Annotated in this window: 48 protein-coding genes and 1 other annotated feature (2 of these 49 running past the window's edge); of the genes, 3 read left to right on the plus strand and 45 right to left on the minus strand. The window is 42.2% G+C overall.

From position 1 onward, the window contains the following. The 33 genes from DL92_RS0108010 to DL92_RS0108165 form a co-directional block, all read right to left on the minus strand. Positions 1–1,156, minus strand: the 5' portion of a protein-coding gene (locus DL92_RS0108010) for a permease prefix domain 1-containing protein (RefSeq protein ID WP_026667365.1). Its footprint begins 185 nt before the window's first position; 1,156 of the gene's 1,341 nt are visible here — the first part of the coding sequence; it begins with the start codon at positions 1,154–1,156; its stop codon lies off the left edge, out of view. Between the two features lie 51 nt (positions 1,157–1,207). Further along, positions 1,208–2,656 (minus strand): permease prefix domain 1-containing protein, encoded by a 1,449-nt coding sequence (locus DL92_RS0108015; RefSeq protein ID WP_026667366.1) that lies wholly within the window; start codon positions 2,654–2,656, stop codon positions 1,208–1,210. A gap of 47 nt (positions 2,657–2,703) precedes the next feature. Further along, the gene (locus DL92_RS0108020; protein WP_026655646.1) at positions 2,704–3,033 is read right to left on the minus strand and encodes a PadR family transcriptional regulator; all 330 of its coding nucleotides are present in this window, start codon (positions 3,031–3,033) and stop codon (positions 2,704–2,706) included. A 48-nt stretch (positions 3,034–3,081) separates the two neighbouring features. Next, positions 3,082–4,470 (minus strand): permease prefix domain 1-containing protein, encoded by a 1,389-nt coding sequence (locus DL92_RS0108025; RefSeq protein ID WP_026667367.1) that lies wholly within the window; start codon positions 4,468–4,470, stop codon positions 3,082–3,084. 114 nt (positions 4,471–4,584) lie between these two features. Continuing rightward, on the minus strand, positions 4,585–5,898 hold the full coding sequence (locus DL92_RS0108030) for a permease prefix domain 1-containing protein (protein WP_026667368.1): 1,314 nt from the start codon (positions 5,896–5,898) through the stop codon (positions 4,585–4,587). Positions 5,899–5,916: 18 nt separating this feature from the next. Next, a complete protein-coding gene (locus DL92_RS18660) occupies positions 5,917–6,195 on the minus strand; it encodes a PadR family transcriptional regulator (RefSeq protein ID WP_051625265.1) in 279 nt (92 codons plus the stop codon). A gap of 60 nt (positions 6,196–6,255) precedes the next feature. Continuing rightward, positions 6,256–7,683 carry a permease prefix domain 1-containing protein gene (locus DL92_RS0108040; RefSeq protein WP_026667369.1) on the minus strand — a complete coding sequence of 476 codons (1,428 nt, stop codon included), beginning with the start codon at positions 7,681–7,683 and terminating at the stop codon, positions 6,256–6,258. Position 7,684: 1 nt separating this feature from the next. Further along, complete coding sequence (locus DL92_RS0108045) at positions 7,685–7,987, minus strand: hypothetical protein (RefSeq protein ID WP_026667370.1); 303 nt, start codon at positions 7,985–7,987, stop codon at positions 7,685–7,687. Between the two features lie 47 nt (positions 7,988–8,034). Next, a complete protein-coding gene (locus DL92_RS0108050) occupies positions 8,035–9,351 on the minus strand; it encodes a permease prefix domain 1-containing protein (RefSeq protein ID WP_026667371.1) in 1,317 nt (438 codons plus the stop codon). A 56-nt stretch (positions 9,352–9,407) separates the two neighbouring features. Continuing rightward, positions 9,408–9,737 carry a PadR family transcriptional regulator gene (locus DL92_RS0108055; RefSeq protein ID WP_026667372.1) on the minus strand — a complete coding sequence of 110 codons (330 nt, stop codon included), beginning with the start codon at positions 9,735–9,737 and terminating at the stop codon, positions 9,408–9,410. 132 nt (positions 9,738–9,869) lie between these two features. After that, positions 9,870–10,883, minus strand: coding sequence for a hypothetical protein (locus DL92_RS0108060; protein ID WP_026667373.1), 1,014 nt, complete (start codon positions 10,881–10,883; stop codon positions 9,870–9,872). A 36-nt stretch (positions 10,884–10,919) separates the two neighbouring features. After that, positions 10,920–12,371, minus strand: coding sequence for an MBOAT family O-acyltransferase (locus DL92_RS18665; RefSeq protein ID WP_051625266.1), 1,452 nt, complete (start codon positions 12,369–12,371; stop codon positions 10,920–10,922). A gap of 217 nt (positions 12,372–12,588) precedes the next feature. Then, positions 12,589–14,241 carry a ribonuclease J gene (locus tag DL92_RS0108070; RefSeq protein ID WP_026655658.1) on the minus strand — a complete coding sequence of 551 codons (1,653 nt, stop codon included), beginning with the start codon at positions 14,239–14,241 and terminating at the stop codon, positions 12,589–12,591. A 57-nt stretch (positions 14,242–14,298) separates the two neighbouring features. Then, the gene (locus tag DL92_RS0108075; protein ID WP_026655659.1) at positions 14,299–15,300 is read right to left on the minus strand and encodes an asparaginase; all 1,002 of its coding nucleotides are present in this window, start codon (positions 15,298–15,300) and stop codon (positions 14,299–14,301) included. Positions 15,301–15,572: 272 nt separating this feature from the next. Further along, the gene (locus tag DL92_RS20185; RefSeq protein ID WP_051625267.1) at positions 15,573–16,346 is read right to left on the minus strand and encodes a class I SAM-dependent methyltransferase; all 774 of its coding nucleotides are present in this window, start codon (positions 16,344–16,346) and stop codon (positions 15,573–15,575) included. 3 nt (positions 16,347–16,349) lie between these two features. Further along, positions 16,350–16,565, minus strand: coding sequence for a hypothetical protein (locus DL92_RS18670; RefSeq protein ID WP_197027241.1), 216 nt, complete (start codon positions 16,563–16,565; stop codon positions 16,350–16,352). Beyond that, positions 16,552–17,091, minus strand: coding sequence for an AAA family ATPase (locus DL92_RS0108085; RefSeq protein WP_034468750.1), 540 nt, complete (start codon positions 17,089–17,091; stop codon positions 16,552–16,554). The genes DL92_RS18670 and DL92_RS0108085 overlap by 14 nt, the downstream gene beginning before the upstream one ends. A 274-nt stretch (positions 17,092–17,365) precedes the next feature. Beyond that, a complete protein-coding gene (gene tuf, locus DL92_RS0108090; protein WP_026655662.1) occupies positions 17,366–18,556 on the minus strand; it encodes an elongation factor Tu in 1,191 nt (396 codons plus the stop codon). Positions 18,557–18,658: 102 nt separating this feature from the next. Beyond that, positions 18,659–20,776, minus strand: a complete 2,118-nt coding sequence (gene fusA, locus DL92_RS0108095) for an elongation factor G (protein WP_026667375.1) — start codon at positions 20,774–20,776, stop codon at positions 18,659–18,661. Between the two features lie 37 nt (positions 20,777–20,813). Continuing rightward, positions 20,814–21,284 (minus strand): 30S ribosomal protein S7, encoded by a 471-nt coding sequence (gene rpsG / locus DL92_RS0108100; RefSeq protein ID WP_026515646.1) that lies wholly within the window; start codon positions 21,282–21,284, stop codon positions 20,814–20,816. Between the two features lie 195 nt (positions 21,285–21,479). Continuing rightward, entirely contained in the window at positions 21,480–21,899 is a 420-nt protein-coding gene (gene rpsL, locus DL92_RS0108105; protein ID WP_026515647.1) for a 30S ribosomal protein S12, read from the minus strand. A 125-nt stretch (positions 21,900–22,024) separates the two neighbouring features. Next, positions 22,025–25,744, minus strand: a complete 3,720-nt coding sequence (gene rpoC / locus DL92_RS0108110; protein ID WP_051594286.1) for a DNA-directed RNA polymerase subunit beta' — start codon at positions 25,742–25,744, stop codon at positions 22,025–22,027. Positions 25,745–25,797: 53 nt separating this feature from the next. After that, positions 25,798–29,670 carry a DNA-directed RNA polymerase subunit beta gene (gene rpoB, locus DL92_RS0108115; protein WP_026655665.1) on the minus strand — a complete coding sequence of 1,291 codons (3,873 nt, stop codon included), beginning with the start codon at positions 29,668–29,670 and terminating at the stop codon, positions 25,798–25,800. A gap of 300 nt (positions 29,671–29,970) precedes the next feature. Then, entirely contained in the window at positions 29,971–30,345 is a 375-nt protein-coding gene (gene rplL, locus DL92_RS0108120; protein WP_026655666.1) for a 50S ribosomal protein L7/L12, read from the minus strand. Positions 30,346–30,413: 68 nt separating this feature from the next. Beyond that, entirely contained in the window at positions 30,414–30,992 is a 579-nt protein-coding gene (gene rplJ / locus DL92_RS0108125; protein WP_026655667.1) for a 50S ribosomal protein L10, read from the minus strand. 21 nt (positions 30,993–31,013) lie between these two features. Next, positions 31,014–31,150, minus strand: a sequence feature (ribosomal protein L10 leader region). 47 nt (positions 31,151–31,197) lie between these two features. Continuing rightward, on the minus strand, positions 31,198–32,442 hold the full coding sequence (locus DL92_RS18675) for a CapA family protein (RefSeq protein WP_051199241.1): 1,245 nt from the start codon (positions 32,440–32,442) through the stop codon (positions 31,198–31,200). Between the two features lie 181 nt (positions 32,443–32,623). After that, on the minus strand, positions 32,624–33,313 hold the full coding sequence (gene rplA, locus DL92_RS0108135; RefSeq protein ID WP_026515652.1) for a 50S ribosomal protein L1: 690 nt from the start codon (positions 33,311–33,313) through the stop codon (positions 32,624–32,626). 13 nt (positions 33,314–33,326) lie between these two features. Then, positions 33,327–33,752 carry a 50S ribosomal protein L11 gene (gene rplK / locus DL92_RS0108140; RefSeq protein ID WP_026655669.1) on the minus strand — a complete coding sequence of 142 codons (426 nt, stop codon included), beginning with the start codon at positions 33,750–33,752 and terminating at the stop codon, positions 33,327–33,329. Positions 33,753–33,894: 142 nt separating this feature from the next. Beyond that, positions 33,895–34,521 (minus strand): transcription termination/antitermination protein NusG, encoded by a 627-nt coding sequence (gene nusG, locus DL92_RS0108145; RefSeq protein ID WP_081670765.1) that lies wholly within the window; start codon positions 34,519–34,521, stop codon positions 33,895–33,897. A 12-nt stretch (positions 34,522–34,533) separates the two neighbouring features. Beyond that, the gene (gene secE, locus DL92_RS0108150) at positions 34,534–34,788 is read right to left on the minus strand and encodes a preprotein translocase subunit SecE (RefSeq protein ID WP_081670766.1); all 255 of its coding nucleotides are present in this window, start codon (positions 34,786–34,788) and stop codon (positions 34,534–34,536) included. A 33-nt stretch (positions 34,789–34,821) separates the two neighbouring features. Continuing rightward, the gene (gene rpmG, locus DL92_RS0108155; protein ID WP_026515656.1) at positions 34,822–34,971 is read right to left on the minus strand and encodes a 50S ribosomal protein L33; all 150 of its coding nucleotides are present in this window, start codon (positions 34,969–34,971) and stop codon (positions 34,822–34,824) included. Positions 34,972–35,106: 135 nt separating this feature from the next. After that, entirely contained in the window at positions 35,107–36,162 is a 1,056-nt protein-coding gene (locus DL92_RS0108160; RefSeq protein ID WP_026667376.1) for a glycosyltransferase, read from the minus strand. Then, complete coding sequence (locus tag DL92_RS0108165) at positions 36,155–38,062, minus strand: hypothetical protein (protein WP_026667377.1); 1,908 nt, start codon at positions 38,060–38,062, stop codon at positions 36,155–36,157. Before DL92_RS0108165 ends, DL92_RS0108160 begins: the two co-directional genes overlap by 8 nt. 247 nt (positions 38,063–38,309) lie before the next feature. Here DL92_RS0108165 and fliD point away from each other — a divergent pair, with 247 nt between their 5' ends. Beyond that, complete coding sequence (fliD, locus tag DL92_RS0108170) at positions 38,310–39,620, plus strand: flagellar filament capping protein FliD (RefSeq protein WP_026667378.1); 1,311 nt, start codon at positions 38,310–38,312, stop codon at positions 39,618–39,620. A 62-nt stretch (positions 39,621–39,682) separates the two neighbouring features. On the opposite strand, the gene glf is transcribed toward fliD, so the two are convergent. The 8 genes from glf to DL92_RS18680 form a co-directional block, all read right to left on the minus strand. Then, the gene (gene glf, locus DL92_RS0108175) at positions 39,683–40,879 is read right to left on the minus strand and encodes a UDP-galactopyranose mutase (RefSeq protein WP_026667379.1); all 1,197 of its coding nucleotides are present in this window, start codon (positions 40,877–40,879) and stop codon (positions 39,683–39,685) included. Between the two features lie 189 nt (positions 40,880–41,068). Further along, the gene (locus tag DL92_RS0108180; protein WP_026515661.1) at positions 41,069–41,404 is read right to left on the minus strand and encodes a hypothetical protein; all 336 of its coding nucleotides are present in this window, start codon (positions 41,402–41,404) and stop codon (positions 41,069–41,071) included. 366 nt (positions 41,405–41,770) lie between these two features. Then, complete coding sequence (locus tag DL92_RS0108185) at positions 41,771–42,511, minus strand: zinc ribbon domain-containing protein (RefSeq protein ID WP_026655674.1); 741 nt, start codon at positions 42,509–42,511, stop codon at positions 41,771–41,773. A 44-nt stretch (positions 42,512–42,555) separates the two neighbouring features. Beyond that, entirely contained in the window at positions 42,556–44,172 is a 1,617-nt protein-coding gene (locus DL92_RS0108190; protein WP_026667380.1) for a glycosyltransferase, read from the minus strand. A 115-nt stretch (positions 44,173–44,287) separates the two neighbouring features. Then, a complete protein-coding gene (locus tag DL92_RS0108195) occupies positions 44,288–45,229 on the minus strand; it encodes an NAD-dependent epimerase/dehydratase family protein (protein ID WP_026667381.1) in 942 nt (313 codons plus the stop codon). Positions 45,230–45,234: 5 nt separating this feature from the next. Then, a complete protein-coding gene (gene rfbH, locus DL92_RS0108200) occupies positions 45,235–46,614 on the minus strand; it encodes a lipopolysaccharide biosynthesis protein RfbH (RefSeq protein WP_026667382.1) in 1,380 nt (459 codons plus the stop codon). Between the two features lie 16 nt (positions 46,615–46,630). Then, on the minus strand, positions 46,631–47,722 hold the full coding sequence (rfbG, locus tag DL92_RS0108205; protein WP_026667383.1) for a CDP-glucose 4,6-dehydratase: 1,092 nt from the start codon (positions 47,720–47,722) through the stop codon (positions 46,631–46,633). Next, positions 47,722–48,744, minus strand: coding sequence for a tetratricopeptide repeat-containing glycosyltransferase family 2 protein (locus DL92_RS18680; RefSeq protein WP_034468753.1), 1,023 nt, complete (start codon positions 48,742–48,744; stop codon positions 47,722–47,724). Before DL92_RS18680 ends, rfbG begins: the two co-directional genes overlap by 1 nt. Before the next feature lie 144 nt (positions 48,745–48,888). Between DL92_RS18680 and DL92_RS18685 the strand changes: the two genes are divergently transcribed. After that, on the plus strand, positions 48,889–49,995 hold the full coding sequence (locus DL92_RS18685) for an NHL repeat-containing protein (RefSeq protein WP_051625268.1): 1,107 nt from the start codon (positions 48,889–48,891) through the stop codon (positions 49,993–49,995). Between the two features lie 96 nt (positions 49,996–50,091). Beyond that, positions 50,092–51,174 (plus strand): GGDEF domain-containing protein, encoded by a 1,083-nt coding sequence (locus DL92_RS0108220; RefSeq protein ID WP_026667384.1) that lies wholly within the window; start codon positions 50,092–50,094, stop codon positions 51,172–51,174. A 434-nt stretch (positions 51,175–51,608) separates the two neighbouring features. Here DL92_RS0108220 and prfB read toward each other — a convergent pair whose 3' ends face one another. The 4 genes from prfB to DL92_RS0108240 all read right to left on the minus strand — a co-directional run. Then, a complete protein-coding gene (gene prfB / locus DL92_RS0108225) occupies positions 51,609–52,751 on the minus strand; it encodes a peptide chain release factor 2 (protein ID WP_026667385.1) in 1,143 nt (380 codons plus the stop codon). A gap of 69 nt (positions 52,752–52,820) precedes the next feature. Next, the gene (gene secA / locus DL92_RS0108230; protein WP_026667386.1) at positions 52,821–55,385 is read right to left on the minus strand and encodes a preprotein translocase subunit SecA; all 2,565 of its coding nucleotides are present in this window, start codon (positions 55,383–55,385) and stop codon (positions 52,821–52,823) included. Between the two features lie 152 nt (positions 55,386–55,537). Further along, on the minus strand, positions 55,538–56,077 hold the full coding sequence (locus tag DL92_RS0108235; protein WP_026667387.1) for a hypothetical protein: 540 nt from the start codon (positions 56,075–56,077) through the stop codon (positions 55,538–55,540). Between the two features lie 1,043 nt (positions 56,078–57,120). After that, positions 57,121–57,671, minus strand: the 3' portion of a protein-coding gene (locus DL92_RS0108240) for an ABC transporter ATP-binding protein (protein WP_026667388.1). The gene runs 241 nt beyond the window's last position; the window shows 551 of its 792 coding nt (coding positions 242–792); its start codon lies beyond the right edge, outside the window; the stop codon is at positions 57,121–57,123.

Raw genomic sequence — 57,671 nt, forward strand, 5'->3', positions numbered from 1 at the left:
CAAATCCAAATGTCATATTAAAAATGACTTTTTCTATAAGCCACATCATGCAACCGATCCCCATAACAAGACCCAATTGATTCTTAGTCTTAGCTGTTACTATCAGTCCGTAAATAATAAGACCAAGTATAGCAGCTATAACTGCTATTGCGATACCTATTCCCATTGTCGTTGATATATATGTCAAAATGTTAATATCTTCAACACAATCAATACTGTCTCCGGATACCTGCCCTCTTCCGAATAGCTTTGCCGATCTGATGATTGGCCTTATTGTTATTTCCTCATACCAAAAATCATATAAGCTAAAAGTTTTGATAACGCTTATAATCGGAAGTACAAGCAATGACCATATAAAAATAATAGCAGGTGCCTTACGTACCTTTATCCACTCTTTTTTTATTGCAATTGTCAGCTGCGCTAGCATACATACCATTGTTATTGCCATTGTCTCAAAACCATATTTTCCGTCATAAAACGATAATAGGAAAGTACATATAAGAATCCACATTACTGCTTTTACAAGTCCGCCGTACTTCTGTCCTCTATATTTATAGAGTATTCCTGCATAAATCGGAATCATCAAAAACATAAGTGAATCTACCCTTGAATTTAAATCATTAAAAAGCCTCGCAATCTCATAATCTACTGAATCCGGATTCGGCATCCAAACCCAATAAAGTGAAGCAAAATAAGATATTAACAAGATAATCCCTGCAATCTTAGAATACTTGGCAATCGTTGTGAAATCCATAAGATATAGGAGTAACATTACTGCCACCCCCACTAAAGAATAGAAAACAAACATTGTCCCCTCTTGAACAATATGCCCCTTAGATATCTGAAAAGCCAGGCCCCAGTTTAACTGTTTTGTCATAAAAATATGAAGTATAATGCTAAAAACTGTCACAGCCAAAGTTGCAACAACAAACTCCCACGCCAGTTGCGGTCTGTGAACCTTATCAAGCGCAATTCCCGTCTCAACGGGATCACCCATATCTTCAAGAGCTTTTTTCTCCGCTGTAGCTTTATCCATTCCCTCGGAAATATTTGCTTCCGCCTGATCTTCTATATGTGCTCTTATTTCATCCCCGATAGCCTTATGCGCTTTCTCAAATCGGATCTGCTCAAGTAATATTTTGATGTATTCTTCCATACAATCCTCCTTAGTACAAACACTTGCTGTCGTGACAAAATATAATTCACACTACTTTAGTTTTTTTAATCTCAGTTTCTTAAAATCAATGCGAAGATTTATATCTATATGCTGTGAATAAGCATTCTTATACTTATAAATGCTGAGCAATATTCCAAGTAATGCATATGACTCAACCAACTTATCATTTGAAACAAACGGCAAAAATGCCCCTCCGCCTTGATCATCGATAATTCCTGTTCCAACAAGAATATTAACAACGGTATTTGAAATAAGCCACATCATACAGCCGATTCCGATTACCATTCCCAGTTGATTCTTAGTCTTTAAAACTGTAACAAGTCCATACACAATAAGTCCGACTACAGTAGCTATAACCACTATTCCAACAATCAGTCCGCCTGTCGTCAGAATATATGTAAGGATCATACTGGTTCCGGAATCTGAAATACTATACTGGGCAGGCGAATATGATTTTCCTCCCAAACTGCTTAACAATGCATTTCCAAACAGCTTTACCTGCTTCATATATGCCCTGACTATATCTATATTTGCATTAATGGTTGGTCGTTCATACAGATTTCCATCCTCGCCGACCCATCTAAGAACAGTTCCGCTTGCGCGCTCATATTCTTTTTTAGCAACAAATCCCAAAAACACCGAGAAGGTAGTCCATAACGTTATAAGTACAGGTATCTTTGATACTTTCAGCCATTCTTTTTTTATTGCAAACGTGAGCTGAACAAGCATGCTGAGCACAAATATCAAACATATTACATAGTTATGTCTATAACTAACAATATAACTTGGAATAATTAACCAAAGAACTGATTTTATAAGTCCATCATACTTTTGTCCTTTGTACTTATAGATTATACCTGCATAGAGCGGAATAAGTAACAGCATAGGCGGATTCATAAAAGATGAGGTTGAATCCAGCACTTTTATCGGTAACGGAAAGTCTGCGTTTTCCCATCCCGTCCTATACCCCGTCTTATCGAGCCACTCCAGTTGCATGAAGTAAACTTTATCACGCAAAAAAATTCCAAGCATATACACGGCTATCATACATGTTGCTACTACCTTAGAATACTTTGCAACTGTTATATAATCCAAAAGATAAAGCAGCAACATTACTGATATTCCGCTGACAGTAAGCATGATAAATGAACCGATATCATTACGATACTTTAAATACTCTAAAGCCGGATCTTTTGCCATAAGGACATGAATCAATGTTCCCACGATTGCAACAAAAAAGGCTACGATTACAACTCCCCATGCCATCTGTGGTCTGTGAACCTTATCAAGTGCAATTCCCGTTTCAACGGGATCTCCCATGTCTTCGACAGCTTTTTTCTCTGCTGCCTCTTTTTCCATTCCATCGGAAATATTCACTTCTATCTGGTCTTCTATATGTGCTCTGAGCTCATCTGCTATCGACTTGTGCGCTTTCTCAAAACGCACCTGCTCAAGTAATTTTTTAATGTACTCTTCCATTTGGTAAAAACCTATCTGTCATTTTATTTAATGTATTGCTTAGTCTGTCATACACCGTATGCCAATACGCTTACGATAGCGCCCGAATACTCGTTCCACTCATCGGTCTTAGCCTTTAAGAGCTTTCGTCCCTCTTTTGTTATGCTGTAATATTTTCTGGTCTTACCGAGGTATTCCTGCTCGTATGATTTGAGCATTCCTTTTTCTTCAAGTCCATGTAAAAGAGGATAAAGAGTCCCTGCCTTGAATTCGAAGACGTTCTGCGACTTCTTCCTCAAGGTGTCTATCATCTCATATCCATACATATCTTTTTCCGAAAGTAACTTTAAAACCAGCATAGTGCTGCTACCTGTTAAAAGAGATTTATCTACAGCCATTTCTTTTTCCCCTCCTTATATCGTTCCATCTGTGCCTTAAATATTCTGTCATGTGTTTCCTGATTCAAATTTTCTTAACTTACTGCGAAATTTTATATCTATGTGCTGCGGATAAGCATCTTTGTATTTGTATATGCTAAGTATTATTCCAAGGAAAGCATAAGATTCGATTACCTTGTGCTCCGATATAAACGGGAAAAAAGATGTGTAATAAAACGAAGGCAATAATCCCGTACCGACACCTATATTAAAAATCGCATTTATAATAAGCCACATCATGCAACCACTTCCCATCACAGCTCCCAACTGATTCTTTGTCCTTGCAGTTGCCACAAATCCCAAAACAATCAAAGCCACTACAACGGCAATAACAACAACTGTCACTACACCTCCAAGAACTGCTGCAATCTTAGTGATCTCATAGCTTTCCCGATTAGTAAACTGGGAAAAAACTCCTGAACTTACAAGCGAACTTGTGGATACGGCCAAATTTCCTCTGACATAACTCACAGTTCCGCTACCAAAAGCCTTTACACCACTCATAATTTCTTTTGCCTTATTTGGGGGATCGGCAGAAAAGGTGATGTTATACATGACCCTTATTACGAACATGGGTATTATCGCAAATAAAGACCATATAGACACAATGGTTATTGTTTTAGGAACCTTTATCCATTCTTTATGTATTGCTATAGTAAGCTCCGCCAGTAAGCAGATCATAATTACCGTCGCACGAAATTGCTGATATTCTCCCATTGTAACCAGACCTATAGTCATTATCCAGATAAGTGATTTTATAAGTCCCTTATATTTCTGTCCCCTGTACTTGTAGATTATTCCTGCAAAAAGAGGGACGAGTAGTAGAACCAGTGTCTCCGAGCGGCTAACGAATCTGTATAATACGTTTGGAATTACATAACCGCTTGCTTCCAGACTATCTATTTTTTTATTTATCGTGTAAGAAAAAAGTAGTATAGCCGCTATTATCTTGGAATACCTTGCAACCGTCGTATAATCTACAAGATACATTATCAGCATTACAGCGATACCGCAGACAACGTCGTATATGTAATAACCGATATCACCTACATCTATCATAAATTTACCCAGTATGTAAAGAGCCCTTACATTATACGATGATGATGGTATTTTGCTCAAAAAGAACTTAATTATTATTCCCAGAATACCCACGATAATTGCAACAACTATCACTCCCCATGCAACCTGCGGTCTGTGAACCTTATCAAGTGCGATTCCCGTCTCAACAGGATCCCCCATATCTTCGACAGCTTTTTTCTCCGCTGTCTCTTTATCCATTCCCTCGGAAATATTTGCTTCCGCCTGGTCTTCTATATGTGCCCTGATTTCATCCCCGATTGCCTTGTGTGCTTTTTCAAAACGCACCTGCTCAAGTAATATTTTGATATATTCTTCCATACAATCCTCCTTAGTGTGCTGACACGGTGATTTTTGATCAAATTACGCTGAATGATTATCGTTCCAGTACACTAGCCTAACCCACTTGCTGCCGTGACGAAATATACATTCTCGCTACTTTAGCTTTCTTAATTCGAGTCTTCCAAATAAACTGCTAAATCTTATCTCTACGTGCTCGGGATATGCATTCTTAAATCTGTATATGCTAAGCAGGATTCCAAGCATTGCATACGCAGCGATCAGGTCTTTGTAATGCCCGGTGCATCCTGAGATGAACGGCAAAAAAGTCGAATCACCAAAGTCAGGGAAAATTCCAAATCCTATCAAAGTGTCAACAATGGTATTTGCCGCAAGCCACATCATGCAGCCGCTTCCCATTACAAGCCCCAACTGGTTCTTGGTCTTAAATACAGCGACAAATCCGATAATGATAAGTCCTGTTACAATAACTGCTATCGCAATTCCCGCAAATATTCCCATCCTGCCCAAGATATAGGTCATAACGCTTGCATTACCCGGAACCCAAGGAATCGGATGCGCGGAAGTAGTTCCCACCATCTTCGACGTAATCACAAACTCTCTGGTCTTCACATCCGTTAAATCAAGCGTGCGCCCCGAAGCAAGTTCTGTGATATTCCTTGAATAATTTCTGGTGTTGTAGATATAGTATGTCAAAAACAATACAAATATAGACCACATAGATATATAAACCGGTTTTTCAAGCACTCTTATCCACCTTTTATTTATTGCTATCGTAAGCTGAAGAAGCATACCGATTGTAATAGCAAATACTGCCATTTTGCCGTCATCTACAATCAATACTGCAACCGTAACAGCAATCCAGATGAGTGCTTTTACAAAGCCCTCGTATCGCTTGTCTTTATACTTATAGATAATTCCTGCATACAGAGGAACCATCAACACTTTTAATGCATCTGTGACAGTCATAAGCATAGGCATCTTACTGATATTTGCGATCACTATTGAAGCAAGAAGCACTCGCCCCGCTGCTCTTGAATATTTTGCAACCGTTGTGAAATCTATAAAATACAGGAGCAACATAAGCCCTATTCCAAGAACAGTGCATATGATAAATATTTTTTTATCCAGAACATCGTAATATCCCTGCAGGATCTCGTCGTGTGACATAAAGATACGAACCGACGAACCCAATAACGCAACGACTACCGCTGCGGCAACGATTCCCCATGCGATCTGCGGTCTGTGGATCTTGTCAAGTGAGATTCCGGCATCAACGGGATCCCCCATTTCCTCAACAGCCATTTTCTCCGCAGTTTCTTCATCCATTCCGTCGTATATGTTATCCGCTATCTGGTCCTCTATATGTGATCTTATTTCATCGCTTATAGCCTTGTGAGCTTTTTCAAATCTCACCTGCTCCAATAACTTCTTAATGTACTCTTCCATTTATAAAAAGCCTCTGTACTACTGTGTATCTAAATCATCTTCCCCTTTTTGCTCTTTAGCGATGCTATAATACTTTCTCATCTTCCCGCGGCAGTATTGCTCGTATGAGTTGAGCGTTCCGGCGCCCTCAAGTCCATGAAGTAAAGGATAAAGCATTCCGGCCTTCTTTTCAAAAACGTTCTCCGATCTCTTTCTGAGAGTTCGTATCATCTCATATCCATACATGTCTTTTTCCGAAAGTAATTTAAGTACCAACGATTCGTTGTTATCAGTCAAATGAGATTTTTCTTCAGCCATTTTTTATCCTCCTTGTATCGTGCCATTTTTCATTGTGCCTTAAACATTCTGTCTTATATTTCACGATTCGAGATCTTTTGACTTGGTTCGAATTGTTATGTCGATATGCTGCGGGTAAGCATCTTTATATTTGTATATGCTAAGTATTATTCCAAGGAGGGCATATGATGCGACTACCTTATGGTTTGATATGAATGGGAAAAAAGATGTGTACTGATACGCCGGCAACATTCCAAAACTTATAAACATATTTAGGATTGCATTTATTGCAAGCCATAACATGCATCCGCTTCCCATTACCATTCCAAGCTGGTTCTTTGTCTTTGCTGTGCTGACAAATCCAAAAACAATCAAAGCTGCAACAACTGTGATAATTGCAAATGCCAAAGCTCCTCCAAAAACTACAGCAACTTTGGTTATCATATAGCATTTTCCACTGCCTATCCGCGAACTGATAAGATTTAATGTCGATACGGTGATCTTTCCGCCCATATAGCTTACAGAACCGCTTCCAAAAGTCTTTACTCCACTCAATAATTCTTTTGCTCTGCTTTTGGAAGTAGCCGGGCCAAAGAGTGATCTGACAAAATTCATTTTAGTCAAACTTAAAATCTTGTTGTCATACATGAATCTGATCAAAACTATCGGAATCACCGTAAATAATAACCATATCGCCGTAATTGACTGTACCTTTGGAACTTTTATCCATTCTTTTTCTATAGCGATGGTAAGCTCAACAAGTAAGCAGATCACAATTACAAGTGCGCGAAATTCCTGATTGTTTATTCCCGTTGCAACCAAGCCGCTAACTATTATCCAGATAAGCGATTTTATCAGGCCTTTATATTTCTGTCCCTTGTACTTATAGAGTATTCCGGCAAAAAGCGGAACAAGTAAAAAAATACATGGCCCCGACCAGCTAAAGAAACTCTCTATAGATGTGTACACACTTGGAATCTGATTCCAATATTCCGGATCAAAATTCTCAATTCTTTTATAAAATGCAAAGTTCTTTATTGTGTATGAAATCAACAGTAAAGCCGCTACTACCTTGGAATACTTTGCAACCATCGTATAGTCTATAAGATACATCCCCAGCATTATGACAATTCCGCATACGACGTTGTATAAGTAGTAACCGGCATTATCTAAAGTAATATTTCCGATTATGTTAATTCCGCAGTCGGACGACGATGGCAATTTCTCCAATAAGAAATGAATTATTGCTCCGAAAAGTCCTACACCTATTGCTGCAACTATGACTCCCCACGCAACTTGCGGTCTGTGCACTTTATCAAGCGCTATTCCCGTTTCAACCGGGTCTCCCATGTCTTCAACAGCTATTTTCTCCGCTGTCTCTCTGTCCATTCCTTCCGAAATATTTGTTTCTATCTGGTCTTCAATATGTGATCTAAGTTCATCACCGATTGCCTTGTGAGCTTTTTGAAACCTCACTTGCTCAAGTAACTTCTTAATATACTCTTCCATATCAGACTGCTCTTTTCTCTACCTTTTCCCTGTCACTTTCGTGTTCCGTTTCCTGTTTTTTCCCTGAAATATCATCTTTACAGTCGATGCATTTCTCTGTATTATCCTCTATGATATTCTCTTCTTTTCTGTCATGTTTATCATTACTGTTTTCTGCGATGCTCGCAAGAACGTCGTTTCTCATATCGTAACCATCGCCCGTAATGAAAAACACACATAACCACACCAACAAAATAGCCACCAAGAACAAATGATACAAACCTATGCTATTGCCAAACACAATTATTGAAATTAATGCTGACATGATTCTCGCTCCTCCTTAATATTCTTAGTACGTCTCTTTTTCTATATCTATACTCTACTTATATCTACATGCTTCGAATAAGCATTCTTGTATTTGTATATGCTAAGTATTATTCCCAAGATTGCATACGAGGCGACAAGTTGACGTGCAGATAAAAATGGGAAAAATGACTGATTGTTAATCTTCAGTAATCCAACCCCGACGCCTGCGTTGTAAATTGCATTTATCGTAAGCCACATCATGCAACCGCTTCCCATAACAAGACCAAGTTGATTCTTTGTCTTTGATACAGTCACAAATCCATAAACTATAAGTCCAGAAACAACTGTTACAGCTACCAATGCAGCAAGTAAGCCCCACATCGCCATCATATCGGTCAGTACATATTCTCCGCCATACATGTTGCGCACGCAGTTACTTGTGGATTCGGTACTTGTAAATCCACCGCCTTCATAACTTATAATACCGCTTCCGATAATACTCATTCCTTTGATTATTCCTCTTGCCTGTTTCATGTCGTTATCCGGAATAAACCATGTTCTTATAACATTGCACTGATACAGACTCATCAATCTGTTCTTGTACAAAAACCATATAATTCCTGCGGGAAAGACTGTAAATAACACCCACACAGATACCAACACCGGAATCTTCGGCACTTTCAGCCATTCGTTTTTTATTGCGAAAGTAAGCTCAACAAGCATGCATATCACAATAATGACTGCGCGAATTCTCATTTCCTGTCTTGATGCAATCACTCCCGTAGCAATAATCCATAAAAGAGAGTATGTCAATGCTCTGTATTTTTGTTCCCTATATTTGTAAAGAATTCCTGCAAAAAGAGGAATCATCAAAAACGCAAGCGAACCTGTCCATCCAAATATATTTCCTACAACAGTCGCGATTAAAACCGCAATCGCTGCCACAACGGAATACCTTGCAACTGTCGTATAATCTATGAAGTATAGGATAAGCATTACAATTATCCCGAATATAGCGTTATAGATATATAATTTGCTTCCTCTTAAAGGCATTCTGTTTGGGTTCCAAATATCAAGAGAATAAGATGTATAAATATTACTTAGAAGGACATTAACGATTGTCCCTATAACTGTTGAAACCAAAGCAATGACTATTACTCCGACGGCAACATGCGGTCTGTGAACTTTATCAAGAGCAATCCCGGCATCAACGGGATCTCCCATATCTTCGACAGCTTTTTTCTCCGCTGTCTCTTTATCCATTCCCCCGGAAATATTCTCTTTTATCTGATCTTCTATGTGTAACCTGATCTCATCTTCAATGGCTTTATGAGCTTTTTGGAACCTGATCTGTTCCAACAATTTCTTTATGTATTCCTCCATAATCGCCCTCCACCGTTTCAACTCTTTTCCATTTATCAGCACACTTTCCGGCAGACTTATACACCGTAAGCCAATACGCTTACAATTGCGCCGGAGTATTCCTTCCACTCCTCTGTCTTACTCTTTAAGAGTTTCCTTCCTTCCTTGGTGATGCTGTAATACTTCCTTGTCTTACCAAGGTATTCCTGCTCATATGATTTGAGCATTCCTTTCTCCTCAAGTCCATGGAGAAGGGGGTAAAGAGTGCCCGCCTTAAATTCAAAGACGTTCTGGGATTTTTTTCTTAAAGTGTCTATCATTTCATATCCATACATATCTTTTTCCGAGAGTAGTTTTAGCACCAACATTGTGCTACTACCTGTCAGAAGGGACTTATCTACAGCCATATTGACCTCCTTATATCGTGCATCTATATATCGTAAGTCTATATATATCGTTCATCTACATACTATATCGGTTGCCGATATATGTCAAGAAAAAAGAAGCTTGCCTCAGATTTACTGAAACAAGCTTCCTATTTATCCGGCGTTTATGCTATTTTTTATCTCACGGCTGTTGGCGTCCCATGACTTGTATCTCTTCTCGCCTCTGTGGTCGGGAAGATCAAATCTGCTTGTAATCTCTTTTCCGAGATATTCTGTAAATTTCTCGGCGCCGTAGTAATTAAGGTGTGATTCATCCATGAAGTCTTTTTCAAAATCAAGGCCTATGGCGTCGTAGTCATGGTTTGCATTGGTAAATCCGATTCCGTTTTCCTGAGCAATTTCTTTTAACCGGTTAAAAACAAGTTCCTGCTCATCAGTGAAGACGTACGGAGTTACTATCATGTGCAGCTCTATGCCGTTCTGTTTGGTATAGTCGATTATCTTGCGAAGATAGAGCTCGGACTTTTCGGTCAAGCCGCCACTGCTTTCTTGCGTAATCTGCGGCCTGAGCTGTGGCGTAACCTTGGTCATTGGCTTAAAGCCCTTGAAATTCCTAAGATACGTGAATTTCCTGATAGGATATGTGAAATCGTCCTTGGTAAGTCCGTTGAGTCTGCCGTGGTAAACGGCAAAGCTCGGAAAGTATTCGGAAAAATGTTCTTTTTCAACGCTCACTTTTAACATTTGCATTTTATTAAGTGAAAAGCGCATTCCAAGAGCGTTTGGAAGCATCCACTTATACTGGTAATCGTCTTTTTGAAGTGCCGGCGAATACACATCGAGCACAACGAGCTTTGGCTTCTGCGTCTTGCATACTTCTTTAAGGTAATGGTATGTGATCCACAGTGGCTGTTCCGCAGCGCTGTAATCGTATGCCGCCATCCCATAGTCGTCCCAGAGCTTGCCCGTATCTATCGCGTAGTGTACATGACTTGAGCCCATCATAACGACATCAACGGTGTTGCGCGGCTGATAATAAAGGGCCGCCGCCTGCATGACCCCGTCATCGTTTTTTATACTCAAAACACCATCCCAATACCATATCGAAAGGATTGTGACGATCGCAAATATTATGCTGAACCTATTGTTATAAAACCTCTTTAACATCTAATCCCACCAACTAATTTTTTCTGCGCACTTTTTTTAAAAACTTACATACATAAAGCTGCTCGCATTGTACCCCGGTCCATATATCCCAAGCAGCAAAAGCGCCATGATCATTCCATACAAAACAACATATCGCAGTGCACACGGAAGGCTGTCCATTGCTCTTCCGATTCTCTTGTTTTTCCTTGCTATCAAAAGATCGAGTGCAAGAACTATGCAGCCGTAGATTGGAATTATAATATCTCGTCTCGATGCGCCTATATCGGCCGCCTGTGCCGCGAAAGAGTCGACTCCCGGCGTAAATGACAGCATTCTTCCGACATATCCGAGAGCACTGCTCATATTTGTCGCTCCGAAAAAGATCCATGCAAAAGAAACAAGCAAAAAAGTGATCACTCCGGAGACTATATTTGAGATAAATTCCGGCTCTTTTGTCGGTTCTTTTCCTTGTGCCTTCTTTATCTTTACCCCCGAAATTATTCCAAATGCCATTGTATAGATGCCGTGAAGCAGTCCCCATGCAAGAAAACTTGCATCTGCTCCATGCCAGATTCCACATATGATAAATACGATCGCTGTGTTAAGGAACCTGCGCGCTTTTCCCTTCCTGCTTCCTCCAAGCGGTATATAGATATAGTCTCGCAGCCATCTTGAAAGCGATATGTGCCATCTCCTCCAGAATTCGTTTATATTCTTCGAAAGGTACGGTGCATGGAAGTTTTCGGTAAGCTCCACTCCGAAGAGATTGGACACACCTATCGCAACCGCACTGTATCCCGCAAAGTCGCAATATATCTGGATCGAATACATGAGCATTCCAAAAAACAGCCACATCGCCCCAAATCTGGACGAGTCATTAAATAATCTTGTTGTGAAAAAAGCAAGCCTGTCCGCCACTACCACTTTCATGAAGTATCCGTAAAGGATGGTCGTGAAAGAAATCGAAAGGCGCTTGTTCTCTAACATTTTGACGTTAGGCAGCTCTTTTATCCGGTGTAAAAAGTTATCGGATCTCTCAATCGGTCCGCTGATAAACTTCGGAAAATAGCACATGTAAAGCGCAAAATGTATCGGGTTCTTTTCCGCTTTAGCTTCTCCCTTATACACATCCACGATGTAGGATATTGCCTGGAATATGTAGTACGAAAATCCAATCGGCATCAGGATCTTTATAAGCGTGTCGTCACGCTGTCCCCATCTTGCTACATTCTTTAGGGTAAAAAGAAGTACTGCACTCAGCACAACGCCCGCTATTGTCACTATCTTCAGCGCTTTGGTGTGCTTTTTTTCTTTGAGCTTGTCTTCCAAAATGCCAATGCCGTAAACTACCGCCGTTACCGACACAATCCACATGAGGGAATTAATGCCAAGGTGATAGATGAACGCCAAACTTGCAGCGAGTAAAATTAATGCTCTGGCTCTTTTCAGCAAATAAAAAAATATGAAAATCATTGTAACAAACAAAAAAGTACTTATGGAAAAGGACATTATAAACTCCGCCTTTTTATATTAAATATTGCAATAAAAAATGACAGAATACGAAAAATAAGGCATAGACTGCCCCCCTCTTCATATTCTGTCACATATATAAATTTCTTTTCACGATGCGAAATACTCGTTATTCTATAAAAATCCGACGTAAACCGCTTCATAAAAGCATTGCCTTTCAGCTATATATTGTAACAAATTCTATTTTATACACAAATTATAGCACAGTATTTGTTACAAAAGCAATAACTATTGGTGTTTTTCCGGACTTGAATTTAATAAAATTTTCCGCAACCGAGGTAACGCCTTTACTGATGCGATCATCTCTTACCCCCTGCCCCAAAAGCCTTGATATTTCTTTCATTGAAAGGTCTTTTAGCTCATCTGAGATCTCATTAAATTTCTCTTCGTCAAGAAAGCCTCTGCACCTGATATTTAAGTCTGATACGCATCGTCCTGTCTTCTTATCAATGCAGATCTCGATTATGACAACGCCCGACTCGGATAATAGCACTCTGTCACGAATAACGTTATTATCAATCTTGCTCTTTTCCCGTCCGTCAATAAGTATCTCGCTTAAGGTGATCTTACCGGCAGCACTGCAGGTATTTTCCGTTAGTTCGACTATATCGCCGTTCTTTATGAGAAAGACATTTTCAGCCGGAATGCCTACTTCTGTCGCAATTTTCTTTGCTTCTCTTCTGTATCTGTACTCTCCGTGCGCAGGGATCACGAACTTTGGGCGAAGCATGATAAACAGTAACTTGAGTTCTTCGGCGCAAGCGTGTCCCGTAGCGTGAAGATCCTGAAATTCTATCTTTGCCCCATGCTCCTCGAGGCTGTTTATTGTTTGGCTAAATTCCAGCTCACTACCATGAATCGTGACTGAGCTGAACAGGACCACGTCATTTTTCTTTATCCTGATGACGGGATTGTTTCCTGCGGCAATCTCGGCGATACACTTTACAGATTCTCCGTGATTACCCGTCGTGAGGAAAATAAGTTCCTCATCCTTATACTCATCAAGCATATCGTTTTCAACGAGCATATCGTCAGAGATTTCAATATATCCAAGTTTTCGCGCCGATGAAAAGACATCGAGAAGAAGGTCGCCCTCAAGTGCGATCTTTCGCCCGTATTTTTGCCCAAGCTTTATTATCTGCTGAATTCTGTCCATGTTAGTCGCAAATGTCACGATGATAAGCCTGTTCTCACGATACATGTTCATGAATCTGTCGAGCTGTTCGTTGACATATCTCTCCGACCGAGAAAAACCGCTATGCATGGCGTTTGTACTGTCAGACAAAACTGCAAGCACGCCTTTTGTTCCGAGTGCGGAAAGTCTCGCAAGATCTGCTGTTTTGCTCATTACAGGGGACATGTCAAATTTGAAATCGCCTGTATCAAATATTATTCCCTGAGAGGTATAGATCGCGAGCATGGCTGAATCGGGTATGCTGTGATTGCCTCTTATAAATTCAATCTTAAAATTGCCGACAACTATAGTGCTTCCGAATTTTATTGCCTTTGTCCTGATCTTTTTTATCCCGAAATCCTGAAATTTCTTTTCCACCATCGCGATGGTAAGAGGAGTTCCGTAAACGGGCACGTTGATTCCGTCAAAAATGTACGGAAGAGCTCCTATATGGTCCTCATGCCCGTGTGTAAGGATTATCCCCTTAAATCTATCGATATTCTCTTTAATATAGCTTATATCAGGTATTATCGCCGCAACGCCGGGCAGATTGTTGGGTGGAAAAGACGTCCCGCAGTCAATTGCGATAATGCTGTCTGAAGACTCTATAAGAGTCATATTCATACCGATCTTGTCGAATCCGCCAAGCGGAATGATCTTAATACTGTCTCCCATCTAACCTCGTAATCCTTCCGTTATGCTCAATGTTTTTTATCACATATTAACTTTTTATCATTTTCTTACAGTCATTTCCCCGATCATGTTTATGGAATAATAATCACGTATCTCCGAGAGATTATCTGTTATTCCAAGTATCCACATGAGCTTTGTAAGCGCCGCCTCTGCTGTCATGTCATGGGCTTCCATCGCTCCGATAGCGAGAGTTCTTTTGCCCGTCTCATATACATCCATCTTGGTGCCTTCATATCTGCACTGCGTACCTACAACAACCGCCATTCCGCCTGAAATAAGCTTATCAAGCGTCCCTATGAAGTCATGCTTTAAGAACGGCATTCCTCCGATTCCGTAACCTTCAATATATAGCCCCTTATATCCCTGGTCGGCAATTGATTCTATAAAGCTTCTATGCATGCCCGGGAACATCTTAACCATGCATACTTTATCAGAGTAGTTGTTTGAAAGAGTGAAAATACCTGTCCTTTCAGGCACGGCTGAAGTATCAATCTTCATTCCGAGAGAACTTATCGTCGCAATATTGGGGTAATTGATACTCTCAAAAGCATCAAAACTAAGTGCCCTTACTTTGGACGCCCTGCATCCAAGCATGACTTTTCTGTTGAACGCAACAAACACTCCGGGAATATTGCTTGCTGCCATATGTATCGCACATCTGCAGTTCTCCATGGCATCTGCAACGGGATTTGTTATTGATAACTGCGATCCCGTGATAACAACAGGAATTGCGATGTTTCTCAGCATAAAAGAAAGCATCGAAGACGTATATGCAAGCGTATCCGTTCCATGTATCACAACTATTCCGTCATAGTCATTCCTGCATTCGCTGATGCGCTGCGCAAGTGCCGACCAATCATCCGGAAAAATATTTGCACTGTCCAAAGAGCAGAAATCTTCTATCTCAATATCCGTATCCCCCGAAACCATCTTCAGCTCTTTCTGCATATCATAGATTGACAAGCCCGGTATAAGGCCGTTCTTCTTCATAACCGAAGATAATGTTCCGCCTGTGTTGATTATAAGTATTCTCTTACTCATTGTTCTTTCCTTTTATTTCTACTTCAATTTCAAAAGTTGTGGATTCGCTTATGGAATCCTCCTATGTAAGAATAAAAAAGAGCTTGGAAAAGTGCAAGCACTTTCCAAGCTCTTTATAAAATCAGTGTTTATGCAATCCGATAAGAATTACTCAACGATTGTAGCAACCTTACCTGATCCAACTGTACGTCCACCCTCACGGCTTAACGTTAATTATATCTAATTAAAAAGCCTTGATTTTACATAGTTTCTGTTCGCACATATCTCATGTATTATCTTTTTATATACCAAGTATAGCCATCGAAAACTAGTTCTTGCTCCTTATCTTTAAAAATCGGAGATAAAGTATCCTTCATCCAGCTTCTAACCTGCGATTCAGCCATCTCACCACTTTCAATCTTGGCATTAACGTTGGATTGTATCATCATAAAGTCTATAAAGTCGTCCAAACTAAAAGAATGAATGAGTTCATAATTGATCTGCTTATACATTTTCAGGCCACTTATTAAGTCTGCATCCGTCCAAATATTCTCTTTACGCGGCGGCTTAGGGAATCGTTTCAAATACTCATCCTGATACCAACTTGTATATTCGGGAACATTCTTCATTTTATCTGTAATCCAGAAATCATAAATTATAATAAAACACTCATCTTTGGTCACTTTGATGAGATTTTCCATAAATTTCTTTTCATCAACCCAATTGACCATCCCTGCTGCTGATACCACATCATACTTTTCATCAGGTATCAAAGTATCTTCTGCTTTGGCAGTATAAAAACTATAGGCTTCGTCTGATCCATATAATTCATTGCAGACCTCTACCATTGATTCTGCAATATCTGTACCTGTCACATGCCTGCAAATAAGCTTCAGCGCTTTAGTTGACAGCCCTGCACCACAGCCAACATCAAGCCCATTACTGAATATAAAATCATCGGGCAAATCACAATCTTTTCTAAACCTGTCAATTACACCTTTATGTAACCATGGTCTTTTTGCGTACCCCTCGGCAATTCTTTTTGAATTAAATGATTCATTGTTCATTATTCATCCTCTGTTTTTTATCACTGTAGTTTCAAAACCCACAAGTGTATCATCATCATAAATCCCAAATGGAAATGCATAACCATTATTGGTAATAGTCGTGTAAGCCTCAATAATACTAACCTCATTAGAAGCGACAAATTCTCTCTGGTCTTCATTAACAGATAGTTTTAATATATCCCAAACATTTTTACCATTTATCTTCTCAAGTCTTAACATATAGTCTCTTCCCCAAGTAATTTTGAACAAGCATTGTGACATTGTTTTCCGTTTCAGCACGTCCATCTATATAAATCACAGGACAAGATAAATCAATTAGCCAATTCTTAGCATGATCATCAGACCTGGCCTCCACCATTTTAAAGAAACGTTCTTCACTCTCGTACAGGTCTCCTCCAGGTAGCATGCGATTTCCAAACTTATCATTGGAACGTTTTCTTACTCTTGCCATTCTTATTTCTTTTGGTATATCTATGTATACTGCCAGATCAAATAGTTTTTCTATCTGCTTACTGTAATTTCCACGAACTGAAGCAAGAACAACATCATCATTCTCTTCCAAGTCCTTTAACAATAGAGCTGCTACTTCTTCATCTGTTCTCTGAATACTGTATTCATATTTATCATCTATCTTAGGAAAATAATAATCTTCTATATCTCTGAATTCATAATTAAGCCGTCCTGCCAATGCTTTCCCCAAAGTACTTTTTCCTGCTCCATTTAGTCCACATATAATAATGCGCATAGTGATTTACTTCCCCCAATTATGCTCAAATACGTTCTTTTATTATACGAAAAAAGAACACCGAAGTGTTCTTGGTAAATCTTCACGTTCACCGCCTTCCATCGCGGATTCCGATTCACAGGCAAATAAAGCATTTTTATGAGTGTGCTTCTCAAGAAGTTTCCTTCTACCATCATAATACATATTCCAGTCATGATAGTCAATCAAAAAACTATACAAAAAAACAGCTTCCAGAGAAACTCTGGAAGCTGCATAAAATCTAGATTTGTTAAGATTACTCAACGATTGTAGCAACCTTACCTGATCCAACTGTACGTCCACCCTCACGGATAGCGAACTTAAGACCCTGCTCCATAGCGATAGGGTGAATAAGCTCGATTGACATTGTTACGTGGTCACCAGGCATGCACATCTCAACACCATCGGGAAGGTTGCAGACACCTGTAACGTCAGTTGTTCTGAAGTAGAACTGAGGTCTGTAGTTTGTGAAGAAAGGTGTATGACGGCCACCCTCGTCCTTTGTAAGAACGTAAACCTCAGCAGTGAACTTTGTGTGGCAAGTTACTGTGCCGGGCTTTGTGATAACCTGACCTCTCTGGATTCCATCACGGTCAACACCACGAAGAAGAAGACCAACGTTGTCACCAGCTTCGCAGTAATCCATTGTCTTACGGAACATCTCGATACCTGTTACAACAGACTTAGATGTCTCTTCCTTGATACCAACGATTTCGATTTCGTCGTTGAGGTTAAGAGCACCTCTCTCTACTCTACCAGTAGCAACTGTTCCACGTCCTGTGATTGTGAATACGTCCTCAACAGGCATAAGGAAAGGCTTATCTGTCTCACGAGTAGGTTCAGGGATATACTCATCAACTGTGTTCATGAGCTCGATGATCTTGTCGCCCCACTCGCTCTTAGGATCCTCAAGAGCCTTAAGAGCTGATCCACGGATGATAGGTGTATCATCTCCAGGGAACTCATACTCTGTAAGAAGGTCTCTGATCTCCATCTCTACGAGGTCAAGGAGCTCTTCATCATCAACCATATCGCACTTGTTCATGAATACGATGATGTAAGGAACACCTACCTGACGAGCAAGAAGAACGTGCTCCTTTGTCTGAGCCATAACACCGTCAGTAGCAGCAACAACAAGGATTGATCCATCCATCTGAGCTGCACCTGTGATCATGTTCTTTACATAGTCAGCGTGGCCAGGGCAGTCAACGTGAGCATAGTGTCTCTTCTCTGTCTCATACTCGATATGAGCTGAGTTGATTGTGATTCCACGCTCTTTCTCTTCAGGAGCCTTATCGATCTGATCGAATGCTACTGCAGGGCTGAATCCTCTATCAGCAAGTACTGCTGTGATTGCAGCTGTAAGTGTTGTCTTACCATGGTCAACGTGTCCGATTGTTCCAATGTTAACGTGCGGTTTGCTTCTGTCAAATTTAGCTTTTGCCATTTCTAAATATCCTCCTTAAGGTTAAATGTTAAGAGTAACATTTACATACATAATTTCACATACTATATCGATTATAGCCAAACTTTAGCGTTTAATCAATATTTATTTTCCCTTATTCGAAAGAACTTTCTCCTGAACGTTCTTCGGAACGGGCTCATATTTTTCAAAGAACATTGAGTAGTTACCACGACCCTGTGTTCTTGAACGAAGATCTGTAGCGTATCCGAACATCTCAGCAAGAGGAACATAAGCTCTTACGATCTTTCCGCCGCCAAGATCATCCATTCCTTCTACACGTCCACGACGAGAGTTAACGTCACCGATAACATCTCCCATGTACTCTTCAGGCATTGTAACTTCAACCTTCATGATAGGCTCAAGAAGTACAGGTGATCCCTTAGCCATAGCATCCTTGAACGCCATTGATCCGGCAATGTGGAATGCCATTTCTGATGAATCGACTTCGTGATATGATCCGTCGTATACAGTAGCATGTACACCTACAACAGGATATCCACCAAGTGTTCCGGCCTTCATAGCCTCTTCGATACCTTCGCTGATAGGCTGGATGAATTCCTTAGGAATAGCACCACCGACAACTTCGCTATCAAACTGGTAAAGGTTATCTCCGTTGGCATCCATGGGCTCGAAACGAACTTTACAGTGTCCGTACTGACCACGTCCACCGGACTGCTTAGCATACTTAGACTCGATATCAACAGCCTTTGTAAGAGCCTCTCTGTAAGCAACCTGAGGTGCACCAACGTTAGCCTCAACTTTATACTCACGAAGAAGTCTGTCTACGATGATATCAAGGTGAAGCTCACCCATTCCGGCAATAATTGTCTGACCTGTCTCAGAGTTTGTATGAGCTCTGAATGTAGGATCTTCTTCAGCAAGCTTCTGAAGAGCCTCATCAAGCTTCTGCTGGCCGGCCTTAGTCTTAGGCTCGATAGCAAGCTCGATAACGGGATCAGGGAATTCCATAGACTCAAGGATAACAGGATTCTTCTCATCGCAAAGTGTATCACCTGTTACAGTGTTCTTAAGACCAACTGCTGCAGCGATATCACCGGAGAATACCTTATCAAGGTCAGATCTCTTGTTAGCGTGCATCTGAAGAATACGTCCAAGACGTTCCTTATTATCTTTTGAGCTGTTAAGTACGTATGAACCTGAGTTTGCAGTACCACGATATACACGGAAGAATGCAAGCTTTCCTACGAAAGGATCGCTGACAATCTTGAATGCAAGAGCTGCAAACGGGCCATCGTCTGTTGACTCGATCTCAACTTCATTTCCATCCATGTCTGTACCCTTACAAGCAGGGATATCAACAGGTGAAGGCATGAATTCGATAACTGCGTCAATAAGTTTCTGAATACCTCTGTTTCTGTGTGCTGATCCGCAGCATACAGGGAAAGCCTTACATTCGCAAGTTGCCTTACGAAGTGCAGCCTTAAGAGCTTCCTTAGAAGGCTCGTTACCCTCAAGGTATTCCATCATAAGATCCTCATCAAGATCACAGATCTTCTCAACGAGTTCGCTGTGATAAAGCTCAGCATCATCCTTGAGGTCTGCAGGAATCTCACCGATTGTGATATCCTCACCCTTATCATCATTGTAGATGTATGCCTGCATCTCGAAAAGGTCGATAACACCCTGGAACTGATCCTCAGCTCCGATAGGGATTTCGATCATAATAGCATTTTTCTTAAGTCTGTTACGAATCTGCTCTACAGCTCCGTAATAGTCTGCTCCGATGATATCCATCTTGTTGATGAATGCCATACGTGGAACATTAAATCCATCAGCCTGACGCCAAACATTTTCAGACTGAGGCTCAACGCCTTCCTTAGCACTGAATACGCCTACAGCGCCATCGAGTACTCTAAGTGAACGCTCAACCTCAACGGTAAAGTCTACGTGACCGGGAGTATCAATGATATTGATACGATGCTCAAGAGCACCGGGCTTAGTCTTTCCGTTTTCCTGAAGTGTCCAGTGGCATGTTGTAGCTGCGGATGTGATAGTGATACCTCTCTCCTGCTCCTGTTCCATCCAGTCCATGGTAGCAGTACCTTCATAGGTCTCACCAATCTTATAATTTACACCGGTATAGTAAAGAATACGCTCTGTAAGTGTAGTCTTACCTGCGTCGATATGCGCCATAATACCGATGTTCCTGGTTCTCTCCAATGGGTATTGTCTATCAGCCAAAGGTTCTTCCTCCTAAAAAATCTGAAATCTCACCAGATTAGAATCTGTAATGTGAGAATGCCTTGTTTGCTTCTGCCATCTTGTGCATGTCTTCTTTTCTCTTTACAGCTGCACCAGTGTTATTGTATGCATCCATAATCTCTGAAGCGAGTCTGTCAACCATAGTCTTCTCGCCTCTTGCACGTGAAAATGTGACAAGCCAACGAAGTGCAAGCGCCTGACGTCTATCGGGTCTAACCTCGATAGGAACCTGGTAAGTAGCACCACCAATACGTCTAGCCTTAACCTCGAGTGCGGGCATGATGTTATTCATTGCTCCCTCGAAAATTTCAAGAGCGGGCTTTCCACCCTTCTCTTCTACCTGTGCAAATGCACCATATACGATCTTCTGAGCAACACCCTTTTTACCATCAAGCATTACCTGATTAACAAGCTTAGTAACAACCTTGTTATCGTATAAAGGATCTGCTAATACGTCACGTTTTACAATATGTCCTTTACGCGGCACGGTTCTTCCCTCCTTTAGAATCGCTAGTGAAGAAATATCTTCACTGCTTACTATAAATCATCGGTACTCACTAATTTAGTGTACGTGCGGTTTTCTAACTTTAGAACAATAATACTGCCCGTAATACAGGCGTGTTACTACTATATCTATACAGAATAGAATCCCAACACTTAAAAAATTAGATCAATTAATAAATTACTTGGCAGCCTTAGGTCTCTTAGCGCCATACTTAGAACGAGCCTGTTTTCTGTCGGCTACGCCTGCAGTATCAAGAGTACCTCTGATGATGTGATACCTTGTACCAGGCAGATCCTTAACTCTTCCACCACGGATGAGAACTACGCTATGCTCCTGAAGGTTGTGACCTTCTCCGGGAATGTAGCTTGTTACCTCGATACCGTTAGAAAGACGTACTCTGGCGATTTTTCTCAGAGCAGAGTTAGGCTTCTTAGGGGTTGCTGTCTTAACTGCTGTGCAAACACCACGCTTCTGAGGAGAAGCTGTTGCAGTTGCTTTCTTATGAAGAGAGTTAAAACCCTTCTGCAACGCAGGTGCTGTAGACTTCTTAACAGATGTCTGACGACCCTTTCTAACTAACTGGTTAAATGTTGGCATTCCTTTCACCTCCTGTTTTGATGTAAAACATATATGCATACAACAAAGGGGTAAAAAATCACCCCTTTGAAAGTACACGCAATTATAAAGTATAAGTATAAATCAAAATAATGTCAACTTTTTTATTATTCGTCTTCGGATACAGAAACTTCCTCGTCGAAATCATCATCATTGACAATTACTTCGTCATCTAAATCTCTCTTCTTTTTCTTAAGAATGAGCTTCTCAGAATCTGCAAAGTTTGCGTCGGTATTAAGAGGAGTATTTCTATATCTCTTCATACCTGTACCTGCAGGGATCAACTTACCGATAATAACGTTCTCTTTAAGTCCGATAAGTGGATCAACCTTTCCTTTGATAGCAGCATCCGTAAGAACCTTAGTTGTTTCCTGGAAGGAAGCAGCTGACAAGAATGAGTTTGTTGCAAGAGCTGCCTTTGTAATACCAAGTATTACCTGCTTGCCCTCTGCAGGTCTCTTTCCTTCAGATATAAGTGCTTCATTGCTGTCCTCAAAGTCAAGCACATCTACAAGTGTTCCGGGAAGGAAATCTGTATCTCCGCTCTCGTCGATTCTTACCTTCTTGAGCATCTGACGAACGATAACCTCGATATGCTTATCGCAGATATCAACACCCTGTAAGCGGTAAACTCTCTGAACCTCTCTTAAGAGGTAATCCTGTACTGCACGAATTCCCTTGATTTTAAGAAGATCGTGAGGGTTAACTGAACCTTCAGTAAGTTCATCACCGGCTTCAATTGTTGTTCCGTCCTGAACCTTGATACGTGATCCGTAAGGGATGAGGTAAGCTTTTGACTCGCCGGTCTCATCATTTGTTACGATAACTTCACGCTTCTTCTTTGTATCTCTGATCTCAGCTCTTCCGTCAAGTTCTGAGATGATTGCAAGTCCCTTCGGCTTTCTTGCCTCGAACAACTCCTCTACACGGGGAAGACCCTGTGTGATATCGCCACCGGCAACACCACCTGTATGGAATGTTCTCATGGTAAGCTGTGTACCGGGCTCACCGATTGACTGAGCAGCTATGATACCAACTGCCTCACCAACCTGTACTGCCTCACCTGTTGCCATGTTAGCACCGTAGCACTTAGCACAGATTCCGTTGTGTGAACGGCAAGTAAGGATTGTACGGATCTTAACTGCCTCAACAGGCTGTCCCTTAGCATTAACACCTACTGAAAGGATCTTAGCGGCACGGGAAGGAGTAATCATATGATTCTTCTTAACGATTACGTTTCCGTCCTTGTCCTTGATAGTCTCACATGAATATCTTCCTGTGATTCTGTCCTTCAAAGGCTCAATTGTCTCCTTACCATCCATGAATGCCTTAACTGTCATTCCGGGGATAACATCCTTATCGGCGCAGCAGTCAATGTCACGAATAATAAGTTCCTGTGATACGTCAACCATTCGACGTGTAAGGTACCCTGAATCGGCTGTTCTAAGAGCTGTATCTGACAGACCCTTACGAGCACCGTGAGCTGACATAAAGTATTCCAAAACGTCAAGACCTTCACGGAAGTTTGACTTGATAGGAAGCTCGATAGTACGACCTGTTGTATCAGCCATAAGTCCACGCATACCTGCGAGCTGCTTGATCTGCTGGTTACTACCACGGGCACCTGAGTCAGCCATCATGTAGATATTGTTGTACTTATCAAGACCTGCAAGAAGCACATCTGTAAGTTCCTTATCGGTCTCCATCCAAGTATCAACAACTGCACGATAACGCTCTTCATCAGTGATAAGACCACGACGATAGTTTGTTGCGATCTTATCAACTGTAGCCTGTGCTTCATCAAGCATCTGCTGCTTCTGCGGAGGCACAGTCATATCAGCGATTGAAACGGTCATAGCTGCTCTTGTTGAGTAGTGATAACCTGTAGCCTTGATATTATCAAGAACCTCTGCTGTCGCGAATGTTCCGTGTGTATTGATCATAGCGGTAACAATCTGCTTAAGCTGCTTCTTACCAACCATGAAATCTACTTCAAGCTTAAATGCATTCTCAGGATTGCTTCTGTCTACAAATCCAAGATCCTGAGGAATGATCTCGTTAAAGAGGAATCTTCCGAGAGTTGACTCTACGATTCCGCTCTCAACTGTTCCGTCAGGCTTATTTCTCTCCATCCTGATCTTGATTCTGGTCTGCAATGTGCAGTATCCGTTCTCATAAGCAAGAATTGCTTCGTCTACGCTCTTGAAGAACTTGCCTTCACCCATAGCACCGGGTCTTTCCTGTGTAAGATAGTAGATACCAAGTACCATATCCTGTGTAGGAACGTTTACAGGGCCACCATCTGAAGGCTTAAGCAAGTTATTAGGTGAGAGCATAAGGAATCTACACTCAGCCTGTGCCTCTACTGAAAGAGGAAGATGTACAGCCATCTGGTCACCGTCGAAGTCGGCGTTGAAAGGTGTACATACAAGAGGATGAAGCTTAATAGCCTTACCTTCTACAAGGATAGGCTCGAAAGCCTGAATACCAAGTCTGTGAAGTGTGGGAGCACGGTTAAGCATAACGGGGTGCTCTTTGATAACATCCTCAAGTACATCCCATACCTGCTCATCAAGTCTCTCAACAAGCTTCTTGGCATTCTTTATGTTCTGTGAAATTCCTCTGGAAACAAGTTCTTTCATAACGAAAGGCTTGAAAAGCTCGATAGCCATTTCCTTAGGAAGTCCACACTGATAAATCTTAAGTTCAGGTCCTACTACAATAACTGAACGTCCTGAATAGTCAACACGCTTACCGAGGAGGTTCTGACGGAATCTTCCGGACTTACCCTTAAGCATATCTGAAAGTGACTTAAGTGCTCTGTTTCCGGGTCCTGTAACAGGTCTTCCTCTTCTTCCGTTATCGATGAGGGCATCAACAGCTTCCTGAAGCATTCTCTTCTCGTTGCGAACGATGATATCAGGTGCACCGAGATCAAGAAGTCTCTTAAGTCTGTTGTTTCTGTTAATAATTCTTCTGTAAAGATCGTTAAGATCTGATGTAGCAAAACGTCCACCGTCAAGCTGTACCATGGGACGAAGATCCGGAGGGATTACAGGAATGCAATCCATGATCATCCATGCAGGAAGGTTTCCTGACTCTCTGAAGGCTTCTACAACCTCGAGACGCTTGATGATTCTTGTTCTCTTCTGTCCGCTGGAAGTATCAAGGCCTTCCTTAAGCTCCTGATACTCTTTTTCAAGATCGATATCAAGGAGAAGCTCTTTTATAGCCTCGGCACCCATTCCTGCACGGAACTTAGGGCCCCACTCCTCTCTCGCATCCTGATATTCTTTCTCTGAAAGTACCTGCTTGTACTCAAGTGTTGTCTCACCGGGATCAAGCACTATGTAAGAAGCAAAGTACAATACCTTCTCAAGTACACGGGGTGAAAGATCAAGAATAAGTCCCATTCTGCTGGGGATACCCTTGAAGTACCAGATATGTGATACAGGAGCTGCAAGCTCGATGTATCCCATTCTTTCACGACGTACACTGCTCTTTGTGATCTCTACGCCACAACGGTCGCAGACAACACCCTTATATCTAATCTTCTTGTACTTACCGCAGTGACATTCCCAATCCTTGGTAGGTCCAAAAATTCTTTCACAGAACAGACCGTCTCTTTCAGGCTTTAATGTTCTGTAGTTAATTGTTTCAGGCTTGGTAACTTCTCCGCTCTTGGGATCGTTATCAATTCTATGAGCCCAGCTTCTGATCTTCTCAGGAGAAGCAAGACCAATCTTGATTGAGTCGAAAGTCATCGGCTGATAGGTCTGCTGCTGGGTTGTTCTTCCACTTGAAGCCTCATTTATTGCTTTATTCATTGTTGAATCAGACATTCGTAACCTCTTTTCTTTGCTTTGTTAGTTACTGCAAATCACTCGTCATCAGATGCATCGCCAAAATCATCAAAACTGTCATCTGAATCAAAGTTTCCGGAATCCTCAACTTCCGATACAAGTTCACCACTTTCATCGAAACGCTGCTGTGTATATCCGTTTGCCTCAAATGATTCCTGTCCATAGTCACGACCTGCGTTATCGCCTTCGATCTCTGTGCGATAATCAGAATCTGTATAATCAACGCTCTCTTTGATTTCAACTTCTGTGTTGTCTTCGCGAAGAACTTTGATGTCAAGTCCGAGTGACTGAAGCTCCTTCAAGAGAACCTTGAATGACTCAGGTACTCCGGGTTCAGGAATATTGTCACCCTTGATAATAGCTTCATATGTCTTAACACGTCCTACAACATCATCAGACTTAACTGTAAGAATCTCCTGCAATGTGTATGCAGCACCGTATGCTTCCAGCGCCCAAACTTCCATCTCACCGAAACGCTGTCCACCGAACTGAGCTTTACCACCCAGAGGCTGCTGTGTAACAAGTGAGTAAGGACCTGTTGAACGAGCATGGATCTTATCGTCAACCAGGTGATGGAGCTTAAGGTAATGCATGTGTCCGATTGTTGTCGGGCTGTCGAACTTCTGACCTGTTCTACCGTCACGAAGCTGAACTTTTCCGTCCGATCTGATCGGAACACCTTTCCAAAGCTCTCTGTGATCCCTGTTCTCATATAAGTAATCCATGATCTCAGGAACAACAATATCTTTGTACTTAGCTTCAAAGTCTTCCCATGAGCTGTTAACGTAATCGTTAGCCATCTCAAGAGTATTCTGAATATCTATCTCGTTAGCACCGTCGAAAATAGGTGTTGCGATGTTAAATCCAAGTGCCTTAGCAGCAAGTGAAAGGTGAATCTCGAGGACCTGTCCGATATTCATACGGGAAGGAACGCCGAGAGGGTTAAGCACGATGTCGAGAGGTCTGCCGTTAGGAAGATAAGGCATATCCTCGATAGGAAGTACGCGGGAAACGACACCCTTGTTACCGTGACGTCCGGCCATCTTATCACCTACGGAAATCTTTCTCTTCTGTGCTATATAGATACGAACTGCCTGGTTAACACCGGGTGAAAGCTCGTCTCCGTTCTCTCTTGTAAATACCTTCGCATCAACGATGATACCGTACTCACCGTGAGGGACCTTAAGAGATGTATCCCTTACTTCTCTTGCCTTCTCACCGAAGATTGCTCTAAGGAGCCTCTCTTCAGCTGTAAGCTCTGTTTCTCCCTTAGGAGTAACCTTACCCACAAGGATATCACCTGCACGAACCTCTGCACCGATACGGATAATTCCGCGATCATCAAGATCCTTGAGTGCGTCATCACCGACACCGGGAACGTCTCTTGTGATCTCTTCAGGTCCAAGCTTGGTCTCACGAGCTTCTGCTTCATATTCTTCGATATGTACAGATGTGAATACATCGTCACGTACAAGTCTCTCTGAAAGAAGAACAGCATCCTCGTAGTTATAACCTTCCCAAGTCATGAAACCGATAAGAGGGTTCTTACCGAGTCCGAGTTCTCCCTGTGAAGTTGAAGGGCCGTCGGCAATAACCTGTCCTGCTTCAACATGGTCGCCCTTAAATACGATAGGTCTCTGGTTGTAGCAGTTACTCTGGTTAGATCTCTGGAACTTAATAAGATGGAATTCTTCTTTTTCTCCATCATCATATGTCATCTGAATAAGCTTACTGTCAACAAAGTCAACAGTTCCGGCTTTTCTTGCGACTACGCAGACACCTGAGTCAACAGCTGCCTTACGCTCCATTCCTGTTCCTACTGCAGGAGCTTCTGTTGTAAGAAGCGGCACCGCCTGACGCTGCATGTTTGATCCCATGAGGGCACGGTTAGCATCGTCGTTCTCAAGGAAAGGAATAAGTGCTGTAGCTACTGAGAATACCATTCTCGGAGACACGTCCATGTACTCAAATGCAGTCTTAGGATATGCTGATGTCTCCTCTCTGTAACGACCGGAAACTGTGTTGTTCTTAAAGTATCCGTTCTCATCAAGAGGTGTATTAGCCTGAGCTACATGATAATTATCTTCTTCATCTGCTGTAAGGTATTCAACCTCGTCAGTTACTCTGGGATTTTCAGGATCTGACTGGTCTACTTTACGGTATGGAGCCTCAACGAAACCATAATCATTAACTCTTGCATAACTTGCGAGTGAGTTGATAAGACCGATGTTAGGTCCTTCAGGTGTCTCGATAGGGCACATACGTCCATAGTGTGTATAGTGTACGTCTCGAACCTCGAATCCGGCTCTGTCTCTTGAAAGACCACCGGGTCCCAAAGCTGAAAGACGTCTCTTATGTGTAAGCTCACCAAGAGGGTTGTTCTGGTCCATGAACTGTGAAAGCTGTGATGAACCAAAGAATTCCTTAACAGCTGCCTGTACAGGCTTAATGTTGATAAGGATCTGAGGAGAAACTTCCTCTGTATCATGAGTTGTCATTCTCTCACGAACAACTCTCTCAAGTCTTGAAAGACCGATACGATACTGATTCTGAAGAAGCTCACCTACGCAACGGATACGTCTGTTGCCCAAGTGATCGATATCATCGTCATTACCGATACCGTATTCAAGGTTGATGTTATAGTTGATAGAAGCAATGATGTCTTCTCTTGTAATGTGCTTGGGAACAAGCTCATGCACACGCTTCTTGATTGTCTCAGCAAGACCCTCGGGATCGTTCTTTGCTGTATACTCATCAAGAATTTCTTTAAGAACAGGATAATAAACATCCTCATTGATTCCGAGTTCAGCGGGGTCGCACTCAATGAAGTGTGTAATATCAACCATCATATTTGAAAGAACCTTAACATTGCGCTCTTCCTCCTGAAGGTATACATAAGGAATAGCACAGTTCTGAATCTCTGTTGCAAGTGCGCGGTCAACCTTAGTACCTGCAGATGCGATCATCTCACCTGTAAGCTCGTCAACTACGTCCTGTGCAAGCACATGACCATTAATTCTGTTCTTGAAATGAAGTTTCTTATTAAACTTATATCTTCCCACCTTAGCAAGGTCATATCTTCTTGAATCGAAGAACATTGCATTGATAAGACTCTCTGCACTCTCTACTGAAAGAGGCTCGCCGGGACGGATTTTTCTGTACAGTTCAAGAAGGCCGCTCTGATAATCTGATGAAGCGTCCTTAGAAAAGCTTCCCTGAATCTTGGGCTCATCACCAAAGAGTTCGAGAATTTCTTCATTTGTACCTATTCCGAGAGCTCTGATAAGAACTGTTACGGGAACCTTTCTGGTTCTGTCAACTCTCGCGTAGAATACGTCGTTGGAGTCTGTTTCATACTCAAGCCATGCACCTCTGTTAGGAATAACAGTACATGCTATAAGTTCCTTTCCAACCTTATCGTATGTGATATCGTAGTAGATACCGGGGGAACGTACCAACTGACTGACTATAACTCGCTCGGCTCCGTTGATAACGAACGTGCCCGTCGCAGTCATAAGAGGAAGGTCGCCCATAAATATTTCATGTTCCGTAAATTCGTTCTTTTCCTTGTTGTGAAGGCGAACCTTTACCTTTAAAGGTGCAGCAAATGTTGCATCTCTCTCCTTGCACTTCTCAATCGTATTCTTATTTTTGTCAATCTCATCCTCACAAAGCTTGAAATCAACAAATTCCAGACTGAGTTTGCCACTGTAGTCCTCAATAGGAGAGATATCGTCAAAGACTTCTTTCAAGCCTTCGTCGAGAAACCACTGATAGGAATTCTTCTGAACTTCAATCAGGTTTGGCATCTCCAGGACTTCCTTCTGGCGCTGGAAGCTCATTCGGATGTTCTTACCAGAGCCGGTAGGATGTAATCTGTTTTTTTCCATTGACATTCACCCCGTTCTTTAAGTTTTTTTGATATTGATAAAGACTCTTACCTGCAAGACAGTATAAAAATGCACAGTAAGACACACTACACCATAATAGTGCATCATCCATTGTACTTCTATAGAAACTTCATGTCAAGCAAAATTTAATATTTGCTTTCAGAAATTTTAGAAAATTTAGATTTTATGAAGCCTAAAGATTATCAGCTTCAGTAACAGAACCCTGAAAGAGCTGATTTAAAGAAAGTAAAAGACGGACTGCTTGTAGCAATCCGCCTTTGAATTTGCATAAAGATTAAATTACTTAAGAGTAACCTTAGCGCCTTCAGCCTCAACCTTAGCCTTGATCTCATCAGCCTCAGCCTTAGAAGCGTTCTCCTTGATTACCTTAGGAGCGCCCTCTACGAGATCCTTTGCTTCCTTAAGTCCAAGACCTGTGATCTCACGAACAACCTTGATAACCTTAACCTTGTTAGCACCAACCTCTGTAAGCTCAACGTTGAACTCAGTCTTCTCTTCAGCACCTGCTGCGCCAGCGCCTGCTGCTGCAACTACTACTCCAGCTGCTGCAGATACACCGAACTCTTCCTCGCAAGCCTTTACAAGATCATTTAATTCAAGAACTGTTAACTCTTTGATAGCATCAATAATTTCTGCTGTAGACAACTTTGCCATTTTTATACCTCCGTATAGTTTTATTCATAAATATTATATGTTTCGTTTTTTACGTAGCCTTGCACAGATTACTCTGCTGCAGGTGCTTCAGCTGCAGCTTCCTCAGCTGCGGGTGCTTCAGCTGTTTCAGCCGGAGCAGCTTCCTCTGTTGCAGGAGCTTCCTCGCCACCCTTCTCTGCGATCTGCTTGATAACGCGAGCGAAGTTTGTGATAGGTGACTGCATAGAGCCAAGCAACTTTGAAAGAAGAACATCCTTTGAAGGGATCTCAGCGATTTCTGTCATTGCTGCTGCGTCATAGAATTTACCTTCTATAACACCACCCTTAATCTCAAGGGCCTTAGCCTGCTTAGCGAAATCATAAAGGACACGTGCAGGTGCTGCAGGATCTGTTGTAGATACAGCCATTGCACTAGGTCCGTTGAGGAGATCTCCAAGCTGCTCGAAATCTGTTCCCTTGAACGCGAAGTTCATCATTGTGTTCTTATAAACCTTGTAAGTTACGCCTTCTTCACGAAGCTTCTTACGAAGTTCTGTATCCTGCGCAACAGTAAGTCCGCGGTGATCTACAAGAACAACTGCCTGAGCATCTTTGATCTTCTCTGAAATCTCTTCAACTACAGGCTTTTTAAGTTCAACCTTTGCCATTTTTTTACCTCCTTTTAGAATAAATTCCGAAAAAAAACTCTCGAAGACATCGAGAGTTGAAAAGTCTGAAACTTTAACTTTTCCTCGGCAGGCGCTTGATAAACATTATGTTCTATAAATAGAACACCTGCTGTCTTCGGCTTAGTTCTGCGTTTCTACACAAAACCTCATATAATTTAACACAGATAAGCCGTATTGTCAACACTTATTTGGGACTGATATTACCTTTTGCATCCATATTTATTCCGGGCGACATCGAACACATCGAATCCATGATACGTCTCTTCTCCTCTCCGCTTGCCGCAAAGACCGTACACCCCTGCTGAATTCCGGGGATAAACTGAAGATTGACGTTTCCGTCATTATGAATTGTGGCCTTCACCATGCATGTATCCTGCGTTTTGGAAGTAAAAATGTAATTTCCCAAACTGTACACAACCGGAACACCGTTTACATAGTCGATCGGTTGAAGTATATGGGGGTGAGATCCGATTATAAGATTAGCTCCCGCATCTGCAATCTCTATTGCCTGATCTCTCTGAAGATAGTCTATTTCCGTTGTGCTCTCCGTTCCCCAATGTATAAACACGACAACAAATGCATTCTTCTCTCTTGCTTCTCTGATTCTTTCAAGTAAAAGAGAATCATCAAGACATCTGAAAACTCCGGGAGACTCCCCCGTTGCACCCTTCGTATCAGGATTAGAAAGTCTCTCGATCTGCGTTGCGCAGATAATTGCTATCTTCATTCCGTTCTCAGTCAAATAATATATGGGATGCGAAGCTTCATCAATATTTTTTCCCGCTCCGCCATAGATAACTCCCGCGTCATGAAGCGCTGTAAAAGAGTCCAAAAGAGCCTGCTCGCCATAATCATATGCATGATTATTTGCAAGCGATACCATATCAACGCCCATCTCATTCAAAACTTTTGTTGTCTCAGGCCTTGCCCTGAATGTATAAGTTTTTCCCTGAAGCGGCTCGCCGCCGTACGAATAAGGGAACTCATTATTGACGAGCATAAGATCAACATTTCTCATCTCGGAAAGAAGCTTTTTTCCAAAAACACCTCTCACAGAATCCCCATGTTTCTTGAAAGCTTCTCCGACTGCGTAATTGTCGTCAAAGAGAATATCTCCCGCAAAGCCGATAGTCACAGCATCCTTGTCTTTTGTCTTTATAGAATACGAATATGCTTCATCGCCTTCGTATACTTCTGCAGCATTTCCTGCATTTTCATCTCCGGCAATTGCAGCATTTTTTGCCTGACCTGCTTCGGGTATAACATCCCATACCGAAAGAATACTCTCGGTATCACTCGACGATCCGTCGAATAAAGCAACTATTCCGATTACAAAAATCCCACTAAATACCACAATCAGGAATGTTGCCGCAAATGCGAACGATGCATTTCTTAAAGTTTTTGTGTTTTTAGCAAAATGTTGTTTCATAACAAAGAGTATACCACAATATATTGTGAGAGCAAAATATCGAAAAGTCTGGGATTCTCACTAAGCTCGCCATGGCTCGCACTAGCCTCGAAAAAACCTCGGCAGGTTCTCTCAGCCAAGTGCTCTGCTCAAAAAAAGAACGAGTCCTCAGACTCGTTCTTTAATGTATTCAGTATGTTTATCAATACTTGTTTGCTACAACCTTTACGCCGGGGCCCATTGTTGTTGCAAGAGTGATGCTCTTGAGGTACTGACCCTTTACGGATGAAGGCTTAGCCTTTGCAATTGCATCCATAAGTGCGTTGAAGTTCTGCTCAAGCTGTTCCTCTGAGAAAGAAGCCTTTCCAACAGGAACATGAATGATGTTAGCCTTATCAAGTCTGTACTCGATCTTACCGGCTTTGATATCATTAACAGCCTTAGTTACATCCATAGTAACTGTGCCTGCCTTAGGGTTAGGCATGAGACCCTTAGGTCCGAGAACCTTACCGAGACGTCCTACAACACCCATCATATCAGGTGTAGCAACTACAACGTCGAAATCAAGCCATCCTTCGTTCTGGATCTTAGGAATAAGTTCCTCTCCACCAACGAAATCTGCTCCGGCAGCCTGAGCCTCGTCAAGCTTTGTTCCCTTAGCAAATACAAGAACCTTAACAGTCTTACCTGTTCCGTTAGGAAGAACAACAGCGCCTCTGATCTGCTGATCAGCGTGACGGCTGTCACAACCTGTCTTGATATGAACTTCTACAGTTTCATCAAATTTAGCAGTTGCTGATTTCTTAACAAGAGCTATTGCATCAGCGGCTTCATACTGCTGTGTCTTATCAATAAGCTTAGCAGCTTCTAAGTATTTCTTTCCGTGTTTCATCTCTCATCCTCCATCAGTCTTCTACTACGATTCCCATACTACGTGCTGTTCCAGCGATCATGCTCATAGCAGCCTCGATATCAACAGCATTAAGGTCAGGCATCTTTGTCTCTGCAATCTTTCTAACTTCTTCCTTAGAAATAGTTGCAACCTTAGTCTTGTTAGGAACTCCTGAACCCTTCTGGATCTTAGCAGCTTTCTTAAGAAGAACTGCTGCAGGTGGAGTCTTTGTGATGAATGTGAAACTTCTGTCTGCATATACAGTGATAACTACAGGGATGATAACGTCACCCTTGTCTGCTGTACGTGCGTTAAACTGCTTTGTGAATTCACCGATGTTTACACCGTGCTGACCAAGTGCGGGTCCAACCGGTGGTGCTGGTGTTGCTTTACCAGCCTGGATCTGTAACTTAATGTATCCTTCGACTTTCTTTGCCATTTTGGCACCTCCTGAAAATATGTGGTCGGCGCATCATCTCCTGGAAACGATGCTCCCACTCCAGTGACATGCCCCAAACAGGGCTATATATCCAAGCGCTCTCGCACTTAAATATCAAAAAATAAATGATCTGCTATACAAATCAGCTGTCAATTCTTCTTACTTCAGCGAAACTGATTTCTACAGGTGTCTCACGTCCAAAGAGATCTACGTTAATGGTAGCTGTCTGCTTACCAAAATCCATTCTCTGAACAACACCCGCTGTATCCTTCCAAACTCCGGCTACAACTGCAATCTCATCACCAACACCGAAATCAACAGAAACTGTATCTGTCTTGATTCCGAGAGGCTTGATCTCAGCATCTGTAAGAGGAACCGGCTTGCTTCCGGGACCTACGAAACCGGTAACACCACGTGTGTTACGCACTACATACCATGTCTCATCGTTCATATCCATGTTCACAAGGACATAGCCGGGGAACATCTTTCTCTGAACGTTCTTGCGAACGCCATTCTTAACTTCAACTACATCCTGAAGAGGGATCCTTACTTCAAAGATCTGATTCTCAAGATGTCTGTTAATGATGGCACTCTCAAGGTTATCCTTAACCTTCTTCTCGTATCCGGAATATGTGTGCACAACATACCAATGAGCGTTTTCGTTCGTATCAGTACTCTGTGTTTCAGCCGCTGCCTCATTGTCTGCGGAAGCGGTTGAATCTGATAATACCTCATCAGATTCAAAAGACTTTTCCATCTCTTCTGACATATTATCTCCTTATTATTTAGAAACAGACATTAAAAGATTAATGCCTTCTTCAAACGCATAGTCCAATACAGCTATCAAGATACAGCAAACAATAGAAGCAACCACAACTGCGGTTGTCTGCTTAACAACATCATCTTTTGTAAGCCAGATAATCTTGCCAATTTCCGCTTTTACGCCTTCAAAAAATCCTCTAATCTTGTCAATGAATGACTTGCCGGATTTATTTGAAGTTTTGGACTTGTTCTCTACTACCTTGGTCTCTTCCATACCCGCAGTCTACCTCCTATACAAGGATGAAAATTACTTTGTCTCTTTATGTAAAGTATGAGCTTTGCAGAAAGGGCAATACTTCTTCATCTCAACACGATCAGGATGTGTCTTCTTATCCTTTGTTGTGTCATAGTTACGATTTTTGCACTCTGTGCAAGCCAATGTAATTCTTGTACGCATTATCTCACCTCCGGGCGTAATAGTCGTTTAATAAACAATACTTAAATAACTTATTTTTAAGCATAAAAAAAAGACATAAATCTTTTGTCGCCTACTCAATATATCATACAGGCATACCTTCGTCAACGAATTTTTTCATTTATAGACAAACTCTCTCTGCACATAGAAGCTGATAAGAAAAAGCATGCCATCGACAGCGATCTTTATGCACACTTCGGGGATCATAGGCATGATACTGTGTCCGAGCGTAACAAAAAATCCGCTAAGCAGCATGATTGCTACTGCCAGCGCAAAATAAGAAATCGCGGCTTTCGATTTTTCTTTTTCTCCCGAAAAAACAATTTCATAATTAATGAAGAAATTATATGTCGCCGAGATTATTCTCGCCAATATCGTAGAAAGCATGATATACCCCATCTTCACAGGCGCATTCACAAGCACCGTGCAGAAGAATCCAAAAAGCACCATGTCCAGAAGGCATGATGAAACGGACGAAAGCAGGAACTTAAAGAAAACCGCATAAATCCTGAGCGAATCAAGCAGCGGATTAAAGTGACTGGACTTATTCTCCTCAAGATATATTGTATCCACGGGAACTTCAATTATGCTGATATCCTTTTCTTTTGTGGCTATGAGCATATTTGTCTCAAACTCAAAGCGCTCCCCTTTTTCGGTCAAAAGATATTTCATAAAATCCACGCCGATTCCGCGAAGTCCGGTCTGCGTATCGCTTATCTTAAGTCCAAGAAGAAGATTCATGACACGGCTTGTTGTCTTATTTCCAAACACACTTCTTGCAGGAATTCCGGGCTTTCCGAAATCTCTCACACCGAGAATGAGCGACTTGATGTTATCCGCCAGAACTTCACCGCACTTGCAGATATCTTTTACAGAGTGCTGCCCGTCGGAATCCGCGGTAACAACACCGACAAGATTGTCATACTCATTGATGCAATGATTAAATGCCTCCTTGAGTGCCCTTCCCTTTCCCATATTAACGGCATTTCTCAAGGTCACAGCACCGAGCTTTCTGACCTCATCAAAAGTGTGCCCGTATTTTGCGGGATCTGAGCCGTCATCAACCACGATCACAGGCTCTGTCGTTGTTTCGACAAGCTCTTTTACCAATCTGATAAGTTCTTCTCCCGGCTCATATGCCGGAATGACAATAGGAACAGCACCTTTACTCAAGAGTTACTCCCCTTCCACTGTTTATTATTTTGTATATTTTACAACTTTCGAACTTACTTCCTTCTTTTAAAAGAGGTAAGAAAAGATCTTTTGAGATTTCATCATCATCTTCAATGTATAAATATGAAGCATGACTCGCAAGCAGTTTATCACCAATCGACGCCGTATCATCGGATTCAGTCATAAAACCGTCATAGACAAGGGCGACAGGTGATGCCTCCTTGTTAATATATGCATTGTGGACCCAGTACGAAGAATGTCCGTCGCGCATAACCAGAATTCTCTTGCCTTGCAATTCCTTATCCGCCGTCACGTTATCCACAAGGAGTTTTCCTTTTTCACCGATCATGTCCTCTATATAAACCCTGTTTTCCTCCGCCACATCTCTGTAGCCGTTTATATAAAAGAGAAATCCCTTGTAGTCCGCTGTCACAAAGACAAACACAAGAAATGCAAGCGCAAATATCTTTGATTTTTTAAATTTACCCGCACCATTATACAATACCCCGGCCAAAAGATACACCCCGCCAAGCATAAAAGGACAGCCGTATCTGGCAATCGAAAGCGACATCGCATAGGCATCAAGGTACTGATCTTCAGTCTGAAAAATTGATATATGTGCCAAAAAGATGATCCCGTAAGCCAAAAGTGCCGTAGTCGCGGTAAAAATCGCAAGCTTCACAATATCTTTTTTATCCGCTGCTTTTTTATAAAAAAGAAATGTCAAAAACAATCCCATCAAAGTCAGCATTGCGCCCGCCGAAACATCTATCGTAAGATTGCTGTCTCCATGCATCGGAAGAAGCCAGAAGCCCTTCATAAAAAAGCCTGCTTTGTCAATAGTATTCGCAGGAGCCACGTAATCGCCGGAAGTTGCAAGGCGTATTCCCGCTCCTGTCAACTTGGCAACTCTTCTGTTGATGAAACAAAATCCAAGCCAGGAGCCGTAGACCATAAAACTTGCGACTCCGGAAGCAATGTACTTTCGCATATTCTTTTGCCCAAAAACAATTCCGAACACGAATGCAAATGCCGCCCACTCTGCTCCGACCGATTTTGTCAAAAGAAGAACCGATGCGTACAAAAAAATCTTTATATAATAAAATTCTTCATTATTCAAATTCTCATTTCCGCGTCTGCCTCTCCAAAGTGTCAGAAGAAGCGCCCCGTAAATGATTCCCATCGTCACATCCGCAGGAGTTCCGTAGTAGATTATTCCGTTGAATATTCCGGGGAAAAGAACCATCGACGCAAAACAAAACACCGTAAGCGCATTCCTTTTTGCCCCAGAGAACTTATCCGCCGCTTTCTTCACAACTCCGAAAAGAGGCATCATGAATATTGTATTGGTCACGAAATATCCGAGAAACTGCAGGTTTTCTCTGTACTTACCAAGTCCCGTAAAAAGAAACAGGCACTTATACAATGAGCCCGCGGGCGGATAATCACCAAACTCAGGCGATACATTGCCATACTTTCCCGCAAATCCGTTCAGATAAAAAATCTGCTTGGCATCCTGTGACCAGAAATTAATGTCATCCCACCACGAAAAAGCAAGTCCCGACGTAAGAAAGCCCACTATCACAGAAGTCACGACAAGTCCGATAACTTCGGGAGATAAGATACTTTTCCCAAGTGCCTCAAGCCTTTTGCTCTCAGCGTTTTTCTTTTTATCCATAAAAAAAGAAATAACGCTCAGCACTATATACAGAGAAGCCTCAACAAACACGCCGCGCAGCGCGCCAATGATGGCAAGAACATACATGGTAAGCCCCAGAGCCGCATATGCTACAGGAAGCGTACTTGCCATATTCTCCTTATATCTGTATGAAAAATTTGCAGCCATTAGAATTACTGCGGCCGCGCACAGAATGAATCCGATAAGATCGACAGTCCACATACTATGTTTCCTATTCCCAAATTAGTATTTTCAGATAAAAAGAAAAACAAAATTATTATAGTATAAATATTCCATTAAATCATCGCTTTTCACTATTTTTTCACTAAAAAACGATTGACATTTGCACAATAATATATAAAATGTAAGTAACTAAAGGTGGCTAAGTATGCCCTCGTGCGTCTGATGTCAATGGAATGACAGAATCATTATACCGCACGTATATCAAGGAAGAAAGGAGGGGCATCGAATGGCAGGAATATCTCTAAATGGTGTTTACAACCATTTCATACAGGACTACGTGTCAAAAGATGTTACACAGGCCGACGCACATCGTAAGGATGAGCTTAGGGATGTGTATAAGTCGATTGCAAAAATAAACAAAAACTCCCCTCTTTATTTACTTTCAAATGATGACGATGTGCGTATTGACGCAATAGATATAAAAGAGCGTGCAAGACAGCTTCAGAACAGTATCTTTAACCTTAGCGATCAGGAAGATAAATCTTCCCTGAATCACACTTCCGCTTTCTCGACAGATCCGGATACGGTAGTTGCTTCATACATCGGCAAGACTCCGAACGAAGATGTCGGAACGGCAGGTTTTGATATCGAAGTATCACAACTCGCTTCGCAGCAGGTAAATACGGGACTTATGCTTTCAACGGATTCATCAAGCGTACTTCCTCCCGACAATTATTCATTTGATGTAAAAGTCGGCGAGCAGGAATTTGAATTCCAGTTCAGCATTTACGGTGCCGACAAGAATATAGATGTACTACAGAAACTTGAAAAGCTGATAAATAAGGCCGACATAGGTCTTTCAGCCGAAATATTAGAGGGAACCAATAACCGCTCTGCGCTTCAGATCTCATCCAAACACACCGGTCTCCACCCCGGAGAACTCAGCCAGTTTGAGATATATGAGACTGACGGAGAACTCAAAAGTGGTGCTGTTGCCGCTCTCGGGCTTGATATGGTTTCCGCTCCCGCTTCCAATGCGCACTTTGCGTTAAACGGCGACGAGAAAACAGCCATTTCAAATCACTTCACAGTCGGCTCCAAGTTTGACATCCACTTAAACGGTGTCACAGAGCCCGGAGATTCGATACATGTCGGTGTCAAAAAAGATAACGAGGCGCTTGTAAACCATATAACCGCCCTCATCGACAACTACAACAGTTTTGTAAACGACGCTGCACAGGAACACGACGCCAAGTACAAAGGCGACAAGCTCAGGTCTGAAGCAATATCGATTGCGCGCCAGCACATAAAAGATACCGAAGCACTCGGAATCAAGCTCGAAGGAGACGGTGTAATATCGATAGATCCGGACACACTCAAGGAAGCTGTCACAACAAGCAATAACACCGACGCACTTGAGCCCATCAAGAAATTCTCGGAATCACTTCTTTCGATGGCAAAAGAGATTTCGGTAAATCCTATGAAGTACGTTGACAGGCCTGTCGTTAATTATAAGAACCCCGACACCAAAGAAAACGTGGCTTCACCGTACATCACAAGTGAGTATTCAGGCATGATGTTCAACAATTATTGTTGAAGCCTGTTTAATATAGAGAAGCAGCTCGCCAAACGGCGGGCTGCTTCTGCTTTACGCATTATTTATGCATTCTCTGCACTAAGGTTAAGCGCTTCCCTTATTACCTGATCCATATTGTAATACTTATACTGGCCAAGCCTTCCTCCAAAGAGGATATTGGGAAACTCTTTTGAAAGCTCGGTATATTTCTTAAAGAGCTCATTATTCTTATCATCATTCATCGGATAGTAAGGCTCATCGCCGTGCTTCCATTCTGCCGGATACTCCCTTGTGATAACCGTTCCTTTTCCCGTTCCGTATTCAAAATGCTTGTGCTCGATTATTCTGGTAAAAGGAATCTCACGCTCAGTATAGTTTACAACAGCATTTCCCTGATAGTTATCAACATCGGGAAGTTCCTCTGTCTCAAATCTGAGCGACCTATACTCAAGAGTTCCAAGCTTGTATCCAAAGAATTCGTCTATCATTCCGGTAAAGAGGATCTTATCAAAGCTGTCGCCTGTTACTGAAGCGTAAGGCTCAGCAGGAACATTTCCGCTCATATTCACAAAATCATAGTAATCAACGGATGTCTTTACCGTTATGGTTCCGGAAACCTTCTCAGAATCTGCGCTGAGAAGAAGGAGTTTGGAAACAAGTTCCGTATATCCGCCGATAGGAATACCCTGATATCTGTCATTAAAATAATTATTGTCGTAAATAAATCTCATTGGAAGTCGTCTTATAATGAACGCAGGAAGTTCCTTACAGTCTCTTCCCCACTGCTTCTCGGTATAGCCCTTAACAAGTTTCTCATAGATATCTCTTCCCGCAAGGCTGAGCGCCTGCTCTTCGAGATTGTCGGCAGAAAAAGAATCTGTTCCCTTTTCCTTATTTATCCTTGCAATCTCTTCTTTTGCCTGCTTATCTATGATCTCTTTAGCTTCATCAGGAGTCTTTATCCCCCACATTTTGCTGAAAGTATTCATGTTAAAGGGAAGATTGTAGAGCTCATCTCCGTAAACAGCGACAGGACTGTTGATATAGTTATTGAACTCCGCAAATCTGTTCACATATTCCCAAACCTCTTTGTCCGATGTGTGGAAAATATGCGCTCCGTATTTATGCACATTTATTCCAAGTTTATTCTCTGTATAGATATTTCCGCCGATATGCTCTCTTCTGTCTATCACAAGCACATCTTTGCCCTTAGTCGCCATCTCATGTGCGAAAACCGCACCAAAAAGTCCGGCCCCAACTACCAAATAATCGTATTTCATATCCCCGATTGCATGATATTCACTTAGCTCATGCTTTTCCTTTCTCTGATATTCCCCTATTATACCCTCTATCGGCTTTTGGCACAAATAAAGAGTTGATCTTCAACTCTTTTCTTTGAAAATGAAAAACGAGACAAAGAAGATTTTGTCTTCTCTGTCCCGCTTATTAATTTTTTGTTTAAGTCCGTATCAGTCAGCCTGATATTTGTCTAACTGTGAAAAATCACCCATCATATCAAGAATCTTCTTACGTCCCGCTTTGTTAAGCTTAACATACTGCTGCATTACACGGTTCTCAACGATCTTCTTTCCAAGATCTGCACCCTGCTCAAGTGTTGAAAAATCAACAGGGTTAAGATTCAAACGATCGCACATTTTGATAACTGTTCCGTAAGCCATTCCCTCAATTCCTCTATCAAGTGCTGTAACCAATGTGCTGTATGGTATAGACATATCTATAGCAAACTGTCTTACGCTCTTATACTGCAGAAGAATTTCCTTCTTCAAAATTTCAGCTTTTGTCATGTTGCATAACCTCCTAAATCTTTTCTCTTTTGCGTCTCTTTTCTTTTGCATCCCCTAGTCTATCACATAGACGTTATTTCGTCATTCCTTTTTAAGAAAATTACCTGCTAAAATTTTCTTAAGAATAACGACACTTTTTCGGCAATTTAACGAAATTGTAGGAGGAAACATTTTTTTGCGAAAGTGTTCACACATTTATCACATTTTATTGTTAAAATATGAGACTTTTTCCCGTTCACCCCCTCCAAAATCTTCCGATATTGCCTAGGATTTCTATATATTATTATACGAAAAAACAAATAGTACGCAAGTACTATTTGTCGTAAATTTTTTAATGTTTTTCTGTTGTATAAAATAGCCGGAACCCTATATTCCACGCACATCTTCAATTCTATTGTTTAAAAATGACATAACCTCGTTGTATATATCTTTCGGAATGCTGTATATTTTGTGAATATTTCCGTCACACAAAATATCAATCGTACCCATTTTCTTTTTCACCGAGACTATATTTTTAAAATCAATGACCTCCTTGGCCATATCATTATTCCCCTTGAATTCAAGGCGTTCCGAGTAGATACTGAGTATGCCTTCTTTAAAGCCTTCAGTAGCCTTTACCTCATATTCCGGGTCATCAACCCCAAGAACCGAATCAAAGCCGCGTGCGCCCGTCTCAGACTCCATAACAGGCGCCGTAAGATCGGCTTCTCTGATCCTTCTCTCGGATGTTTCCTCGTCATCGTCGTCAAATTTAACGACATTGGTCTCGATAAGCCCCGATACCGTATTGTAGGCCGCTTTTATCGCATATCCCGAGTTAACCAAAAGCGTGATATTCTTGCTCCTTATCTTTTGTCTGAACTTAAGCGCATGGAATCCCGCCTTAACCGCAAAACATATTGTTTCTCCCGCTTTCACCTCATACAGCTGTTTCTCGTCAAGAAAGACCATCATTACATTTCCGTCCGTGCTCCTGTGTCCAACGCACGCAATCTGTATCAGATAGTCCTTTCCGTCTTCAAAAAGCTTCTTTCCGCACATCGGGCAGAAATTTATTCTCAGGTTAATATTATCCGGCAAAACTCTTTTACAATTAGGGCAATTCATGCACACTCACCTCATAATCTTTTTTTATCATAAAAGCCTGAACATCACTCGCTGAGCAATTTATCCAGACGTTCTGAATCAAATCCCGCATCCGCATTGGACTTTATGATATCCATCATCTCGTCGTTCCCGTTATTTATCTTCTCACTGAGGAAAAGACCGTCAGCCTTAAGGTATCTCATGATCTGACCGATGCAAACATGCTTTCTCTCGGCTATTACTATGTCAAATGACCTTTCTGCCCACGGAAGCCTCATGGTATTCACATCTCCGAACGCAACGTCATCGGCGATAAGTCCCGCTATTCCGGCCTCAAATGAGTTAGCGCACACACCGGCTATAAAAGTATCGGGACAGCTGCTCTTTATGTATGATGCATTTGCTCCAAAACCGCAGGTAAAATCAAGAATTCTAAGGCCCTCTTTTTGCTTTGAATAAAGATCTATAACACTATCTGCTGCCTCAAACCACGGAAGCGAATAGCCCCAGATATCAAATCCCCATTTATCTATAAACTTGTTCCTGCTCTCGGTCATGGCATTCTCATTCTGGGCAAAACCGGTTCCGCCATTGTGATAAATAAAAGCATTCTTGCAGACATACTGTATAAAACCTGCCCTGGCAAGTCTGATTCCAAGATCGTCGTCTTCGAAATATCCCGGAGAAAAACGCTCGTCAAAAACTTTATAATCCTCCGCAACGCACCTTACAGCCTCTCTTGACAGCATCATCGCAAATCCCGTAAGCCTGAACCTCTTGATATATGCCATCTTCACGGGATAAGAATGCGCAGCGGCATAGCTTTCAAATATCTTGACACTTCTGTCAACTCCAAGTTTCCTGTGCCAGAGCTCGCCAAGTTCCTCTCCCGCATATCCGGACAGTTCCTCAGGCGTTACTTCCTGAAGTGACGCACTGTTTGAAAGTGCACTGACAGCACCGACATTTCTGTTGTCATAAAGCCCCATTCTCATGAAAAGCACTGCATTCTGTGTAAGGATAGCATCGTTATTAAGATAGAAAATGTCATTGTTCCTGTCACAACACACACTACCTATGTTGCAGCCTTTTGGGAATCCCGTGTTCTCATCGTTGAGAATAAGCTTGAACCTGTAACTTACGCTCTTTGCCTTTTCTTTGAGATACTCCTTTACTCCGTCTTCCGTAGATGCGTTATCCACAACCACGATCTCATATGCCCCCTTAGGCACATATTTTTCAATCGAGTCAATACATCTTTTCAAAAGATCCAGGTCATTGTGCGACAATATCATAAAGCTGAGCTTCCTGACTCTGAGCGTGCGGCTCTGCTCAAGCCCCCTCATTGCCTCCTTAATGACTTCACTGTCATTTTCATCATCGCAGTACATCAAAGCCGTTTCCAGAGTAAGGTACGACAGGTTGACATTGATGTCTGCATAATATAATCCGAGCATATAAAAAAGCTCGTAGTTGCCCCCGTCATAGGCAATTCCTCGAGCTATTGCATCATATTCAGCCGTTGAGTCTGCGAGCGCTTCCCATAGAGAAGCCTCCAAAAGACACAGCTTAGCTGCGTCCTTCGGCTCTTTTTCACCAATATGTAAATATTCTTCCTGAAATTCGTATAACGCTTCCTTATAGTCGCCTGTCGCTATAAGTTCCGTCAGCTTTTCATACATTTTATTCCCCACCCCTGCTACTTTTTGCGAACACCGCGGATCACCTTATACTTACATTTATGGTATCTTTTGCAAAAAATAATGTCAAGCGCGATGACGTTATAAAGTGTTTTGTCTATCGATAATATTTTATTGACTCTTCAAAGCTGACTTTAGGCTCCCAGCCCGTGTCTTTTTTTATCTTTTCACCTGAGACTTCAAGTGAAACAAAAGGATTGGCTCTGTTGCCGTAGCTAATTAGGCTCTCATCCGCTCCGACACACTTTGCGGCTCTTTTTACGAAATTCATTAATCTGTCACAGTCACCGTTTGCGATATTATAGACCTCTCCGGTCACTCCTTTTTCAAAAAGAGCTATTATCGCATCCGCGGCATCTCCCGCATCGAGATAATCCCAGTACTGCTCGCAGGAACTGAGACTTACTCCCTCTCCCGCCGCAAGTTTCCTTACAACATCGGGAAGCATTCGGCCTGAGGGTTCATATTTTCCGATAAGACTGAATATTCTTCCCCAGATAAAGTCGATTCCAAGGATCCTTGCTTTTGACTCAGTCAGATAATAAGCTGCTGCCTTGCAACTTCCGTAGGCTGTAAACGGCTCAAGCGGAAGATCTTCCGTTATGGGTCCGCTCTTAACTCCGTACTCAGCCTGTGACCCTATGCCGATTACCCTTATCGAAACGTCCATATTTTTGCTTTTAAGGCATTTATCTTTAATATCGCAGGCAGAATCAAGCAGAAGCAGAGATGCGTCTATATTCCGCCTCTGAGTATCAAAATCGTCTCTTGCCCCTCCCCATGACAGATGGAAAAGAGCTATCGCTTCCGCACCGCTTATATCATCGTCATCGATATAACCGCATATTTTGTCGTAGTCTTCCATATCGATGAGCACTTTTTTCAAAGACTCGCCCTCAGAAAACCTGTCATTGTGAGATGAGCCTTTTCTTCCTATCGCATAAACTTTATACCCATAATCTAACAGGTGCTCTGTCAGATTAGCTCCCGCAAATCCAAAGGCACCTGTCACTATGGCAATCTTACCATTATTTTTCATATTTATTACGCTTTCCCGCAAGCTTTCTTTATCACGTTTGCCATGAACTCGATCTTGCCATCGTTAAGCCCCGGATATACTCCGATCCAGAACGCATTGTTCATAACATAATCTGTCACGGACAGATCTCCAACAACTCTGTAATCACCGGCATCATCCACACTCTTCTTGCAAACGAACTCATCGAAGCAAGGATGCTTTGTGACATTTCCGCTAAAGAGAAGTCTTGTCTGAATGTTGTTATCCTCAAGAGCCTTGGTAATGGCATTTCTTGTAAGTTCGTTGCCGTTTCCGTCCTTAGCTCCCTCTTTTACGCCCATGATAAATCCAAACCATGAAGGATTGCTGTTCTCAGCGGGCTCGGGAAGAATAAGAACGTCTTTAAGACACTCAAGCTTCTCATAAAGGCTCTTCCAGTTCTTTCTTCTGGCATCGGCAAAACCGATGAGTTTATCAAGCTGCGCGCATCCGACTGCCGCCTGCATATCCGTAGCCTTAAGGTTATATCCGAGATGGCTGTAAACATACTTGTGATCGTATCCGACGGGAAGTTCACCAAACTTACCATCAAATCTGTGACCGCAGAAATTATCTTTTCCGGGAGGACAGATACAATCGCGCCCCCAATCCCTGTAACTTCTAACAAGTCTGTGAAGAAGAGCATTGTCCGTATATACACATCCGCCTTCACCCATCGTGATGTGGTGCGGAGGATAGAAACTTGATGTTCCTATATCGCCCCATGTTCCCGTAAATGCTGTCTTTCCGTCAATAGTATACTCAGAACCGAGCGCATCACAGTTATCCTCAACAAGCCAGAGTCCGTGCTTATCGCAGAACTCTCTTACTGCCTTGAGATCAAACGGATTACCAAGTGTATGTGCGATCATTACTGCTTTTGTCTTAGGACTGAGCGCCTCTTCAAGCATCGTAACGTCAATATTGTACTGAGGAACGGTAACATCAACAAATACAGGTACTGCGCCGTACTGCATGATAGGTGCGACCGTTGTGGGGAATCCACAGGCAACGGTAATCACTTCGTCGCCTCTCTTTATCTGTCTGTCACCGAGTTCAGGTGCCGTAAGTGCCATAAAAGCAATAAGATTGGCTGAAGATCCGCTGTTTACAAGGCTTGCAAATCTTACATTCAAAAGCTCCGCAAATCTCTTTTCAAATTCATCGGTGTATCTTCCTGCGGTAAGCCAAAAATCAAGTGAAGAATCCACAAGATTTATAACTTCCTTCTCATCAAAAACCCTTCCCGAATAAGGAATTCTGTCTCCCTCGGTGAAACTGTCGTTATCTTTTTTCAAAAAGCGGTTATAATAATCCGCAACAAGGTTCAAAATCTGCTCCCTTGCCTGCTGCTCGCTGTTACTCATCTTTTACTCTTTTCTCCTATACCTGTTTATAATACTCTTTTATCTGGTCTGTCATGCACTCTACGGCTTCGCCCTTAAAATAAGCGCATGTCCACTCTGCTGTCTTTGCCACTGCGTCGTCAATATTCCATTTTGGCGACCACTTAAGTCTACTCTTTATCTTGGAACAGTCAAGTTTTAAGAAACTTGCTTCGTGAGGACCGCCGTCAGGCCTTATCACGATCTTTATGCCATGTCCCTTAAACGCCTTATTACCCGCATTTTCAGAAACAAGTTTGTTCCAGGAATCCACAAAAGCTCCCGCAAGTCTGCCCGCAGTCACCGCATCGTCATCGTTTGGTCCGACATTGTAGTAGCCCGCATAGAACTTATCTTCATACTGCTTCTGTGCAAGAAGGATATACGCCGAAAGCGCCTCGAGCACATGCTGGAAAGGTCTTGTGGAGTCGGGATTTCTGAGCACTATATCATCACCCTTCTCCGCTGCTCTCACACAATCCGGAATAAGTCTGTCGTTGGCAAAATCACCTCCGCCTATGACATTTCCGGCTCTTGCGGTAGATACCGCTATTCCAAGCTCGTTAAAAAATGAATTTATATAAGAATGTGTTACCAGCTCAGAACACGACTTACTGTTCGAATACGGGTCGAATCCGTCGAGTTTCTCATCCTCTCTGTACCCCCATACCCACTCATTGTTCTCGTAAACCTTATCCGTGGTAACATTCAAAAAAGACTTAACGCTCGGGCAGTTCCTTACGCATTCACACACGTTTACGGTGCCCATCACGTTTGTTTCATATGTATATCGCGGATCCTTGTAGGAATCCCTTACAATCGGCTGAGCCGCAAGATGAAAAACAATCTCAGGCTTTGCTTTATCAAAATACTCTTTTAATTCCTCAAAATTCCTAATATCGCCGATATGCGAGTCCATCTCATTCGCAATACCGGAAATCTCATACAGATTCTCTTTTCCCTCAGAAGGTGCAAGAGAATATCCGTAGACATCGGCCCCGGCCATTATCATGATCTTGGAAAGCCAGCTTCCCTTAAATCCCGTGTGGCCCGTTATGAGCACTCTTTTCCCTTTGTAAAAATCTAACATCATTCACCTTTCTCTATCTCGGCAGCCTCTTTCTCATAATCAGCCGCCTGTTCTTCGTTGCCAAGCGCCTTGTAGCACTTTGCAAGCGCAAGCCTCGGAATTTCCTTGCTTGTCTTAATATCCAAAATGCTGGCACACTCGTACGCCGCATTGTAGAACCAGACTATAGCTTCGTCATAGTCATCTTTTCCAAAATAATATTCCCCGAGCTCACAGCACATCTCACTGCACATCTCGGTCGCAGCATCCTTAAGAGAATACTTTAAAAGTGCCTCAGCATCTTTTTCAAGAACAGCAATATGCGCAAGCACGCAGCTCGCCTCCTTGACCTCATCAACACTCCTGGTACTGTCTTTTACAGCTTCCGCAAAAAAATCTTTTGCCTTGATGAAATCATCATCGGTGCCCGCCATAAAGAGCTCCCTGGCGTACATTCCGTGAAGTCTCTTGGAAATGCGCCTTCCGCTTTCCACAGCCTTTCTGAAAGAAGACAGATCGCGCGATGCATGGTTCTCTTTTGGCCTGTGTATGATCTCGACCTCACTGTTGCAGATAACCGGGTCTATGGCAACCTGCTCGTGAATCGGGTCCTCCCACTTAAAGCTCCTGACTCTCTTAAAGAGCTTCGGGCGAAGTTCTCTGTCATAGTTGTAAACCGTTCTGAATGACAACTGATTGCAATAATACATCTGAACGATATCGATATCAAGTTCTTCAATATCCTTTTTGAGCTGAATAAATCTCTGCCTGTTGTCCTCATCCAGCTCCTCATCCGCATCCGCGGAATATATATAGTCACATGTTGCAAGTGAAAAAGAATAATTTCTCGCCTCGCTGAAATCTCCCGTCCACTTAAAGTCGTAGACCTTGGCGCCGTACTCCTTGGCAATCTCAACAGTCCTGTCCTCAGAGCCCGTATCCACAACAATCATCTCGTCAACAATCCCCTTAAGGCTCTCAAGGCATCTGCCAAGACTCTCCTCTTCATTCTTAACTATCATACAAAGACTGATTGTTATCATATTCCCCCTCCACACTTATGTAATGCAGTCATGTGATTACGTATCAATTTTACATTAAAATGCTATGTCTTTCTATAATTTATTGCCCGCAAAAGTGTATTATTGTAGAATTGTATTTAATGACTTAATTTGGTGGAAAGATAAATGATTCAAAAGTTTTTTGGTAAAAAATATATTTGTATATTGAGCTTGGTTTTTGTAGTATTGCCGGCCTGTTTTGGCTGTTCAAAACCTACTGCATCCGCAGAAGTAAGCGCTCAAAAAGCAATGGGAACTCCGGCTCCCGCACCTGCTCCCTTTGACAACAAAGAATTTATCGAAGAATCTTCTCTTACAAGCGCCGGTGAAGATCCCGCCGCAGCCGCTTCCGAATATACTCCCATCAAAAATTACGACTCTAAACTCAGCGTTCCGACTTACGTCACGCAGATTAACGATATTTGGTTTATAGTTGACTGTTACCACAACAGAGTGATCTACTCCGATTCACTCGAAAAGCCCCTTGAAGAATGGGACATCATGACATCCGACGCCACAAGACCTCACACGATCGCAAGTGACGGAAATGTCTATATGATCGATGATACAGACAACAACCGCGTTCTTATTTTTGAAAAAGTCGATGATAAATTCATCCACACACAGAGTTTCTACGACATCGGAATACGCCCACACTACACGGTCTACGACGAAGCCACCGACACTTTCTACGTGTGGAGCTCAATGACGGGAGAACTCTTCTGCTTTAGAACTGACGATTCCACAAACAGAGTTTATCTCACGGACAAAAGAAAAATCGATTCGCTTGACGGCATCTATATCCGTTCATTCTCTATAATCGACGGTGATATCTACCTTGTTTCCGGCGTTTCCGAAGAAGGTGCCGAGGCAACCGTCCTTCAATGCGACCTTGCAACGTTTGAAATCAAGCAGGTCTACGCTGTTCCCGATGAACTTGCCGGAATGGTTCAGATAACCAGGATACAGGATTACTACTATATCTCTGTTTCTACGGATAAAGCAGGAAATCAGGATGTTGCAACAATCGTGCGCACAAAGTCCCTTGAAGACCTTGCTGCCGGAGAGTACGAGGACATATACTCGACGTATTTCCTTGGTGGCGGAACGCCTTACTACATGTCTTCGGTAGGCGACACATATTTCCTTACAGAGCACCGCCTTGCAGACCATGCTCTCTGGTCTTTTAAAGTTGAAGATAATGAAATCAAAGACGTACAGCCGATTTTCTAGGCCTGTATCAATTAATGAATCAATTTTTATAAAAATTTAATTTTTTTCTTTATCTCTGAACAATTTCCTAGTAAAATTGAAATAGGAGATGTGAAAATGAGAATATTCGCAAACGTCAAAACGTCAATCAATCGATACAAAGATTATCGCACTATGACCAAAGACGATTTAGCGGACTTCTATCAGTCAAAGTGCGACTACTATCAGGAGTATGTATGGGTATGCCTGGTAGTCGGAACTATTCTTTCAGTTTTTTACATAGTTCCCGATTATCTGCTTAACGGCAGTATTATTCCCACGCTCATACCGAGGCTAACGGTATTGGGTATCCTTTTGTTGTTCCTTGTATCGCTCCATTTCTTTCACAGCAGAACAGCCATACTAACGGCAGACTACTTTCTTGTTCATTCCATTATTGTTGCCACCATATTTACAACTTATGCCCTCGGCAACAAGACCCTCGCAAGTGAGTTCTTCCTCATAATGAATCTCATCTTTCTTATTGTGGGCTTTGTGGCAAGACTAAGGGAAATAGTTTTTTCATATATCATTTTCTTGATTGAGATCCTTATCTCACACTTTATTATTCACTATGAAAATCTTCCCGTCATAATCATACTCACGATCCCGTGCGGACTTGCAGTAATCTTCTCACACATGATCCTGACTTTCATATATCTTGACCACTACAGGCTCAGTCAGAAGCTTGAACTTGCAATGATCACAGACCCGCTCACTCAGGTTTACAACAGACATCTTCTGGAAAAAATCGTCACGAAAAACGCTCTGATAAACATGGAAGAGCCCATTGCGATCGCGATGCTCGACATAGATAATTTCAAGAAACTAAACGACGATCACGGCCACTACACAGGCGACCTCACCCTCCTTTACATGGGCCAGAAACTTTCAAAAGAAACTCATTCCGACGACTACGTTATCCGCTTCGGCGGCGAAGAGTTCATCGTCATATTCAAAAAATGTGACATCAACAACGCATGCGCCCGCATGGAGCAATTCCGCCAAGACATAGAAAAAGCCGAAGACTCCCCCGTTCCGTTCACCATTTCCGTCGGAGTTTCCAAATACACCGGCGACTTCTCCAAGACAATCCAAAACGTCAACAATGCCCTCACCAAAGCCAAGAACTCCGGCCGCAACAGTGTGGTTGTGGTGTAGTGAAGATGTGACGTAACCAAACAGGCAGATGTATATAATTTTTGCTCAGGTTGTGCTAAACACTCCAATGAGCCCAAAACAGTAATCGATTCGTGCAAAGGCACTCACGATTACTTGGTCTCATTTCCGTAGCACAAATTCGCAAAAGATTATATACATCTGCCTGTTTGGTTACTGCATATTCTCACACTGTACTTAACTACATACTAAATCATTTGTTCATTTCACAACACTTAAAAATATATTCTTGCATCACTTTCTCATCTCTACAACGTAAAAAATCATAGTATATAAGAGTTGAACGGGCCTCTGAGCTCGTCGGTACTTATGCCACGTCTTCTGTGGCATTAGTACCGCTACGAAGCGAGGGGAGCGAAAGCGTCCCTGAAACTCTTATATACTATGATTTTGTATTTTTATAGCTGAGTAAATTCTTACTCCTCAGATGTATCCCCAACAGGCTTTCCGCCGGTTGCGAGCCACTTGAGGTATGCATTGATGAACGGATCGAGTTCTCCGTCAAGTACGCCGTCTGCGTTTGATGCCTTAAAGCCTGTACGTGTGTCATTTACCATTGTGTAAGGCTGAAGCACGTAAGAACGGATCTGGCTTCCCCAAGCATTGTCTTTTACCTCTCCACGGATTCCGTCAAGCTTAGCCTGATTCTCCTCCTGCTTCATGATAAAGAGCTTTGCTTTAAGCATCTGCATAGCCTTGTCCTTGTTCTGGAACTGTGAACGCTCATTCTGGCAGGCAACTACAACACCTGTAGGAATATGTGTGATACGAACAGCGGATGATGTCTTGTTGATGTGCTGTCCGCCGGCACCACTTGAACGATATGTGTCAATCCTGAGATCATCAGGGTTAATCTCGATATCAACATCTTCCTCGATATCAGGCATTACATCACATGATACGAAAGAAGTCTGTCTCTTAGCCTGTGCATTGAAAGGACTGATACGAACAAGTCTGTGAACACCGTGCTCAGACTTAAGAAGTCCGTACGCGTTTGTTCCCGAAATCTGGAATGTAACAGATTTGATACCTGCTTCGTCTCCGTCAAGAAGATCGAGAACTTCGGTTGTGAAGCCTTTTCTTTCTGCCCATCTTGTATACATACGATAGAGCATGCTTGCCCAGTCGCAAGCCTCTGTTCCGCCTGCACCGGCGTTAAGTCTGAGAATTACATCATATTTGTCATAAGGCTGGTTAAGAAGATTGCTGATTCTGATATTCTCGAGAGTATTCTCAAAATCATCAAGCTCAGATCTGATCTCTGCAGCCATATCATCATCGTCAACGCCCTCTGCGTTCTGCATATCGATGAGGTCGATTATATCTCCGTACTGCTTGTTGAGCTGATCAATCCCTGCAACAAGGTCCTGCATATTCTTAAGATCTTTTGTCTTCTTGTTTGCCTTCTCGGCATTATCCCAAAATCCGGGCTCCTCCATCTCACGGCTGAGCTCTTCTATTATCTTTTTCTTATTATCCAGATCAAGAGACGCTGTCACTTCTTCAAGAGTGCCTCTGAGATTCTGAATTTCAACTTTCATTTGATCAAGTATTACCATTGTGTTCTCCTATGTCCTATTCGCGATACGTTTGATTTCATCGGTATTTCTTTTGCCCAAACGTATCACTTATACCCTGCCGCAACAATTCTTATATTTCTTGCCGCTTCCGCAAGGGCAGGGATCATTGGGATAAACCTTGGCTTCGACTCTCTTAACGGGAGCCTTCTGAGCTGAATCATCCTTATTGGTTCCTGTAACCTTGGCAACCTGCTCACGCTCTACCTTCTCTTCGATATGAACATGGAAAAGAAGTCTGACTGCATCTTCCTTAATTCCCTTAGTCATATCATCAAACATCTCGTAACCTGCGAGTTTGTACTCAAGCTTAGGATCTCTCTGGCCGTATGCCTGAAGACCGATTCCCTGACGAAGCTGATCCATATCGTCAATGTGATCCATCCACTTTCTGTCGATTACTTTCAAAAGAATTACTCGCTCAATCTCTCTTATTGTCTCGGGCTCAGGGAATTCTGCTTCCTTAGCCTCATAGAGTTTAACGGCCTCTTCCTTGAGCTGCTGGATAAGACCTGACTTTGTAAGATTATCAATACGTCCTCTGTTGATCTTCTTAAGAGGAATTGTAGGAAGGAGGATCTCATTGAGCTCGTTGAAATCCCAATTATCTGAATCATTCTCCTCACCGACAACAGTCTCAACAGATGATTCAACGATATCCGTGATCATCTTGTAAATAGCATCCCTCATGGATTCTCCGTTGAGAACTTTCTTACGCTCAGCATAAATAATCTCTCTCTGCTCATTGTTAACCTGATCGTACTCAAGAAGATTCTTTCTGATTCCGTAGTTGTTGGACTCAATCTTCTTCTGTGCAGTCTCAATAGCCTTAGAAAGTGATGAATGCTCGATTTCCTGACCATCGGGAATTTTGAGCGCATTAAACATAGCAATAAGTCTCTCTGAACCAAAGAGTCTCATAAGATTATCTTCAAGTGAAAGGTAGAACTTAGATTCACCGGGATCCCCCTGACGTCCTGAACGTCCGCGGAGCTGGTTATCTATACGTCTACTCTCGTGTCTCTCTGTTCCGATTATCTTAAGTCCGCCTGCTGCCTTTGCTTCTTCATCAAGCTTAATATCGGTACCACGGCCCGCCATGTTTGTAGCGATTGTTACAGCGCCGTGCTTACCTGCCTCAGCAACGATCTCAGCCTCCATCTCATGGAACTTCGCATTAAGTACCTGATGCTGGATTCCTCTCTTTTTAAGGAGCTTACTGAGTTCTTCCGAAGCCTCGATTGTAATTGTACCTACAAGAACAGGCTGTCCCTTCTTGTGTGCCTCTTCTACGGCATCACAGATAGCCTTGAGTTTCTCTTTCTTGGTCTTGTACATTGCATCCTGAAGATCCTTACGGATAACAGGTTCGTTTGTAGGAATCTCAATAACGTCCATTCCGTAGATATCACGGAATTCTCTTTCTTCTGTAAGAGCAGTACCTGTCATACCACATTTCTTTTCAAACTTGTTAAAGAAGTTCTGGAATGTGATAGTTGCAAGAGTCTTGGACTCTCTCTTAACCTTAACGTGCTCTTTTGCCTCTATTGCCTGGTGAAGTCCGTCTGAATAACGACGTCCCGGCATAACACGACCTGTGAATTCATCAACGATAAGAACTTCATCATTCTGAACAATATAGTCGTGGTCTCTCTGCATTAAGTTATTTGCTCTGAGAGCAAGGATAATGTTGTGCTGAATCTCGAGGTTCTCGGGATCTGCAAGGTTCTCGATATGGAAGAACTTCTCAACCTTGGCAACACCCTGTTCGGTAAGGTTAACGATCTTGTCCTTCTCATTTACGATGAAGTCACCTGTTTCCTCTCTCTCAATGCCCATGATGGCATCCATCTTAGAGAGGTCTTCCATGTCTTCACCTCTGGTCATCTGCTTTGCAAGAATGTCGCAAGCCTCGTAGAGCTTTGTGGACTTATCAGACTGGCCTGAAATAATAAGGGGTGTTCTTGCTTCGTCGATAAGGATTGAGTCAATCTCATCGATGATCGCGTAGTTAAGTCCGCGAAGAACGCACTGTTCCTTATAGATAGCCATGTTGTCACGAAGATAGTCAAACCCAAGCTCGTTGTTTGTAACATATGTAATATCACAAGCGTAAGCTGCTCTTCTTTCCTCAGAATTCATGCTGTTAAGTACAACACCTACCGTAAGTCCGAGGAATTCATGAATCTTACCCATCCACTCAGCATCACGCTTTGCAAGATAATCATTTACCGTAACGACGTTTACGCCCTTTCCTTCAAGTGCATCCAGATATGAAGGAAGTGTGGCTACGAGTGTCTTACCTTCACCTGTTCTCATTTCTGCGATACGGCCCTGGTGCAAGATAACTCCACCAATAAGCTGTACCCTGAAGTGCTCCATTCCAAGTACACGTTTACCTGCTTCACGAACAACTGCGTATGCCTCAGGCATGATGTCATCAAGCGTTGCGCCCTCGGCAAGTCTCTTTTTAAATTCTTCAGTCTTTCCTCTAAGTTCCTCATCTGACAAAGACTGCATTATAGGCCTCATAGCCTCTATAGAGTCAACCGTGCTGCGGATTCTCTTAAGCTCCCTCTCACTATGTGTTCCTATTATTTTGTTAATAATACTCATCTCTTTATTTCTCCCTAAAAAAGGGTATACTGACCCCTTTTATTTAGCAAAAGTCCGTTGTACATTGTAACAGATTTGCATAAACTATTCAACTTTCTACATATAAAAAGCAGCTACAGGAGTTCTGTAGCTGCATATCAACTAATTATCACTTATCCGTGGAAATTTGAGTTACTGTACAAAATGCTTTTTACCTGACCGCCTTTTATTGTGAAGCTAAAGCTATAACCGTCGCATCTGTATGCATATATTTCTTCTTTTTTAAGCTTAGTCCTCTCATTAGGATTGCCATAAGCTGCCTCTACCTCTTCTGCCTTGCTTCCTATACCGATTCCTTTTGAAGTCTTAAATTCGCCGCCGTTAACAAGCATTGAACCGATAATTTCATTTCCTTCATCGGCAGATGTCGATATAGACAAGTTATAGTTTTCTCCGTTTTTATCGAAATCATAAGTTTTTCCGCTTGACTCTGTGCCATCTACTTCATCAGCCAATTCCGCAACAGACTTTATAGCCTCCACAACAGTCTGCGGATCATCCGTAAATGAAACGGTCTTTCCGTTATATTCAAAAGACGGATCTGCCTGCGTTATTTCTGTCGATATTGCTCCTGCTGAACCGCTTCCGCATCCCATAAGCGCAAAAACCATTGCAGATGCCATCATAATTGCTGTAATTCTTTTCTGTCTCATTTCTCTTTCCTCACTTAAAAATATATTTCACCATAGGCGTTTTTTGAACTGTACTAATCATTCTAATACACTTATACGCCCTTTTCTTATTTCTGTCAACAACCTGAATATTGTGGAGCGTTCTTTTTCCTGCGACGATGGATTTGCTTGTATGCTACTTCTAATGCCTATGGCTACGCTTATTTGCTTCTTTCAATGCTTCCGGATTCATCTATGACCGTGAATCCCCCTACGGCAATGCTACTCAAGTATCATCGAGAACTGTAAATTCACGCTTCTCTCTTATACTTTTCATTTATCGCATCTAATCCGATATTGCCACCATTTTCTCCGAAGCAATGTTGCTATCCGTGCACTCCACTTTCCAAAGCACCTATGACCTGTTAGCTGCTTTTTGCTCAAATGGGTCATACATACTCTTGGTTCTGCATTTAATTTTCCACGGGACATATGACCTGTTCTACTCTTTTCCCCCAAAAAGGTCATGTGTACTCTCTGTTATGCGCCCAGATTTCTACAATTCACATGACCTTTTCGCCACTTTTTGCCCAAATGAGTCATGTGTACTCTCTGTTATGCACTCAAATTCCCACAATTCTCATGACCCTTTATCCGCTTTTTGCCCAGAAGGGTCATGTATATTCTCTGTTATGCACTCAAATTCTAAAAAAAGCTTGATGCAAGGCATCATGTAGAAGACAATTCGCTAAAATGTGAAAAATATGCCTTAAGAAAAGAAAATCCTTGTTGCGAGGCATACATCATAATGAAATCACTGCTCTGCAAAAAGAAAAATATGCCTCAGGGAAAGCAAATCCTTAATGTGAGGCATACATCATGATAAAACCACTGCTCTGCACTTAGCAAAATATGCCTTAAGAAGAGCAAATCCTTAATGTAAGGCATACTTTATGAAGAAATCGCTGCTCTGTAAAAAGCGTAGAAAGAAAAAAGATGCTGAACTATAGAAAACATGCAAAAACGGCCCGAAAGCCGTTTTGTATTATCCGTATTTAATGGTATTACCTTATGTTTTTTATAAATCAAGTAGTATGTTCAAGTTCATATTTGAAGTCAGCTTCCGCAATGGCTTCCTGCTCGTGGGAGCTTATGATAACGGTACTTCCCTGCGTGCTGAAACGCTTTAGGAGTTGAAGAACCGCCCTGACGTTTTTGCGGTCAAGATTTGCGGTTGGCTCATCCATGATTATGAGATCAGGCTTTGTAATAAGCGTTCTGGCGATCGCGGCGCGTTTTATCTCGCCGCTCGAAAGACTCGACGGATACTCGTTTCGGAGCTGACTTAACCCAAGGGCGTCAAGAAGCTCCGCCGAAAAGCTTGTAGGTTCCTCTCCCTCAGGCGACTCCTTGCCAGTTTTATTGCCTTTGCCAGTGTTATTACCATTGCTAATGTTTTCTCCATTACCGATATTATCGCTAGTGTCATCGCTATCTCCATTGCCATCACCAATAAGATTTTTATTCTTTCCACCTTTGGCACTTATATCATATGCAAGTTCGAGGTTCTCACCAAGCGTCAGATACGGAATAAGCTCGCAGTTCTGAGTCATAACACCCATAAATCCCATTCTGA

This window comes from Butyrivibrio sp. AE2005 (assembly GCF_000686965.1).
In the GTDB taxonomy this organism is placed as follows: Bacteria; Bacillota; Clostridia; order Lachnospirales; family Lachnospiraceae; genus Butyrivibrio; species Butyrivibrio hungatei_A.

What these genes read in the sequence shown, in the direction of transcription:
- DL92_RS0108015 (WP_026667366.1), bottom strand. Translation starts at nt 2,656, where the DNA reads ATGGAAGAGTACATTAAAAAATTACTTGAGCAGGTGCGTTTTGAGAAA.
- DL92_RS0108020 (WP_026655646.1), bottom strand. Translation starts at nt 3,033, where the DNA reads ATGGCTGTAGATAAATCTCTTTTAACAGGTAGCAGCACTATGCTGGTT.
- DL92_RS0108025 (WP_026667367.1), bottom strand. Translation starts at nt 4,470, where the DNA reads ATGGAAGAATATATCAAAATATTACTTGAGCAGGTGCGTTTTGAAAAA.
- DL92_RS0108030 (WP_026667368.1), bottom strand. Translation starts at nt 5,898, where the DNA reads ATGGAAGAGTACATTAAGAAGTTATTGGAGCAGGTGAGATTTGAAAAA.
- DL92_RS18660 (WP_051625265.1), bottom strand. Translation starts at nt 6,195, where the DNA reads ATGGCTGAAGAAAAATCTCATTTGACTGATAACAACGAATCGTTGGTA.
- DL92_RS0108040 (WP_026667369.1), bottom strand. Translation starts at nt 7,683, where the DNA reads ATGGAAGAGTATATTAAGAAGTTACTTGAGCAAGTGAGGTTTCAAAAA.
- DL92_RS0108045 (WP_026667370.1), bottom strand. Translation starts at nt 7,987, where the DNA reads ATGTCAGCATTAATTTCAATAATTGTGTTTGGCAATAGCATAGGTTTG.
- DL92_RS0108050 (WP_026667371.1), bottom strand. Translation starts at nt 9,351, where the DNA reads ATGGAGGAATACATAAAGAAATTGTTGGAACAGATCAGGTTCCAAAAA.
- DL92_RS0108055 (WP_026667372.1), bottom strand. Translation starts at nt 9,737, where the DNA reads ATGGCTGTAGATAAGTCCCTTCTGACAGGTAGTAGCACAATGTTGGTG.
- DL92_RS0108060 (WP_026667373.1), bottom strand. Translation starts at nt 10,883, where the DNA reads ATGTTAAAGAGGTTTTATAACAATAGGTTCAGCATAATATTTGCGATC.
- DL92_RS18665 (WP_051625266.1), bottom strand. Translation starts at nt 12,371, where the DNA reads ATGTCCTTTTCCATAAGTACTTTTTTGTTTGTTACAATGATTTTCATA.
- DL92_RS0108070 (WP_026655658.1), bottom strand. Translation starts at nt 14,241, where the DNA reads ATGGGAGACAGTATTAAGATCATTCCGCTTGGCGGATTCGACAAGATC.
- DL92_RS0108075 (WP_026655659.1), bottom strand. Translation starts at nt 15,300, where the DNA reads ATGAGTAAGAGAATACTTATAATCAACACAGGCGGAACATTATCTTCG.
- DL92_RS20185 (WP_051625267.1), bottom strand. Translation starts at nt 16,346, where the DNA reads ATGAACAATGAATCATTTAATTCAAAAAGAATTGCCGAGGGGTACGCA.
- DL92_RS18670 (WP_197027241.1), bottom strand. Translation starts at nt 16,565, where the DNA reads ATGTTAAGACTTGAGAAGATAAATGGTAAAAATGTTTGGGATATATTA.
- DL92_RS0108085 (WP_034468750.1), bottom strand. Translation starts at nt 17,091, where the DNA reads ATGCGCATTATTATATGTGGACTAAATGGAGCAGGAAAAAGTACTTTG.
- tuf (WP_026655662.1), bottom strand. Translation starts at nt 18,556, where the DNA reads ATGGCAAAAGCTAAATTTGACAGAAGCAAACCGCACGTTAACATTGGA.
- rpsL (WP_026515647.1), bottom strand. Translation starts at nt 21,899, where the DNA reads ATGCCAACATTTAACCAGTTAGTTAGAAAGGGTCGTCAGACATCTGTT.
- rpoC (WP_051594286.1), bottom strand. Translation starts at nt 25,744, where the DNA reads ATGAATAAAGCAATAAATGAGGCTTCAAGTGGAAGAACAACCCAGCAG.
- rpoB (WP_026655665.1), bottom strand. Translation starts at nt 29,670, where the DNA reads ATGGAAAAAAACAGATTACATCCTACCGGCTCTGGTAAGAACATCCGA.
- rplL (WP_026655666.1), bottom strand. Translation starts at nt 30,345, where the DNA reads ATGGCAAAGTTGTCTACAGCAGAAATTATTGATGCTATCAAAGAGTTA.
- rplJ (WP_026655667.1), bottom strand. Translation starts at nt 30,992, where the DNA reads ATGGCAAAGGTTGAACTTAAAAAGCCTGTAGTTGAAGAGATTTCAGAG.
- DL92_RS18675 (WP_051199241.1), bottom strand. Translation starts at nt 32,442, where the DNA reads ATGAAACAACATTTTGCTAAAAACACAAAAACTTTAAGAAATGCATCG.
- rplA (WP_026515652.1), bottom strand. Translation starts at nt 33,313, where the DNA reads ATGAAACACGGAAAGAAATACTTAGAAGCTGCTAAGCTTATTGATAAG.
- rplK (WP_026655669.1), bottom strand. Translation starts at nt 33,752, where the DNA reads ATGGCAAAGAAAGTCGAAGGATACATTAAGTTACAGATCCAGGCTGGT.
- nusG (WP_081670765.1), bottom strand. Translation starts at nt 34,521, where the DNA reads ATGTCAGAAGAGATGGAAAAGTCTTTTGAATCTGATGAGGTATTATCA.
- secE (WP_081670766.1), bottom strand. Translation starts at nt 34,788, where the DNA reads ATGGAAGAGACCAAGGTAGTAGAGAACAAGTCCAAAACTTCAAATAAA.
- rpmG (WP_026515656.1), bottom strand. Translation starts at nt 34,971, where the DNA reads ATGCGTACAAGAATTACATTGGCTTGCACAGAGTGCAAAAATCGTAAC.
- DL92_RS0108165 (WP_026667377.1), bottom strand. Translation starts at nt 38,062, where the DNA reads ATGTGGACTGTCGATCTTATCGGATTCATTCTGTGCGCGGCCGCAGTA.
- fliD (WP_026667378.1), top strand. Translation starts at nt 38,310, where the DNA reads ATGGCAGGAATATCTCTAAATGGTGTTTACAACCATTTCATACAGGAC.
- glf (WP_026667379.1), bottom strand. Translation starts at nt 40,879, where the DNA reads ATGAAATACGATTATTTGGTAGTTGGGGCCGGACTTTTTGGTGCGGTT.
- DL92_RS0108180 (WP_026515661.1), bottom strand. Translation starts at nt 41,404, where the DNA reads ATGACAAAAGCTGAAATTTTGAAGAAGGAAATTCTTCTGCAGTATAAG.
- DL92_RS0108185 (WP_026655674.1), bottom strand. Translation starts at nt 42,511, where the DNA reads ATGAATTGCCCTAATTGTAAAAGAGTTTTGCCGGATAATATTAACCTG.
- DL92_RS0108190 (WP_026667380.1), bottom strand. Translation starts at nt 44,172, where the DNA reads ATGTATGAAAAGCTGACGGAACTTATAGCGACAGGCGACTATAAGGAA.
- DL92_RS0108195 (WP_026667381.1), bottom strand. Translation starts at nt 45,229, where the DNA reads ATGAAAAATAATGGTAAGATTGCCATAGTGACAGGTGCCTTTGGATTT.
- rfbH (WP_026667382.1), bottom strand. Translation starts at nt 46,614, where the DNA reads ATGAGTAACAGCGAGCAGCAGGCAAGGGAGCAGATTTTGAACCTTGTT.
- rfbG (WP_026667383.1), bottom strand. Translation starts at nt 47,722, where the DNA reads ATGTTAGATTTTTACAAAGGGAAAAGAGTGCTCATAACGGGCCACACG.
- DL92_RS18680 (WP_034468753.1), bottom strand. Translation starts at nt 48,744, where the DNA reads ATGATAACAATCAGTCTTTGTATGATAGTTAAGAATGAAGAGGAGAGT.
- DL92_RS18685 (WP_051625268.1), top strand. Translation starts at nt 48,889, where the DNA reads ATGATTCAAAAGTTTTTTGGTAAAAAATATATTTGTATATTGAGCTTG.
- DL92_RS0108220 (WP_026667384.1), top strand. Translation starts at nt 50,092, where the DNA reads ATGAGAATATTCGCAAACGTCAAAACGTCAATCAATCGATACAAAGAT.
- prfB (WP_026667385.1), bottom strand. Translation starts at nt 52,751, where the DNA reads ATGGTAATACTTGATCAAATGAAAGTTGAAATTCAGAATCTCAGAGGC.
- secA (WP_026667386.1), bottom strand. Translation starts at nt 55,385, where the DNA reads ATGAGTATTATTAACAAAATAATAGGAACACATAGTGAGAGGGAGCTT.
- DL92_RS0108235 (WP_026667387.1), bottom strand. Translation starts at nt 56,077, where the DNA reads ATGAGACAGAAAAGAATTACAGCAATTATGATGGCATCTGCAATGGTT.